At 45.6% G+C, this 42,345-nt stretch carries 39 protein-coding genes and 1 pseudogene; 22 read left to right on the top strand and 18 right to left on the bottom strand.

Annotation, left to right across the window (positions count from 1 at the left end; genetic code table 11):
• Nucleotides 1–316: 316 nt before the first annotated feature.
• A complete protein-coding gene (locus tag AC3A14_RS11150; protein ID WP_318734104.1) occupies nucleotides 317–3,055 on the bottom strand; it encodes an efflux RND transporter permease subunit in 2,739 nt (912 codons plus the stop codon).
• 70 nt (nucleotides 3,056–3,125) lie between these two features.
• Nucleotides 3,126–3,461, bottom strand: coding sequence for a hypothetical protein (locus AC3A14_RS11145; RefSeq protein ID WP_318699408.1), 336 nt, complete (start codon nucleotides 3,459–3,461; stop codon nucleotides 3,126–3,128).
• A 96-nt stretch (nucleotides 3,462–3,557) separates the two neighbouring features.
• Here AC3A14_RS11145 and AC3A14_RS11140 point away from each other — a divergent pair, with 96 nt between their 5' ends.
• Complete coding sequence (locus tag AC3A14_RS11140) at nucleotides 3,558–4,301, top strand: phosphorylase family protein (RefSeq protein ID WP_318734106.1); 744 nt, start codon at nucleotides 3,558–3,560, stop codon at nucleotides 4,299–4,301.
• A gap of 56 nt (nucleotides 4,302–4,357) precedes the next feature.
• Here the strand turns inward: AC3A14_RS11140 and AC3A14_RS11135 are convergent, their stop codons facing one another.
• Nucleotides 4,358–5,428, bottom strand: a complete 1,071-nt coding sequence (locus AC3A14_RS11135; protein ID WP_318734109.1) for an ABC transporter permease — start codon at nucleotides 5,426–5,428, stop codon at nucleotides 4,358–4,360.
• 215 nt (nucleotides 5,429–5,643) lie between these two features.
• Here AC3A14_RS11135 and AC3A14_RS11130 point away from each other — a divergent pair, with 215 nt between their 5' ends.
• Nucleotides 5,644–7,146 (top strand): efflux RND transporter periplasmic adaptor subunit, encoded by a 1,503-nt coding sequence (locus AC3A14_RS11130; protein WP_318734112.1) that lies wholly within the window; start codon nucleotides 5,644–5,646, stop codon nucleotides 7,144–7,146.
• 121 nt (nucleotides 7,147–7,267) lie between these two features.
• The gene (locus tag AC3A14_RS11125) at nucleotides 7,268–10,465 is read left to right on the top strand and encodes an efflux RND transporter permease subunit (RefSeq protein WP_318734114.1); all 3,198 of its coding nucleotides are present in this window, start codon (nucleotides 7,268–7,270) and stop codon (nucleotides 10,463–10,465) included.
• A gap of 53 nt (nucleotides 10,466–10,518) precedes the next feature.
• On the opposite strand, the gene AC3A14_RS11120 is transcribed toward AC3A14_RS11125, so the two are convergent.
• The 3 genes from AC3A14_RS11120 to AC3A14_RS11110 all read right to left on the bottom strand — a co-directional run bounded on the left by AC3A14_RS11120 (nucleotide 10,519) and on the right by AC3A14_RS11110 (nucleotide 13,829).
• Nucleotides 10,519–11,175 carry a DUF3226 domain-containing protein gene (locus AC3A14_RS11120; protein WP_318699402.1) on the bottom strand — a complete coding sequence of 219 codons (657 nt, stop codon included), beginning with the start codon at nucleotides 11,173–11,175 and terminating at the stop codon, nucleotides 10,519–10,521.
• Nucleotides 11,176–11,186: 11 nt separating this feature from the next.
• A complete protein-coding gene (locus tag AC3A14_RS11115; RefSeq protein WP_318699401.1) occupies nucleotides 11,187–12,290 on the bottom strand; it encodes an AAA family ATPase in 1,104 nt (367 codons plus the stop codon).
• A 63-nt stretch (nucleotides 12,291–12,353) separates the two neighbouring features.
• Nucleotides 12,354–13,829, bottom strand: a complete 1,476-nt coding sequence (locus AC3A14_RS11110; RefSeq protein ID WP_318734115.1) for a leucyl aminopeptidase — start codon at nucleotides 13,827–13,829, stop codon at nucleotides 12,354–12,356.
• 497 nt (nucleotides 13,830–14,326) lie between these two features.
• Between AC3A14_RS11110 and AC3A14_RS11105 the strand changes: the two genes are divergently transcribed.
• On the top strand, nucleotides 14,327–16,570 hold the full coding sequence (locus AC3A14_RS11105) for a lytic transglycosylase domain-containing protein (protein ID WP_318734117.1): 2,244 nt from the start codon (nucleotides 14,327–14,329) through the stop codon (nucleotides 16,568–16,570).
• 161 nt (nucleotides 16,571–16,731) lie between these two features.
• Here AC3A14_RS11105 and AC3A14_RS11100 read toward each other — a convergent pair whose 3' ends face one another.
• Nucleotides 16,732–18,645, bottom strand: a complete 1,914-nt coding sequence (locus AC3A14_RS11100) for a transketolase C-terminal domain-containing protein (protein ID WP_318734119.1) — start codon at nucleotides 18,643–18,645, stop codon at nucleotides 16,732–16,734.
• A gap of 168 nt (nucleotides 18,646–18,813) precedes the next feature.
• Here AC3A14_RS11100 and AC3A14_RS11095 point away from each other — a divergent pair, with 168 nt between their 5' ends.
• The 4 genes and pseudogenes from AC3A14_RS11095 to AC3A14_RS11080 all read left to right on the top strand — a co-directional run bounded on the left by AC3A14_RS11095 (nucleotide 18,814) and on the right by AC3A14_RS11080 (nucleotide 20,571).
• Entirely contained in the window at nucleotides 18,814–19,008 is a 195-nt protein-coding gene (locus AC3A14_RS11095) for a heavy-metal-associated domain-containing protein (protein WP_271945204.1), read from the top strand.
• Between the two features lie 3 nt (nucleotides 19,009–19,011).
• On the top strand, nucleotides 19,012–19,893 hold the full coding sequence (locus tag AC3A14_RS11090) for an ABC transporter permease (protein ID WP_318699397.1): 882 nt from the start codon (nucleotides 19,012–19,014) through the stop codon (nucleotides 19,891–19,893).
• A gap of 88 nt (nucleotides 19,894–19,981) precedes the next feature.
• Nucleotides 19,982–20,170: a hypothetical protein gene (locus tag AC3A14_RS11085; RefSeq protein ID WP_318733595.1), complete on the top strand. Its 189-nt coding sequence runs from the start codon at nucleotides 19,982–19,984 to the stop codon at nucleotides 20,168–20,170.
• 2 nt (nucleotides 20,171–20,172) lie between these two features.
• A pseudogene (locus AC3A14_RS11080) lies at nucleotides 20,173–20,571 on the top strand (type II toxin-antitoxin system death-on-curing family toxin).
• 100 nt (nucleotides 20,572–20,671) lie between these two features.
• Here the strand turns inward: AC3A14_RS11080 and AC3A14_RS11075 are convergent.
• Both AC3A14_RS11075 and AC3A14_RS11070 read right to left on the bottom strand, forming a co-directional pair.
• Entirely contained in the window at nucleotides 20,672–20,896 is a 225-nt protein-coding gene (locus AC3A14_RS11075) for a type II toxin-antitoxin system HicA family toxin (RefSeq protein ID WP_318733596.1), read from the bottom strand.
• Complete coding sequence (locus AC3A14_RS11070) at nucleotides 20,893–21,096, bottom strand: type II toxin-antitoxin system HicB family antitoxin (RefSeq protein ID WP_318733598.1); 204 nt, start codon at nucleotides 21,094–21,096, stop codon at nucleotides 20,893–20,895. The genes AC3A14_RS11075 and AC3A14_RS11070 overlap by 4 nt, the downstream gene beginning before the upstream one ends.
• A 71-nt stretch (nucleotides 21,097–21,167) precedes the next feature.
• On the opposite strand from AC3A14_RS11070, the gene AC3A14_RS11065 reads away from it, so the two are divergent.
• The 8 genes from AC3A14_RS11065 (at nucleotide 21,168) to AC3A14_RS11030 (ending at nucleotide 25,737) form a co-directional block, all read left to right on the top strand.
• On the top strand, nucleotides 21,168–21,644 hold the full coding sequence (locus tag AC3A14_RS11065) for a helix-turn-helix transcriptional regulator (protein ID WP_318733600.1): 477 nt from the start codon (nucleotides 21,168–21,170) through the stop codon (nucleotides 21,642–21,644).
• Nucleotides 21,645–21,646: 2 nt separating this feature from the next.
• On the top strand, nucleotides 21,647–21,811 hold the full coding sequence (locus AC3A14_RS11060) for a hypothetical protein (protein ID WP_318736604.1): 165 nt from the start codon (nucleotides 21,647–21,649) through the stop codon (nucleotides 21,809–21,811).
• Between the two features lie 16 nt (nucleotides 21,812–21,827).
• Entirely contained in the window at nucleotides 21,828–22,166 is a 339-nt protein-coding gene (locus AC3A14_RS11055; protein WP_318733604.1) for a DUF6883 domain-containing protein, read from the top strand.
• Nucleotides 22,163–22,405: a DUF4926 domain-containing protein gene (locus AC3A14_RS11050; RefSeq protein ID WP_318733606.1), complete on the top strand. Its 243-nt coding sequence runs from the start codon at nucleotides 22,163–22,165 to the stop codon at nucleotides 22,403–22,405. Before AC3A14_RS11055 ends, AC3A14_RS11050 begins: the two co-directional genes overlap by 4 nt.
• Nucleotides 22,406–22,466: 61 nt before the next feature.
• Nucleotides 22,467–23,999, top strand: a complete 1,533-nt coding sequence (crtD, locus tag AC3A14_RS11045; RefSeq protein WP_318736602.1) for a C-3',4' desaturase CrtD — start codon at nucleotides 22,467–22,469, stop codon at nucleotides 23,997–23,999.
• A gap of 56 nt (nucleotides 24,000–24,055) precedes the next feature.
• Complete coding sequence (locus tag AC3A14_RS11040) at nucleotides 24,056–24,415, top strand: hypothetical protein (RefSeq protein ID WP_318733610.1); 360 nt, start codon at nucleotides 24,056–24,058, stop codon at nucleotides 24,413–24,415.
• Nucleotides 24,408–25,202: an ABC transporter ATP-binding protein gene (locus AC3A14_RS11035; RefSeq protein WP_318733612.1), complete on the top strand. Its 795-nt coding sequence runs from the start codon at nucleotides 24,408–24,410 to the stop codon at nucleotides 25,200–25,202. Before AC3A14_RS11040 ends, AC3A14_RS11035 begins: the two co-directional genes overlap by 8 nt.
• 190 nt (nucleotides 25,203–25,392) lie before the next feature.
• Nucleotides 25,393–25,737 carry a hypothetical protein gene (locus AC3A14_RS11030; RefSeq protein ID WP_318733613.1) on the top strand — a complete coding sequence of 115 codons (345 nt, stop codon included), beginning with the start codon at nucleotides 25,393–25,395 and terminating at the stop codon, nucleotides 25,735–25,737.
• A gap of 110 nt (nucleotides 25,738–25,847) precedes the next feature.
• Here the strand turns inward: AC3A14_RS11030 and AC3A14_RS11025 are convergent, their stop codons facing one another.
• From AC3A14_RS11025 to AC3A14_RS11015, 3 genes are all read right to left on the bottom strand, one after another.
• Nucleotides 25,848–26,570, bottom strand: coding sequence for a hypothetical protein (locus AC3A14_RS11025; protein ID WP_318733615.1), 723 nt, complete (start codon nucleotides 26,568–26,570; stop codon nucleotides 25,848–25,850).
• Nucleotides 26,571–26,763: 193 nt separating this feature from the next.
• Nucleotides 26,764–26,925, bottom strand: a complete 162-nt coding sequence (locus tag AC3A14_RS11020) for a hypothetical protein (protein ID WP_318733617.1) — start codon at nucleotides 26,923–26,925, stop codon at nucleotides 26,764–26,766.
• Nucleotides 26,926–26,986: 61 nt separating this feature from the next.
• Complete coding sequence (locus AC3A14_RS11015; RefSeq protein WP_318733619.1) at nucleotides 26,987–27,499, bottom strand: hypothetical protein; 513 nt, start codon at nucleotides 27,497–27,499, stop codon at nucleotides 26,987–26,989.
• A 77-nt stretch (nucleotides 27,500–27,576) separates the two neighbouring features.
• On the opposite strand from AC3A14_RS11015, the gene AC3A14_RS11010 reads away from it, so the two are divergent.
• Nucleotides 27,577–28,833, top strand: a complete 1,257-nt coding sequence (locus tag AC3A14_RS11010; protein ID WP_318733621.1) for a hypothetical protein — start codon at nucleotides 27,577–27,579, stop codon at nucleotides 28,831–28,833.
• 139 nt (nucleotides 28,834–28,972) lie between these two features.
• On the opposite strand, the gene AC3A14_RS11005 is transcribed toward AC3A14_RS11010, so the two are convergent.
• From AC3A14_RS11005 to AC3A14_RS10980, 6 genes are all read right to left on the bottom strand, one after another.
• Entirely contained in the window at nucleotides 28,973–29,713 is a 741-nt protein-coding gene (locus AC3A14_RS11005; RefSeq protein WP_318733622.1) for a hypothetical protein, read from the bottom strand.
• 27 nt (nucleotides 29,714–29,740) lie between these two features.
• A complete protein-coding gene (locus AC3A14_RS11000) occupies nucleotides 29,741–31,618 on the bottom strand; it encodes a cyclic nucleotide-binding domain-containing protein (RefSeq protein ID WP_318733624.1) in 1,878 nt (625 codons plus the stop codon).
• Nucleotides 31,611–33,008 carry a cache domain-containing protein gene (locus tag AC3A14_RS10995; RefSeq protein ID WP_318733626.1) on the bottom strand — a complete coding sequence of 466 codons (1,398 nt, stop codon included), beginning with the start codon at nucleotides 33,006–33,008 and terminating at the stop codon, nucleotides 31,611–31,613. The genes AC3A14_RS11000 and AC3A14_RS10995 overlap by 8 nt, the downstream gene beginning before the upstream one ends.
• A gap of 29 nt (nucleotides 33,009–33,037) precedes the next feature.
• Nucleotides 33,038–34,279 carry a cache domain-containing protein gene (locus tag AC3A14_RS10990; protein ID WP_318699380.1) on the bottom strand — a complete coding sequence of 414 codons (1,242 nt, stop codon included), beginning with the start codon at nucleotides 34,277–34,279 and terminating at the stop codon, nucleotides 33,038–33,040.
• 43 nt (nucleotides 34,280–34,322) lie between these two features.
• Nucleotides 34,323–35,756, bottom strand: a complete 1,434-nt coding sequence (locus AC3A14_RS10985; RefSeq protein WP_318733628.1) for a hypothetical protein — start codon at nucleotides 35,754–35,756, stop codon at nucleotides 34,323–34,325.
• 115 nt (nucleotides 35,757–35,871) lie between these two features.
• Nucleotides 35,872–36,870 (bottom strand): phage tail protein, encoded by a 999-nt coding sequence (locus AC3A14_RS10980; RefSeq protein WP_318733630.1) that lies wholly within the window; start codon nucleotides 36,868–36,870, stop codon nucleotides 35,872–35,874.
• An 88-nt stretch (nucleotides 36,871–36,958) separates the two neighbouring features.
• Between AC3A14_RS10980 and pyrE the strand changes: the two genes are divergently transcribed.
• From pyrE to AC3A14_RS10955, 5 genes are all read left to right on the top strand, one after another.
• Complete coding sequence (gene pyrE / locus AC3A14_RS10975) at nucleotides 36,959–37,531, top strand: orotate phosphoribosyltransferase (protein ID WP_318699377.1); 573 nt, start codon at nucleotides 36,959–36,961, stop codon at nucleotides 37,529–37,531.
• A 58-nt stretch (nucleotides 37,532–37,589) separates the two neighbouring features.
• Nucleotides 37,590–37,916, top strand: coding sequence for a YbjQ family protein (locus AC3A14_RS10970; protein WP_318699376.1), 327 nt, complete (start codon nucleotides 37,590–37,592; stop codon nucleotides 37,914–37,916).
• A 3-nt stretch (nucleotides 37,917–37,919) separates the two neighbouring features.
• On the top strand, nucleotides 37,920–38,504 hold the full coding sequence (locus tag AC3A14_RS10965) for a molybdenum cofactor guanylyltransferase (protein WP_318733632.1): 585 nt from the start codon (nucleotides 37,920–37,922) through the stop codon (nucleotides 38,502–38,504).
• Nucleotides 38,505–38,567: 63 nt separating this feature from the next.
• Nucleotides 38,568–39,386: a Uma2 family endonuclease gene (locus tag AC3A14_RS10960; RefSeq protein WP_318733634.1), complete on the top strand. Its 819-nt coding sequence runs from the start codon at nucleotides 38,568–38,570 to the stop codon at nucleotides 39,384–39,386.
• 225 nt (nucleotides 39,387–39,611) lie between these two features.
• The gene (locus tag AC3A14_RS10955; protein WP_318699373.1) at nucleotides 39,612–42,080 is read left to right on the top strand and encodes an ATP-dependent Clp protease ATP-binding subunit; all 2,469 of its coding nucleotides are present in this window, start codon (nucleotides 39,612–39,614) and stop codon (nucleotides 42,078–42,080) included.
• Nucleotides 42,081–42,345 lie beyond the last annotated feature (265 nt).

Raw genomic sequence — 42,345 nt, 5'->3', positions numbered from 1 at the left:
GATACAGCGCGAAGCGCTGCTATGAGGTACATTGTTGATCGTAGATTCGAGTTGTCATTGCGACCGCAGGGAAGCAATCGCCAAGATTTGGGGATTTTGCGATTGCTTCATTCCACTTGCGTGACCTTCGCAATGACTTATCTCAATGATACTGTACTCCGTTACAGCGCAAAGCGCTGTATTCTTTAGCCAACCGATCGTGGACAAAACGAGTCATAATTTTCTCTTAAAAATTGCGAAACCCAGTATAGTATAGTGCCGTGACTGGGAATGGTAGAAAAACACAGTTTTTGGACTCTATTCCTTTCGACTTCTCTCAGGGAGCGGTAATCATGGTTAATTTCTGAATCATCCATTTCCAAGCATCTTCGAGTAACGTATACAAAACGGGGACAACAATTAAACTTAATAAAGTAGACGTAATTAATCCCCCCATAATTGCAACTGCCATGGGTTGGCGTAATTCTGCGCCTGCGCCAAATCCAAGGGCAATGGGGAGCATTCCTAACAAAGTCGAGCCAGTCGTCATTAAAATCGGTCTGAGGCGCACTTTTCCGGTTTCTAATAAAGCTGTATAGCGATCGATTCCTTTCTGGCGCAATTGGTTGGCATAGTCCATTAAAAGCAGAGCATTTTTATCTAAAAGTCCCAGAAGAAAGATTAAGCCCAAGAGGGAAATCATACCAAAATCACTTTGGGTAATGAGTAAGGCTAACATCGCTCCGACAATGGATAAAGGGAGACATAAACCGACAACAATGGGTTCTTCTAGACGACCAAATAAGAGCCAAAGGAGCAAGAGCATGGAAAGAATTGAAAACGTTAAAGTTGTGCCAAAACTGCCCAATACTTCGCTACTGGATGCCCCTTCTCCACCAATAATGAGGCGGATATTTTCTGGGAGTATAGTATCAGCAATTTCGATGATTTCATCGCTAATATTGCCGATCGCCGCTCCATCCGTTAAATTGGCACTGAAGATCGTCACCCGCTCTCCCTGGTAGCGATCGATGCGCTCAGGAATATCTCCCGATTGACGGACTCCAGTTTCGGTAACCTCTAAATCGGCTAATCCAGCCAGTTGCGCTAAACGCTCTTGAAATCTTTGCGCGGCTTGATTTAGCTCTACTAAATTCTCTCCCGCTAACATCACTTGCACGGGCTTTTGATCTACCGTATCTACAAATTGGATATCTTCCACGCTGAGGGTGACTCTAGGGATTTTTGGGAGTTCTTCCCGTAGGTGTTGCTGCATTTCTAACGTGCTTAACTGGCGATCGCCCTTCAACATCACCCGCATCTTTCCCTTATTTGCTTCTCCCCGCAACCCCATGATGGTATAGACTCTTTCCACATCCGGAAGACTCAACACCACTTCCTCCAACTCTTCCGCCACGTTGCGAGACTTGCGTAAAAGAATCGGTTCGGGAGATTGAACAAGACTCGCTAACCAACTGAACGATCCCCGATCTTCGGATGTTTCCGTGGAGGGAGGAGCGCTAAATTTCGGCAGTTCTGAGGTATAGACGATGTTAAACTCCCCGCGATCGAGTTGAGGGATAAAACCCTTGGGAATAAAAGGAATTAGGGCAATCCCAGCGATGAAACTGAAGAGGGCAATACTCACAACTATCCATCGATGGTGTAAACACCATCCCAAGAGCTGACCATAGGCGCGAGAAACCCCATATCGGCGAACAGGCTTCTGTTGAAACGTTTTTTCTCGTTTGAGCCAATCTACGGCTAAAATCGGCGTGAGAGTGCGAGCCACGAACAAAGAGGCGATCGTGGCTGCGGAAATGGTTAAGCCAAAGGGTTTAAAAAACTGTCCAACTGTGCCTCCCATAAAGGCAACCGGGAGGAAAACGGCAACAATGGTAAGGGTAGAGGCAGCTACCGTTAAACCAATTTCATTCGTAGCCGCGATCGCCGCTTTTAACGGAGATTTTCCTAATTCTACATGGCGAGCAATATTTTCAATCTCGACAATCGCATCATCGACAATAATCCCAATCACCAAGGCTAACGCCAACAGGGTAATCGTTTCGAGATTAAACCCATAAATTGCCATCACAATAAACGTCGCTAACAGGGAAATAGGAATGGCTAAAGCCGCGATCAGCGTGGCAGGGATATTCCAGAGAAAGGCAAAAATCACCAATACCGCTAAGGCGATCGCCAAAAATAACGCATCAATAGTCGATTGTGTCGCTTCTTGAATATATTCTGCGTCCGTATCAGCTAAAACTAACTGTAAATCTGTGTGATTCTCCTGTAATTGGGCAACTTCATCCTCAATGCGATTCACCACATCCAACGTATTCGCATTGCGGCGCTTTACCACACTCAACGCCAGAGCATTTTCCCCATTAAATCGTACTAACGTTGGGGGATGTTGGGTCGCCAAAACCTCTTCTAATTGAGGATTGGGTAGGGTTTCCCGGTTGCGATCTAAACCATCTCCCCATATATCTACCCGTAATACTCCCTCGACGGCGGATAATTCCGGAACAAAAGAGGATACCGCGACTTCACGCAACGTTTCCAAAGAAAGGGTTTGGCTGAGGATAGCATAACTAATTACGCTCGACTCATTTAAATTGAGAGGAATGACCTCAACTTTTGTGTCCTGGGGTAGGGACAATTGGTTTAAATCGGTTTCCAATTGGGGCGCGATCGCCTCCAAATTCACCCCCACTTCAAAAATGCCATTCACCACCGTTTGTCCGGGATAAACTAAAGAGCGGCTATGATTTAATCCAGGGAGATCTTGCAGTTGAGTTTCAATCGGTTCCGTTAGTTCAGCTTCTATATCTAAAGGGGTAGATAAAGGAGCAGAAGCATGAACCACCACCACCGGAAACGTAATATCCGGAAAAAGAGCATACTTGAGGGAACTAAACGCAAAAATCCCCGCTACCATTACCGCGATCCAAAATCCCAGCGTGATGCGGGGGGTGGCGATCGCCCAGCGAGAAATATTTAACCGCTCCCGCCATTTCTGCTGGCGTTTTGTCCCTTTTGACGATCTTCCTTTCCCTTCATTCACAGCCATACCCCTGAAGTGCCCATAAAAAATCCCCAAATCATGGGGACGCTAACATTAAAAAGACTCAAACCTTATCTTAAAATAATTGAACGGCACACTGTTGCCCAATTTCTAGGAATTGAGGAGGATCTTCTCTTTTTTTCTCCGCTTCAGCAATCAGCTTTTGATAGTCACCATGACTGAATTGAGCTTGAAACTCAGTGAGTACGCATTCACATAAGGGTTCAATTAAATCGGGAGGTAAAAACGTCTCAGTTTCTTCACGACAGTTCTTTAGAATCTCATTCACTGCGTCTTCGGGATAGACATGAGGCGTTGGGGTTGGAGTTGACTGCGCTCTGGTGAGGGGAGTTATCCCTAAACATCCTAAACCGATCAGGGTTGCTAACCCCTTTTTCCATGAATCCATCATTACTCTTTTCCTTGAATCCTCAATCAATTAAAATAGCTGGGCAGTATCGAAGTTTGGGACATGCTCTAAGTTCCCCATCGATCGCCATTTCCGCCGTTGCAACTGAGAATAGATACCTTGGATCGGATCGCCAGCCCTAAATTCTCATCACCGACTGTAATTTTAGTCCCTCAAGGGGCTGAATATCATGCTGTTCGTCGAGGTATGGGTGCTTTGCCTTTATCCTCTCCGTTGCCAAGTGTCTATCCCATTCCCATGGGAAGTGAACCCGTCAGCAAGTATTTACAACAGTGGATTACAGAAATTATACCCGATCGCCCAACTCTTCTTGTCCTGGGATTAGCGGGTAGTTTATCTGCTCAACACCGAGTGGGTGATGTGGTTGTGTATCAACAATGCTGTAATTTAGCTCCAGAACAACCTCTACAGAGTCTAGAGTGCGATCGCGCCTTAACTGAATTCCTGAGTGATCGACTCACTCCCCATACCCAACCCGTAACTGGCTTAACCAGCAGTCATATTATTACTCAAGCAACTAAAAAACAGAACCTCGGTCAAACCTACCAGGCTTCGGTTGTCGATATGGAAGGATTTGCGATTTTAAAAACTTTACAGAGCGCAGGCATTGCTGTGGGAATGGTGCGGGTAATTGGCGATCGCCACAATCAAGACCTGCCTAATCTCAATGATGCCATAAACGCCCAAGGTCAACTTGCCCCCATTCCCCTTGCCCTACAAATGCTCAAACATCCCCTGAATGCCATGAACCTCATTCACGGATCGCTCAAATCATTGCCCATTCTCTCTGCGATCGTGATTCAACTCTATAAAGATACCTAACGGCGATCGGGGCGACTAAAAATCCGGTTTTCCTATTCCCCATTCCCTATTCCCCCTTAATTAAACTCCCGTAAACTCCTCGGATCGAGGGCATCGCGCAACCCATCCCCCAAAAGATTAAACGAGAGAACTGTTAAAATAATCAAGATCGCAGGAGGCCAAACTAACCAAGGTTGCAAGACTAAAATCGAGGCATTCGTCCCCGCAGATAATAAATTTCCCCAAGAGGGATCGGGTTCTTGAATCCCCAAGCCAATCAGACTTAAAACCGATTCAGCCACAATAAACCCAGGAATAGCCAGAGTTGCGGAAATAATCACATAGGTCGCCGTTTGGGGCAAGACATGGCGAACAATAATATAAACCGGATTAGCTCCCATCGCCTTCGCCGCTTGTACAAATTGTTGCTCTTTAATCGATAGGACTTGACCTCGAATCACCCGTGCCAATCCCGACCAACTGATAAAAGAAGTAATAATGACAATCAGGAGAAACCGTTGAGCGCTGGTGAGTTGGGGCGGAATCACCGCAGCTAGGGCAACCAATAGATAAATACCGGGAATGGTCATTAGCACCTCCACCAGTCGCATCAAAATCGCATCTGTCCAACCGCCAAAATAACCCGATATACCGCCCACGAGCATCCCTAGGGGAAAAGAAATCAAAATTCCCACTAAACCGATACTGAGGCTAATTTGACCGCCCCAGAGAAGACGACTGAACTGGTCTCTCGCTTGCCGATCTGTGCCCAAGAGATTGAGCCGTCCTTCTCCTTGTGTTCCAAAAAGATGGAGATTCGCGGGAATGATACCCAGTATTTTATAGTCATCTCCCTGGACAAACAGACGTAGAGGTGAGGGACGACTCCGGTCTATAATCAGGGGGCGATCGCCTGTATCTAAATCTGTCGCTCCCTGGGTTACCGGATAGACACGCGGCGACAATTGCCCTTGCTCATTCAACCACTCAATAGGCGTAGGTGGTAAAAGAGAGCCATCAAGTTGGGAACTATAGGGACTGTAAGGGGCAAAAAAACCCGCACCGAGCACCACAATATAGAATATTATCAGAATCACTGCTCCCACCTGAGCAAGGGGATTTTTGCTCAGTTTCTGCCACCAATCCACGGCTGTACCTCTTCAACTCTGGATTTCCTATTGTGCCATGGATTGACCCAAGAGGATGGCTATATTAACTGTAAAGTATCGATCAAAAATAGATGGAGCCAAAGAGTTTGTCCCACATGCTTTACAATGCGTAATACTATAAAGAAGAGATAAAGATTACTAGACCCTAGGCAATGCTAACGCCTAGACCCAAAGCGTCCACATCGGAGGGATACATGAGTCAACAGCCACTCAGTGAGATCGACAATTCACCCAAACCAACTGAACCCCAAGACACTCAAACGACTGAAAGCATAGATCCTCAGAATGGGAGCAGAAAGCCTGGGTTGCTGTTGGGTTTAGGTATTGGCCTAGCAGTAGGTGCGTTGGCAACTTATGTCTTCAATACCCTCAACCGCTCTGAACCAACCCCTGTCCAACCGGTAACTACTTCTCAATCGGCCGATCCTGTGCAAACAGTTACTCTAGCCACGGTAGAATCAACGAAAATACCCAGCACATTCACGGCAACTGGGACAGTAGATGCGTATGACCTGTTACCCGTGCTACCCGAAGTGATGGATTTACAAATCCGCCAAGTGCTAGTCGATGAAGGGGATTGGGTAGAAAAAGGGCAATTGATGGTGGTATTAGATGATTCGGTTTTGCAAACCCAAATCCGCCAAGTCCAGGCAGATGTAGAAGCGAGTCGCGCTGTAGTACAAGAGCGGCAAGCGGCAGTGGAACAAGCCAAATCAGCTCTACAGGGAGCATTGGCGGCGAAAGCAGAAGCTCAAGCGGGCAAGCAACAGGCGATCGCCTCTTTAGCCCAAGCCCAAGCAGAACTCGAACAGACAGAACGGGATTTGCAGCGATCCGAAACCCTTGCCGCAGAAGGAGCCATTAGCACCCAAGAAGTGGATTTAAGCCGCACAAGGGCTAAGAATGCTCGGGAAGCGGTGCAAGTGGCTAAGGCAAATCTGAATAGCGCTGAAGCTAGAATCAGTAGTGCAACCGCCAATGTGAATAGTGCCCAAGCCACTATCGGCAGTATGACCGCGAATGTAAATACGGCTTTAGCCCAACTACAAAGTCAACAAGCGAGGGTAGAACAACAGAAAACCTATCTTGCCCAAACCCAGGTTACCGCACCATCGAGTGGTAGGGTCAGCGAACGTAGCGCACGGGTGGGAGATTTGGCTAATCGAGAGACCCCCCTCTTTCGGATTATCAACCAAGGCGCTCTAGAATTAGAACTGAAAATCCCTGAAACCCAACTGAGTCAGGCGAACATTGGGGCCCCAGTTACCTTAACCTCGGATGCTGATAGTCGGATCGATATCAAGGGTACGATTCGGGAAGTGGCTCCCCTGGTTGATGCTAATACTCGCCAAGCAACGGTGAAGATTGACCTTCCGTCCTCTACCCTCTTGCGACCGGGGATGTTTTTACAAGCGAGTATTACCGCGCAAACGTTGCAAGGACTGGTGGTTCCCGCGCAAGCGGTTCAACCCCAAGCTGATGGTAGCGCCCTGATTTATCAAGTTGATGAAAACGATCGGGCGATCGCCCGCACGGTAGAAGTGGGTTCCCCCCTAGGGGGAGATTCTACCAATGTCGAAATTAAACAAGGTCTGAATTTAGGCGATCGTATCGTCGTCCTCGGTGCAGGATTTATCAGCGAAGGTGATATCGTCCGTGTCGTAGACAGCAGTGTCCTGAATCCTACTGTCAATTAGTGAGATGCTCCTGACAGGTGGACGCGGGGACACCCAGACACAGGGAAGATTATTGCCCATACCCTGCTTCCTATTCCACCTATTGCCTATTGCCTTTCCCCTCTCTTGCCTTTAAACAAAAATGTCTTTCAAAATCTCCTCCTGGTCAATACACAAGCCTGTTCCCACCCTCGTCGTCTTCCTGATTTTAGCGATCGTGGGCATGTTTTCCTTTACCCAATTGGGTATTGATGAAAATCCCAATATTGATGTCCCCTTTGTTTCTGTGACCATTGTCCAACCCGGAGCCGGGCCAACAGAACTGGAAACCGAAGTGACCAAAAAAGTTGAAGATGCCATAGCCTCTATAGAAGGAGTCGATGAGCTTCGCTCAACAGTAACCGATGGTGAGTCAAGTACTAGGATTATGTTTGAGCTGGAAACCAACAGCGATACAGCAACCAACGACGTTCGCAATGCGATCGCCCAAATTCGGCAAAGCCTACCCCAAGATATCGAAGACCCCATTGTTCAAAAAATTGATTTTCTGGGTGAATCGGTGATCGGTTATGCCGTTACTTCGCCCCAGCGCTCTGTCGCAGAACTGAGCGATCTGGTAGATCGCGACATCACTCGTGACCTACTCTCTGTTCCTGGTGTCGCCAGAGTAGACCGTATTGGTGGAGTTGACGAAGAAATTCGTATCGACCTCAACCCCACCCGTCTGCAAGCCCTGGGAATTACTGCCAGCGAAGTCAACCAGCAAATCCGCGACTTTAACATCAACCTCCCTGGAGGGCGATCGCAAACTGGAGGCACAGAAAAAAGCATTCGCACCCTAGGGAGTGCTGCCACCCTAGAGACCCTCAAAACCTATCGTATTGTTCTCCCCAATGGCGAGGATATCCCCCTCACCAGCCTAGGAGAAGTTAACAATGGATTTGCTGAACCCCGTCAAGTTTCCCGCTTAACTATCAAAGATAATCCGGATGTTCAGCAAACCCCCGTAGTGGGCTTTTCCGTGTGGCGCAGTAGTGGCTCTACCCTAGTCAGTGTAGAAGAAGGAGTGCAGAAAAAAGTAGCCCAACTGCAAGAAACTCTGCCTGAAGATATTCAACTGGAGCTGATCTTCACCAACGCCGACTATATTCGCCTCTCCTATCAAGCCTCCATTGATGCCCTAGTTGTAGGCTCTCTCCTAACTGTGGTTACGGTGGGCATATTTTTAAGAGATTGGCGGGGTACGCTGATTACCGCCTTTGCCTTGCCTCTATCGATTATTCCCACTTTTATCGTTTTGCGTTCTCTAGGGTATACGCTCAATGATATGACCTTACTGGGGTTTGCTCTAGCGATGGGAAACCTGGTCGATGATGCCATCTGTATGATTGAAAATATCAGTCAGCACATTCAGATGGGTAAGCGACCCTTCCAAGCCGCCTTAGATGCAGCCAATGAAATTGGTTTAGCGGTCTTAGCCACAACTGCCACTATTGTCGCAGTCTTTGTCCCAGTGGCCTTTATGGGAGGGATTCCGGGTAAATTTTTCCGACCCTTTGGCATCACGGTTTCAGTAGCCACCTTGTTTTCTACTCTGGTGGCGACGACTATGACCCCTATGTTGGCCGCTTATCTGTTAAAAGGGAAAAAAGTAGAAGAAACTTCATTGCTGAAAGAACAGAACCCAGATACACCCTCCTATCACCTGAATTCAGAATTAACTCATCGAGGGTTTCGTTGGGGTCAACGTACATTTCATCCCTATCGCAGACTCCTAGGCTGGGCCCTATCCCATCGCATCGTTACTTTAATGATTGCAGTAGCTTTCTTTGTTGGATCGATGCAACTGATTCCCTTGATTCCCACAGGATTATTTGGAGGATATGACCGGGGTTTAAGTCGGGTAACTATTAAGTTGCCTCCTGGCTCTCCTTTGAGTTTAACGGACCAGGTGATGCAGACAACCACTGAGATGCTCCAAGATCACCCAGCCTTTAGAAGTGCCCTAGCTAGTGCAGGGGAAGGAGACTCTGGCATTAATGAAGCCTTAATCACTGTGAATCTTTTACCTCCAGAAGTGCGGGGAATTTCCCAGAAAGAGTTTGAGCAACAGATGCGCCAGAAGTTTGTAGAAATTCCGGGAGCGCGGGTGACTTTCCAAGCGGCAGGAGCGGCTGGAAATGCCACTGATGTCTCAGTGGTTCTCAGCAGTGAAACTCCAGAATTGCTCAAGAGTACGGCAGATGAGTTAGAGAGCTTTATGCGTGGGATTTCAGGATTAGTAGAGGTTACTTCTAGTGCCAGCTTGGTGAAACCTGAGTTGTTGATTACTCCAGATCCAGAGCGGGCAGCAGATTTGGGTGTATCGGTGGAGGCGATCGCCCGTACCGCCTCTTTAGCCACGATTGGTGATAATGATGCTAACCTAGCTAAGTTTAATCTCCCCGATCGCCAAATTCCCATTCGCATACAAATTGGCACTGAAGAGCGCAATGATATAGAAACTCTGCGGAATTTGCGCGTCCCCAGTCAAAATGGGGGGGTAGTTCCTCTGATGGCAGTCGCTGATATTCATATTGGTAGCGGTCCTTCCCAAATTGACCGCTTTGACCGCCTGCGTCAAGTTTCCCTAACTGGCAATTTACAAGGGATTTCCCTGGGGCAAGCCATGGAACCGATTAATGAGTGGTTAGAAACTAATTTGCCCCCCGAAGTTCAGCAACAACCCTCTGGGGATGTGGAGATTATGATCGATATTTTTTCTCGATTTGCCACTGCTCTAGGCCTGGGAATTCTGGGAATATACGCTATTTTAGTTCTGTTGTATAACAATTTTCTCTATCCCATTACGATCATGGTTGCTCTTCCCCTATCTGTGGGTGGAGCCTTACTGGCTTTGATGATTACCCAAAAAGAATTGGCATTCTATGCCCTAATTGGGATTGTGCTGCTTATGGGATTGGTGACTAAAAATGCAATTCTGTTGGTCGATTGTGCCTTGGCTAATATGCGCGAGCAAGGAATCTCCTTAAAACCGGCCTTAATTGCTTCTGGGATCTCTCGTCTGCGACCCATTTTTATGACGACGTTCTCGACCATTGCTGGGATGACCCCCATTGCTTTAGGGTTAGGAGCAGGCGCTCAAATGCGATCGCCTATGGCTATCTCGGTAATTGGCGGTATGACAACAGCAACGTTATTAACCTTGGTGGTTGTACCGACCTTATTTACCTATGTTCATGGTTTCAGTCGTTGGTTATTGCGTTTAGTTCAAGGCAAACCCTCTCAACGACCTCGCCTGGCACTCTCTTCCGAAGTGAAAAAGAGCCAATTCAATTAAGCCATAGTAGGGTGCCCTGCGGTTTCGCGATCGCACCCTACACTAACTTTCCTTTAACCAAAAAGTTGTTTTAACCAATCTGTAAAATGCTTGGCTAACTCAGCGTCAGCATTCAATTTTTTTGCGCCTATCGCTTTTCCTGGAGGAAAACCGGGTTCATCTCGCCAAGCTAAATAAGTACAAAGCTCCGCTTTACGATAATGCTGGTCTTTAAAGTCTGTCAATTTACGATTTTTAGCTTCAGCAACACATTCTTGGGCAAATCGGAAGGTATCCTTCCAATCTAGCGGAACTAATTTAATACAAAGATCTTCTACAATACCCTCATCAATATTATTTGGCATTAGCCAAAACCCTAATTTAGGCTTATCTTCGTAACCTTGAATAATTGTGCCATTTATCGTCGGATTTTGAGGAAAATTGTAATCATAATCTTGCAACTTTTTCTGTATACGATTCCACTGAGTCATGATTGATTTATCCGCATCTAAAACCGTACCTATCACTTCTGGAGTATCTGGGCGAATAATCAAGGAATTCAAATTTTTCAAGGCTAGATCAATACCTTCACAATCATGAATCCTAAAGTTATTAGAAACACTCTGTTTTTTACACAATGCCATCACGATATGACAATCATTATTGCCTTCTACAAGTAAGATTTTTTTGATTTCAGAAGAGTTGAGATCTTGTTTGCAAGGATCGGACATAGGAGTATTGCTTAACGAATATAAATTTCTGATTCTAGAGAATCCATTAATTGTTCTAAAGTATATTCAGTTGCTTTAATGTTGTCCTGTTTAGACTCTAGACGAAACACCGATCCTGACTCTGGATACTGGTTCCAAATTTTCCCAAAACTTTTCACGCAATCATAACTGTGAGTTGTGGCGAATACTTGAATATTGAGTTTTTCTGCAATCTGAAAAATAACTTCCCAAACTTTAGACTGAACTGTCCAATGCAACCCATTTTCTAATTCGTCAATCAGTAAGCATCCATTTTTGCTATTCACAAGACAAAGTAAAATTTCCAATAAATGATTAACCCCATCTCCCAAAGTTTTCATGGGTAAAGGTTCATCAATTCCTTCAAGTTTTACCAAAGGAATTCGTATAGAACCACTTTGATTTCCATTCGGCTGTACAAAGGAGATGTCTGAAATTCTAGGCTCAATTAAATTCAAGCCGGAAATTACTTCTGATTTTAAAGGGGTTAAGCTAGTTGCATCCCATAATTGAGCAATGCTATGATCTCGTTTTTTCTTCATTGGTATAGATTGACAAGAAACAGTATTATCCTTTAGAGGTATTGAGAAAAGTTTGTTTTCAAAAACCTTCAGGTCAATAAGTCGAAGATTTTTACCTTCCTCATGAACAACAATAGAAGAAAAAACATCTGGAATTTCTCCATCAGATTTTAGGGAATCAAGATCAACTGGAACTTTTCTCAGAACTCCTTGTTCTTGTTGTACTTGGTATGGCATTAATTTAATATGGAATTCCTTTATGTAAGGTGCTTCTGAAAGCAAAATTCCTTCCTCACCTATTTCTGGTAATTGATGTTTAAAAAACAAGTGACGCAGATTTTCTAAGGTTAAGTTTTTCATGTCTAGCGGCTTTTCTTTAAACCAGTTTTCTTGCCGTCCATCTATCAATTCAAAAAGTACATCTTGAGACACTCTGCTGGCATAAATACGGATTGCTTCTAAAAACGTACTTTTGCCAACATTATTTTTCCCAACAATCAGATTGACACGACTTAAGGATTTAATTTGCAGTTCGCGAAATATTCTAAAATTCTTGATATAAAACGATTTCAGCATGATATCAACCGAGGAAATACACTCCAATTAGGGATTGGACGCATCCAACCCCTAAACATCAGGTTAACTTAAAACCCAATTCACCAAGGAGCGAACGGGGAAACCGGTTGCACCCGCGCTATGGTAGCGGTAATCTTTATCTGTCCAAACGGGGCCGGCAATATCTAAATGTATCCAAGGAGTTTCCTTGATAAACTGCTTCAAAAATAGGGCCGCAGAAATTGAACCGCCTGCCCTTGAACCGGCGTTTTTCATATCAGCAACGACGGATTTCATGCTATCAAAATAGGTCTCTTCTAAGGGCATCCGCCAAAACTGTTCTCCGGCAAGTTCGGAGCTGTTGATAAAGTCGGCGGCTAGGGTATCATCGGCTGTCCATAACCCACCAATTTTATTGCCCAAAGCGACAACACAAGCTCCGGTTAAGGTGGCGAGATCGACGATCGCCTCCACACCCAGTTTTTCGGCAAACACCAAGGCATCTGCTAACGTAAGACGACCTTCGGCATCCGTATTATTGACCTCAATGGTTTTGCCATTGGAAGCTTTGAGAATATCCCCCGGATGCATGGCATGACCGCTAATCATATTTTCGGTCGCTGCTGAGATAAAATGAACTTCAACATCGGGTTTTAATTGGGCGATCGCCTTGGCTGCACCTAATGTGGCTCCTGCACCTCCCATGTCGGTTTTCATCATCTCGATGCTACTCCCCGCACCCGCTTTGATATTCAAGCCACCCGAGTCAAAGGTTAAGCCTTTACCGACGATGGCTAACTTGCGGCGCGGTGTACCTTGGGGTTTATAGGTGAGATGGATAAATTGAGGGGGAAGATCGGAGGCTTGGGCAACCCCCAAAAATGCTCCCATTCCCTGTTCTTCACATTCTTTTTGCCCTAAAATTTCCAGCTCTAAGCCATATTCGGAGGCAATCGCCTGTGCTGTTTCTGCTAAAGTAATTGGTGTTACCTCATTGGCGGGAGCTGCCACCAATTCCCGTGCTAAAATCACCCCAGAACAGATAATGGTGGCTTTTTCTAGAGCCGCTTCTGTACCGCCTAACCCCAACAGCGCCACCGTTTGCAACTCTGGGGGTTTCTCCTCTGGTTCTGACTTAAAGCGATTATCCTGATGTAAGCCTAACTCAATTCCTTCGGCGATCGCCTGAGCGGTTAAGTGGCGATCGTCATTCAACAGGGGAAAACTAAGACCTAAACTTTGGCAGCGTTCCTTTTGTGCCAACTTAGCTGCCGATGCTCCTCCTTGACGCAGAGTTTCTACACTCAGCTTTTCCGCTTTCCCCAAGCCCAGCAAAATCAGTTTGCGGATCGGGTATTTTTTCCCTAAGCGAGTAAATATTGTACTGCCGTCTTTACCCTTAAACTCTGCATCTTCAATGAACTCAGCCAGAGCGCCGTCTAGCTTCTCATCCAGTTGTCCTAGATCCGCACTCAGTTCTACCGCATCCTCAAAAAAGCCCAGGGCAAGCGCATCCCCCGTCCAATCTAACCGTGGCGTATCTGTAGGTTTGAATTCCATCGTTATTGATAATAAGTGTACCGTTTCCTTTTACTTAGTATAGTGGGGTAGCGAGCCTTAGACTATGCCTTAGACTATCCTAACCAGGAGAAATTGCAATCATATAATTCGCATTTGCCGATCGCTTTAGCTTCTCTAAAAGCTGTCCTTGCCGTAGAGTCAGAGAATATCAAAGCGCTGACTACAATCTTGATGTCAATTACAATTCTGTTGGTTTTCACGATCGAGAAATGACTCTAGAAATTCTAGAGTTATTTCGTTAGCAATCGCTTGTTGGCTTGCTTCTTCCATGAGTTCTAGAAATAGCCTCTCTCCAGTGAAAGCGAGCGTTGGGGGTGAGGGCTATACTTCATGCAATAAAGAAAGGCTATATAACCAATCCTCTGGGTAAGCATTAATCGCTCTAGTGTGAGTGTAAGATCGGCACGGATGTAAATTTGCGATTAAGATCGGGGAATATACAGCGTAAAGCTAATCTTTTATGCTGGCTGAAACCTATGCCCCGGTTCCGTTCGTCTCCTAACCCGATCGCTATTTCTACCCCAATCATGTCTAACCCTAAATCTAATCTTCCTCTCATTTTCTCGATCGCCGGAGTCAGTCTAGGGGCAATTGTTGGGGGGGCGATCCTCCATCAAACCCATCTGGATCGCCAAATCGCTGATGAAGTGAGCTCTTGGCTACCCGAAGTTCCGTCTGAAAAACCAACGTTTCAGCTTAACCCGACTCAAGTACAGCAATCCAAAATTGCCCAGTTGGTGAAACTTTCGCCGACTGAGCGCCAACCCTATCTGGAAGCGATGAGCCAACAACCGAGTCATCCAGAACATCCTCGCGCTCGCTATCTATTGGCGATGGATCGGTTGGCTCAAAATCAACCCCAAGAGGCGATCGCCACTTTAGAGAATTTAGAAACCCGTTATCCTCTCCTAGCCGCTCATATTCTTTCTCAACGCGCCCAAGCCTATGCCCAATTAGGGGAAACCACGCAAGCCGCAGCGACGTGGCAAAAGATTTTTACTACCCATCCCAATCATCCTGTGGCGGCTGAAGCCCTCTATGAGTTAGGCAAAACGAATCCTAAACTGTGGGAAGAGGCGATCGCCAAATTTCCTGCCCATCCCCGCACCGTAGAAATGGCGGCGAATCAACTGGCGACGAATCCCAACTCGTTGCCCCTATTGCGCCTGCTGGCTAAACATGCTCTCTACAAACCTGACTATACTGAACTTCTAGATCGCCTCACCCAAACCCACAGCGCCCAACTTACCCCTGAAGATTGGGAAATTATCGCCTTTGGTTATTGGGAAAAAATTGAGTATGGCAAAGCCGGTGCAGCCTATGCCAAAGCGCCTCCCACACCCAAAAACCGATATCGGGCGGCAAGAGGGTTGCACCTTGGAGGCAAAACCCAAGAAGCGATCGCCGCCTATAAATTCTTGTATAGTAGTTACCCCAATGAGAAAGAAACTGCCCAAGGCTTAATTCATCTTTCCCGGTTAGTCGATCTGCAACCCGCACAAGAGTATCTGAATATTGTCATTGATCGGTTTCCCCACAAAGCCGCCGCCGCTCTGGTAGAACAAGGCAAAGTGTTAGACGCGCTCAAAAGTTCCCAATCTGCAAAACAGGCGCGGCAGTCGATTTTAACCCAATATAGTCAATCAGAAGAAGCAGCCAAACTCAGATGGCAACAAGCCGAAGATGCCGCCGACAAGGGTAACTTACTGCAAGCCTGGAGACTTGCCCAGGAAATCACCGTAGAAAACCCAGAGACAGAGTACGCTCCCGAAGCCGCCTTTTGGGTAGGGAAATGGGCGAAAAAACTGGGCAGGGAGCGGGATGCCAAAGCTACCTTTGAATATGTGCTACAGCGCTACCCTGAATCCTACTATGCCTGGCGATCGGCTCTCATGCTCGGATGGAATGTGGGCGACTTTACCAGCGTTCGCTATCTCGAACCCGACGTAGAATATAGCATCCCTCGCCCCCTATTACCCGCCGGTTCTGAAACCCTGAAAGAACTTCATCAACTGGGACAAGATCGAGAGGCTTGGATGCTGTGGCAAGTCGAATTTACTAACTTGATGGAACCCACTGTTGCCCAGCAGTTTACTGATGGTATTCTGCGCTTGCAAGTTGGCGATTATTTAGACGGAATCTTCATGCTCAATAGCCTGGCATGGCGGGACGATCCTGAAGAGCAAAAACAATATCAAATGCTCCGTCAACAACTCGCCTATTGGCAAGCCCTCTATCCTTTTCCCTATCTAGAATCCATTGAAAGTTGGTCAAAAGATCGGCAACTCAATCCCCTTTTAGTCACGGCTCTAATTCGCCAAGAATCTCGATTTATGCCCCAAATTCAATCCATCGTTGGCGCTACTGGATTAATGCAAGTGATGCCAGAAACTGGGGAATGGATCGCCGGTAAAATCAATCTTGCCAGTTATCAGTTGGACAATCCGAATGATAATATAAAGTTGGGAACCTGGTATTTAGACTATACCCACAGCGAGTATAGCAATAATTCCTTGTTGGCTGTAGCGAGTTACAATGCTGGTCCAGGGAATGTAGCCGATTGGCTGAACCGTTTCGGTTTCCGCGATCCTGATGAATTTGTGGAAAAAATACCCTTTCCTGAAACCTATGGCTATGTCAAATCTGTATTTGGAAATTACTGGAATTATCTGCGTTTGTATAATCCAGAAATTATCCAAAAAATGGAAAAGATTAACTAAGTGAAGGATATTTTAACTGGATACAACGCTTTGGGATTACATGGCGTTTGTTGCGTAGCTCACCAACTCTCAAAACTTTCGGAAAAAATAAACTCAATTGATGTGTCGAGAAACCGGGTTTCTTGCAGAAACCCGGTTTCTATGCCAATTGGCGCTCAGAATTAACCGACTAACACCTTAACCTTATCCATAATGCCAACGGGGTCAATACCTTGATAGGGGAACTGTTCCCACAGTCCACCGCATCCTTCCTTATGCACGCCCAAATAAGCAAACTTCGGTGTTAATCCCCGTTCCAGTAACCAGGAACCAAACCGGCTACCTAAACCCGTTTTGCGGTTAAAAGATTCAACCACCAAGACAAAGGGAGCATTTCCCACTTTGGTCATCATCTCTTCATCGATTACATTGAGAGTTGATTTATTAATTAAACCCACATCAATGCCGTCTTGCTTCAACCGTTCAACCGCATCTAGAGCGCGATAGAGACCATCCCCAAAGCTGACAATATAACCGGCAGTTCCTTCGCGAATCACTTCATCTTTGCCAGGGGTAAAGGTGTAACCTTCACCATAGAGTTCCTTACCTTCGCTATCGAGTAAGAAGGGAACTTTAGAACGAGTGGAGAAAATAAACCGCAGTCCGGGTTGAGGGAAGACAGCTTCCACGCAAGCCTTCATTTGTCCGGCATCGGCTGGGAAATAAACCCTGGTTTCATAGCCATCATCTAACCCATTATCGGCAAACAGATTATTGATGCCGAAGTGACAGGTATTGTCTGCCATGTCATCAATTCCCGCGTGGGAGAAATGACAGAGGAGATTAGAATAATTGAGGCGAGCCATGGTAATTTCAGAGATGCACATCTCCAGAAAGGCGCTAAAGGTAGCAAAAATTCCTTGCTTGCCTTTCTCCATGCCAAAGCCAGCCGCAGCCGAGAGGTTACCCCGCTCCATAATGCCGCCACTGACAAAAATTTCGGGATGAGCTGCATGGATTTTGTTTAAGCCACAGGAGCCTTCTAAGTCGCTATCAACACAGAGAACGTTTTGTTTGCGCTCTTCTTCACTCATGCGTCCGAGAATCGCCACTACAGATTCTCCAAAGACATTCCGGTTCGAGCCAACTTTGTCACTCGAACCGAGGAAAGTATAGCTTTGTGAAGGTTTTTCAATAGCCTTGAGGTATTCAACTGCGGCGGTATGACCCCGTTGTTCTAAATATTGCAGTGCAAATTTTAAGGAAATGACATCATGACCGTGATTCGATCCTTCGAGTCCTTCGATACCAGGACACATGGGACGCTTGTTAATCACTGCAACGGGGCCAGGAGTATTGATGGCTTCGCAGAGACGACTGTAAAGATCATCAATGTCTTCTCCGTTGCCTTCGAGAATCTTTACGCCATGACCGGCAAGGGTTTGGGCAACGTTAAAGCCCGGTAAATACTTAGATGGATTGCCGGCAATGGTGACATCATTATCATCAATAATCAGTTTGACATTGATGTATTGGGCGACGGCTAGCCGGGCAGCTTCTGCGTCGTTTCCTTCTTGCTGGGAACCATCAGAACCAAGACAGAAGACTGTTTTACCTGGGTTTGCTAGGGCAACTCCGTTAACGTAGGGCCACATATGACCTAAACGCCCAGAACTAAATTTTACACCGGGAGTTAAACCGAGTTCGGGGTGTCCGGGGAGGTGGTGATGGGCTTCGCGATAGTGGAGCAGTTTTTCTGCTGGCATGTCTCCATTGAGGACGGACATGAGGTACTGGGTTCCGACGCGGTGTCCGGCTTCATCGAAGAAGATGGGGACAAATTTATCAGGCGCTCCCCGGAAGAAGGCATCGAGAATCATGACTTCGGGTACGGTGTCGTAGGGACCACCTGTGTGTCCGCCGACACCTCTGGCTGCACCGGTTGCGGTGAAGAAGATGAGGGTATCGCGACAGAGTTGAATGTTGTATTTGAGCGCTTCCCGTTGTTCGTCGGTGAGTTGGGGTTGGCTGGGATCGAGGGTGAGGGCTTTGTAGCTATTGATATCAATAGCGAAGTTGTCGGCGATAATGGTCATAAGGATTTTTTTAGTTGAATTGAATTAAGGGCCAGTCGGACACTAGAGTACCAGGAAAGGGGATGGGGGGATAGGGGGATGGGGCGATGGGGAATAGGGAATGGGGAGATTGCTTGCTGGGACGGGGGATGACACAATATTAGGGTTGAGTAATGTAAGGGTTGAGTTATGAAGTTGGAGTTTAAGGTTCCGTCGATGGTGTGTGAGGGTTGTGTGGATACGGTGAAGAAGGCGATCGCCAAAACAGACAGTAGCGCCCAAGTGAATATTGTCTTGGAAACGAAAGCGGTGACGGTGGAAACAGGATCGTCAGAGCAGGAGATCCATGGCGCAATTACGGCGGCTGGCCATACCGTAGCGTAAATTATGGCTTCTGTTAAGTCTGGATGGTTTTCGCGGTTGGTGGGGCGATCGCCGAATCTGTCTATGCGGTTAATGGCGATCGGGATAATCGTGACCTTCTTTTTCTTGATTGTTGCCTTATTTGCTCCAGCTTTCCAGGCTTGGGGATGGTTGCAAGATCCTACAGAAGCGCTGATGAACCCGCCCCAAGCACCGCCTTCTGCCCAATATTGGTTTGGTACAACCCGGTTGGGCTATGATGTATTTTCTCGTACCTTGTTTGGAGCGCAAGCCGCTTGGAAAGTAGTGATTTTAGCCACGCTCCTGAGTATTATGGTGGGTGTTCCTCTAGGGTTGGTGAGTGGTTATAAGGGCGGTAAGTTCGATCGCGTCGTGCTATTCGCCATGGATACCCTTTATACGTTGCCGGGCTTATTGCTGTCGATTACATTGGCGTTTGTGGTGGGGAGAGGAATACTGAATGCGGCGATCGCCCTCAGTATAGCCTATGTACCCCAATATTATCGTGTCGTTCGCAACCACACCATCAGCGTCAAAACGGAACTCTACGTGGAAGCCGCACAAGCCATGGGAGCCTCAACTTGGCGCATTTTAACCCGCTATTTATTTCTCAATGTGATTCAAAGCGTGCCCGTATTATTTACCCTCAATGGAGCCGATGCGATTATGACATTAGGGGGTTTAGGATTTCTCGGTTTAGGGTTACCCGAAGAAATTCCAGAATGGGGACACGATCTCAGATTAGCTCTAGAAGTTCTACCCACAGGCATTTGGTGGACTGCTCTTTTCCCAGGCATGGCGATGACGTTGATGGTAGTGGGGTTATCCTTAGTAGGTGAAGGCTTGAATGAGTGGGTGAACCCGAAGTTACGCAATCAGACGTGAATAATTAATTATTAGTTATTTTCTTGGATAAAGCCAAGAAAATAGCTTAATATAATTCAAATCGACGAATTCAAGAAATATTTGAAAGATGACGCTAAACGTTACTGAAGAAGGAGTTTTAATCCCAAAAGAATTATTGGGAGATAGTCAAGAAGTTGAAGTAATCCAACAGGAGGGGCAACTCATTATTACGATTCAACCGCCAGCCCTATCCTATCAACAGGTAACCGCATACGTTCTGAAGAAAAATCATGCGCTCTATCAACGTCTGGCTTAAGGATCTATTTAACGATAGAACAAATTTTAGACATCCATCATCAAATAATTGCCCAGACTGTTGGGGCATCGGAAGTTACAAACTTTGGTTGACTGGAATCGGCGATCGCTCAACCCCAAATGACTTTTGATAGTCAAGAACTCTATACGAGTCTTCCAGAAAAAGCAGCCGCATTAGGTTTTTCCTTAATAAAAAATCATCCTTTTCTCGATGGGAATAAGAGAACTGGACATGCAGCAATGGAAATTTTTCTAATTCTGAACGGTTTTGAGATTAATGCTAATGTAGAAGAACAAGAAAAAATAATTATTCAAGTTACGTCAGGAGAAATAACAAGAGAAGAGTTTACAGACTGGTTGCAATCAGTGATTATTCCCTTTGAATACAGGGCAAAAAAGTAAGGCTTTACGAACCGAATCTAAGAAACAATGATTGCACTCTATCAAAAAGTAGCTCTTAACCAAGACTTCCCAGAATACAACCTGAAATAAGGAATTTGATCTACTCTGTTTTCCATTCCGTTTCTGGAATATTGGCGCTTATCATAATGTTGCGTAGAGTTCCAATGGGGAGGTCTTTTCCTTTATGATAAGGGACAATCGCCTGAAGTTGGTCTTCAGTATTTCTCCACTTACGATGACTTCCTTTTTGTGACACTAACTCAAACCCATATTCAGTTAAGATACGCTCTACTCGATCGGCGTTCATACGTCGAATACGAGTCATCCTACAGATACCTCTCGCAAAATTGCACCAGATTTCAGTTCAATCTTATCTGGTTCTAGATAAAGGGCTATAGCCTCCCGAATATTCTCTAATGCTTCTGCTTCTGTTTCTCCGGCTGAGACGCAACCCGGTAATTCTGGACACCAAACCCCCCAATCATGGGTTTTGGGATCTACTTCTAACACTACGCGCCATTTCATAGGGTTTGACTCTAAAACTTAATCTTGGGGACATTTTACCATGATAGCAATTGAGTAAAGTTTATTACAGTATGTCAACGCAAAACCTACTTTACAGTAAGATCTTCGCTCTTGTCAGGGTTGCTCTGATTTCCCTCATCGCTCTCTGTCGTCTCCTCTGTAGGGGAGTTGTTCTCGCGCTTATCGACATCGGTTCTGATTTTAATCCGGTTGAGATAGAAAGAATCAAACCTGTATCGCGCATTGCAGCACTGCGGGAAGAGCAAGGACTTACCCAACTTGAACTCGCCCAACTGCTGGACGTGACAGAAAATACGATCGCCAACTGGGAAAAGGGCAGAAGTAGCTCAGACTGGATTATCCGGGTGATTAAGCTGTGTAAGATTTTTCAATGCACACCCGATGAGTTGATTGAGTATATTCCCGATACTGAACCCGTGGAAACGAAGTCGAAGAAACGCTCTTTGCAGGAACTGCGCCAATTAATTAATACCCACGAACCCGCTCCATCTAAACCAACCTCTAATTCTCCAAAAGCGGAGGTTTAAGAATGATTAAAGTGATGGTCGATGCCGATCTGATTTTAGAAGCTTTTCTCAATCGCGAAAGCTTCGTTGCTGATGCAGAAGAAGCAGTTGAGCTACTCCAGTCTCATGGAATTGAAGGGTATATCTCAGAAATTGGATTCAAGTCACTGAGGGATAAGGAGATATAATGAATACGGGAAAAAGATGAAGATTCCTAACTCTGAAGGTGTCATTATTGCTTATGCCAAACTGACTGAATATCTGTTGGTATATCAAGAACAGAATGATAAATCTAAATTTCTTGCCCAAGCTGGATTTACTCAAGATAACCCTGAAGAATTGCTTCTTTCAATTCTTCAACTCATCCAAACCTATGATGCTGTTGAAGACAGACAAAATGAATATGGCACATTTTACCAAGTAGAAGGTGACTTACAAGGGCCAACTAAAAGTCTAGCTGTCATTACGATTTGGTTACAGCCTGCCATTGATGGTAAGTTCCAATTTGTTACATTAAAACCGAAAAGAGGAAAAAAACAATGATCCCACTCTATCAAAAAGTTGCTCTTAACCGAGACTTCCCAGAATACAACCTGAAACAAGGCGATATTGCTACTCTCATTGATAGGGTTCCCCATCCGAACCAGGGAGAAACTGGATATATCCTAGAAGTGTTCAATGCTCTGGGAGAGTCAATTGATACTATTATCGTTCCTGAATCGGCGGTTGCGCCTCTGAAAGCTGATGAAATTTTTACTGTGCGATCGCTCGTTCAATTGTAGTCAGCGAAAAACTTAACCGAACGTTACAATCGTTAATGTTCTCTTGTTCACTGCTCAGATCATGGCTCAGTCTCACTCCTCCTCCAAGCCTCGCTGTATCGTTGTTGGTGCGGGTATTGGCGGCTTAACTACTGCCGCGCTCCTGGCTCGTCGGGGGTATTCGGTGCTGATCCTGGATCAGGCGATTGTGCCGGGGGGATGTGCTTCGACGTTTAAGCGGCGCGGGTTTACGTTTGATGTGGGAGCGACGCAGGTGGCGGGGTTGGAGCCGGGGGGGATTCATCATCGCATTTTTGAGGAATTGGCGATTGCACTACCGGAGGCAACGCCTTGCGATCCGGCTTGTGCGGTGTTTTTGCCGGGGGAAACCGAACCCATTTCCGTGTGGCGAGATCCTCTGAAATGGCAACAGGAACGGCAGCGACAGTTTCCGGGAAGTGAACCGTTTTGGCAGTTGATGAATACTCTATTTCAAGCCAGTTGGCGGTTTCAGGGGCGAGATCCGGTGCTGCCTCCGCGAGATTTGTGGGATTTGTGGCAATTGGTGCAGGCGATGCGCCCGGATACGTTGATTACTGTGCCGTTTGCGCTGTTGACGGTGTGGGATGCACTGAGATTGATGGGGGTGGGAAAAGACGATCGCCTAAAAACCTTCCTCGATCTGCAACTGAAACTCTACTCCCAAGTCGATACCACGGAAACCGCACTCTTGTATGCTGCAACTGCTCTGAGTGTTTCCCAGGAACCCCAAGGACTGTATCATTTGCAAGGAAGTATGCAAGTTTTGAGCGATCGCCTCGTCGCATCCCTAGAACGAGATGGCGCTACCCTCCTCATGCGCCACACTGTCGAGCAAATCGAAACCAAAAATGCGCGAGTCACTGGCGTTCGCATCCGCAATATGAAAACTGGAGAAACCTGGAGCGAAAACGCGGAGCATGTAGTCGCCAATGTCACGATTCATAACTTGGTGCAACTGTTGAAGTCTGAGGATCTGGCAACGAAAATATACGCCAACGGCTATAGCCAGCGTCTGAAGCAAGTTCCTTCACCCAGTGGCGCTTTTGTCGTTTATCTGGGAGTCGAACAAGCCGCTATTCCCGAAAATTGCCCGCCCCATCTGCAATTTCTGTACGATCGCGATCGCCCCATTGGCGAGAATAACTCCCTATTTGTCTCCGTCAGTCATCCAGGAGACGGACGCGCACCGGAAGGAAAAGCCACCATTATCGCCTCTTCGTTTACAGATACAGAGCAATGGTGGAACGGTGCAGACTACGAGCAACTGAAAAAACAATTTACCGAAGTGGCGATCGCCCGTTTAAGCCAGTATTTCCACCTAACTCCAGAAACCCTGATTCACGTCGAAGCCGCCACACCGAGAACCTTTGCAGATTATACGGGGCGCGATCGCGGTATCGTCGGTGGTATGGGACAACGCTTAACCACCTTCGGTCCCTTCGGCTTCGCCAATCGCACTCCCATCGGCAACCTCTGGTTAGTCGGAGACTCCACCCATCCCGGAGAAGGAACCGCAGGCGTATCCTATTCTGCGTTAACCGTAGTTCGACAGATTGATACCAAGTCCAGCTAATCAGAAAACAGTAAAATTAAACTTATGTTCAAAACAAGATTAAAGGAGAAAAACAGATGAGTACAGAACGCTGGAATGATGAGCGATTAGATCGTTTAGCGAACCGGATCGAGAGTGTCATAGAAAGCAACGCTCGTATCATTCAAGCTCTAGCTAATGCCTCAGCAGAAGCTAGGGAAGAGAGGCAACAGCTCTTTGAAAGCGCCCAGAGGCACGATCGTCTGATCGAAAGCAATGCTCGTGTGATTCAAGCTCTAGCCAATGCCTCAGCAGAAGCTAGGGAAGATTGGCAACAGCAACAAGCGATTATATTGCAACACCAAGAAGAGATTCGCGGGCTGCAAACGGAGAATCGCCGTATACTAGATATTCTTCTCAATCAACAGAATCAGGGAGAAGATTCCACCGATGATTGAAATCGATCGCGCTTGTGTCACATTTAATCCGGGTACTGCTCTAGAAACTCCAGCACTGCGGCAGATTTCCCTCCAGGTTCCAGCCAGGCAGTTTGTCACCGTCATTGGCTCCAATGGGGCAGGAAAATCGACGCTTTTGAATATAGTCAGTGGCGATCGCCTGCCAGACTCTGGACACATTTATATTGCAGATCAAAATGTTACCCTATGGCCAACCCAGAAACGGGCGAAGTTGGTCGCCAGAGTGTTTCAAAATCCCCTGTTGGGATCGTGTGCGAATTTAACCGTTGAAGAAAACATGGCATTAGCCGTTCAACGGGGAGGCTTTCGCGGGTTAAAATTGGCGCTTCCGAACCGTCGTCGCGCCCAGTTTCGGGAACAGTTAGCCAGTTTGGGCTTGGGATTAGAGCGCAGATTGGGCGATCGCATGGGATTATTATCGGGAGGACAACGACAAGCGGTGAGTCTGTTGATGTCTAGGTTGGCTCCCACAGAGGTTTTATTATTAGATGAACATACGGCAGCTCTCGATCCAAAAACGGCCCATTTTGTCTTGCAGCTCACCCAGAAAATTGTTCGAGAGCAGCAGTTAACCACGATCATGGTTACCCATAGTATGAGTCAAGCATTGACGATGGGCGATCGCACCATTATGTTACATGAAGGACAAATTATTTTAGATATTGCTGGCGAGGAACGGGAAGGGTTAGAAGTTGCCGATCTGCTGGAGCGATTTAATCAGCTTCAAGGGGAAGAATTAGCCGATGATTCCTTATTATTAGGGTAATATCAAATCTATTTATTTACGCTACAGAGATCTGTAGGGGCGGTTATACCCAAATCTTGTAGACTGACAACTATTTTTGTAAACCCGCCCTCCCCCACCATGTCTCTACAGTACACAGAAAGTCGCAACCATTTAAGGATTTGATATAATATCCATTCTTGATAACCAACAGATCTCGGTGGAGCAAGTCATGCAGGTAAACATCAGTAGCCGTTGGCAAGAGAAGATCTCAAAGATAGCCAGCGATCGCCAGAAAACCTCACAAGAAGTCGTGAAAGAGGCGATCGCGCTTTATTTGGGAGAGGTAGCGGCTAATTCCGGCGATCGCTTGGTTGCCTTAGAGAAAGAGGTCGCCCTGTTAAAACAAACGGTCAATCAACTACATACCCTCGTTACCGTCATGCGACAACAACAATTGAGCGCCCCATCGAGTCAGCCAACCCCCATTTCTGAAACCGTATTGATGTCAGAACCCGATGACGATATGGATGATGAACCCGATGAAATTCTCTACGACTTTCTCGAACCGACTTAAACCCAATATCAAATCCTTCAATGTTTGCTAAAATCAATCTCTCCTTGAAAGACAAGGGGCACCCAGCCCCTTGTTAAATGCAAGTTTATAGCGAAATACAATGATTAGCACTATCCTCCAACTGAGCCAGAAGAGCCTTGAGCTGTGTAGTCGAAATTCAGGAACATAATCACAGATACAGTGGCAAAATAATAGCCAATTATCCCGATCGCTAAGTACAAGACTGCTAAGGCAGCAATCGTTAACCCAACCATACCGAGGAAACCACTAATAATACCTGCGGCAAAAGTCAAAAGTAGAATTGGGATAAAAACAGATAACCCTAAAAGTACGAATCGTCCAAATGCAGCCCACCAACGACCTTTAACCAGACTTTGACTATAGCCCATAGCATCGAAACCACAATCGCGTAATGCAATAGCATAGTAAGTAAAGCTATACCGAATCGACAGCCAGATACCAGGAACGATCAATACGATCAAGCCCAGCGCAACAAGCATAGATACGGCGATGCTGACAACGAACGCAATAAAAAACTTAGGGGCAGCATTTTCCAATACTGTCATCATTTCTACACTCTGGCCTCGAATGGAGCGCTCAACAACATTGGGTACAGCTAGTCCAACTACGATCAACAGGACATTGCCGATGATAGAAAGCAGTATGCCTAGGCCACCAGAGAGCTGCTCTGATAGTAAAAGGGGTAAATTAGTGATCAACGTAAAAATGCAAAAGATTTGAATATTCTTAGTAAACTCTGACCAGCCTATACTAAGGTACTCTGGAACACCAAGTAGAGACTTTTTCAGAGAATGTTGCAGGTTTGATTCCATAATTGTAGACTTCCTTTCAATTTAATAATCAGTTGCCTGAGAGAAACTGAACCGGATAAATAGAGTATCTAATCCCTGGTACACTCAGGGTATCACATCGCTTTTTGCACAAACTTTAAGATATAAATAGAAACACAGATTGGGAGGTTTAGAATCTTTTAATCACACTCTCCTCGTTAAGCCGTGGTTAAAACTATTCTAAAATGCGTAATTCTTTACGAATCTCTTCGAGTTTTTGGGTATATCCTAACGTTCGATATCTTTGTTGAGCTTCAGTTAACCAATCGTTACTCACCACTGATTCTAAATGTGCGATCGCCTCAGCGATTAAGTCAAAATTCAAATAGATCGGCATGGCAAAAGAGTAATCGGTAAAAAATTTTTCTCCATTCCCTATTCCCTATTCCCTAAGAAATCTATTGAGTTCCTGCATCAATACCTAACTCGATATTCGAGCGACACAATTGTTGGGTGGCTTCATCTGGACTCGCGATCGCCAAATTCCACTTACTTTCCCAGTTGGGAGCAGTTTCATTAGCTACATATCCTTGAGCTATAATCTGACTATTCTCATCATCTGGAATCAAGACTAGCTCTTTCTCTTCAGGATATTCTCGTTTCAGAGCCGAAACTCTCACTGTTCTGGGTAGGGGAGTGATGCGAGCTGATTTCATCTGTTCCTCTTCCATTTCATCAAACGCAATCGGCCACTCTGCTGCACCTAAATCAGAAAAGAGATAACGAACAAACTCTGAGGGCTTGCCATTAGGATAAATGAGATAAAAGCAGGAACGAGAGAGCATTTCAGGAGTCGCCATTTGAGCCATTGCAGATGAGGCTTGTTTAATGTCCGGATTCGGGGGTTCCTCACATCCGGCCAACAGGAGAATGCCGACTAAGGTTAGTCCTAAAGCGGTTCTAAAAATCATTTTGGTTTCTCCCTATCGGGCTTATCTATAATAGTGAACAGTTAGGGGCAATTAACGTTTATTTGAGTGAAGCAGAAATGATCAATGGTAATCAGGGGTTTGAAACGACGATTAACAAGGTTGTTCGGATGCCTCAAGAGAGTGAACTGTGCGATCGCGTCCGCATCCTCGGACTCAATATCGTTAACGTCATGTGGGAAGATACCGCCCGGACTGCGGGTTCTGTCTGGGGGCCCAATATTACCGATATGACACTACAAGTGCGCCATGGCAATAATTCCCAGAAGAAAGAACTTTTACCCGTTATTCGCTATCCTAACTTTACCGATAAAACGGGCGATGTGCCTCTAGAGTATGTCTACCTCAAAGTCGGAAATCAACAGGGAGAAGACCTAGAGGCGATCGAGTTGAAAGAATACCTGAATCATCTCCCTGAATATATTAGTTATCCAGAGAAATATGATCCTGAAAACAAACCCCTAGTGACTGATAAGGATACCCACGTTTTAGTTAGCGCTCAAGCCTGCTTTCTTCCCATTCCTCAACAAGGGAAATGCGAGTTTAACCCAGTTCTGTTTAATTATCAATCTCGTAAGGATAGTCCGGCCGTTCTGGCGATTCTAATCACAACAGAAGGCAGTAGCGCAACTGTACTCGATAATAATAGCGATCGCGCCCAATGGGGACAAAATATCTATTTCAACAACAACGGTCAAAAGACTTGCCTCACGGGAGAGCGCCTAAGCGACTACAAAGACAACCAAGCTCAAGAACTTGCCAGTCATCAAGGCATTTCCCTAGAAGAAGCTCGCAGCCAAGTCACCGTTGCCGAAGATGTGAATAGGGTAATGATTGTGCAAGTCCCCTTGAAGCAAAAGCAAGCTCCTGACTTCCTGTCTCTGGCTGCCGGTAGCTGTGATTTTATGGTAGAGGAGAAGTGCCGGGGTATAACCCTGGGAGCCGCCAGCGATATGGAAGATGCCGTCATTGGTTATGGAGAGGATGAAGGCGAACATCTAGAACTAGGCGGTCACAAACTCGAACGCGACCCCAACTATCCCATCCGTATCACCGTACAATTCTATAAAGCTACCAGCAACGCCATTATTGATGACGAAGATTTAGTCAATATCCATAACTGCATTGAAAAAGCCTATACCAGTGCCGATTATATCGGTTCTTTAGTCATTGGAACCCTAGAAAAAGGCAATTTAGCCATGGGTGAAGCGCGTCCCACCCAACCGGCACCTTCTACCAAACCCGTTCTTGGTCCTCCGAAAGACTTTTTACAAGTGGTGAATCCTTTTGCTCCCCACCAGAAGTCAAAAACATGACTATAGCGCGAAGCGTTAGGGAATAGGGAATAGACAATGGGGAAGACACTCTAGATACAGGGACACGGAGAATGGGATGAGGATCTATGGATGCACCATCATGAAAATCATTCACTTCTGAGATTCCCCCATTCCCCCATTACAGCGATTTGCCCTGTAAAGCTTCCTGCAACTTTTGATAATAGCGATCGGCATAATACCAGCGAGGATTAGTTTTTAGATTCACCGATTCAAGTTTTTTCCCTAGCTCGTTGACCACTTGATTAAGGGTTTGTAGTTGTTCTTCATACTGTTCACGTTCTGCCATCAGTTGAGTCACTATTTCTTGCAAGTCTTGACGTAGTTTTACGCTTTGGGCGTGTTGCTGCCAGAGTTGTTCGCGGTCGATTTTTAAGTTCTGATTGTTTTGTAAAAGTTCCTCTATCTGTTGCTTCAAATCTTCAATTTCTAGGAGCAGTTGATAGTATAAGGCTTGATTGAATTTCCGCTTCTCAGTTTGGGGAGCCGGATCAATGGTATCTTCAGACTCAGGGGGCAAGTTGGGAGCGATCGCTTGAGGGTCAGGACATAACCATTGCACCGCTTCTATGAGTTTTGCCGTAGTAATCTCCTCCGTTTTTCCGAGTCGATGTTGTTTAAAAATACCGCCGATACATTTGGATGCATACCAGAGTTGATCGGAGCGTAAATAACAAGTGATGCGATAAACTACAGAATAGTTAAAAGGTTCCCAAGAGACCTGAACTTTAAATTTTTTGTGCTTGAGTGCCCAATCGACAAATTCAGGGCTACCCACCTCTAAACCCGACTCTGATAAGGCTTTGCTCTCTATTCTAGAGCGAGGGTTAATGTGACAGGTAACGAGGGGATAGGATTTCATAATGATGGCTTTTGGCTATGGGCAGGTTTAGAGATTAAAGAGGGTTTTCATTCGAGATTTGATTTGCTGTAAGAGGTCGGTTTCGTTATCTTCTAAGAGACCATATTCCGCCAGGAGCTGCTTGCGCTCTTGGAGTTCGGTTTGGTGACGATGGAGATCTTGGGCAATTTGTTCAGCCATTTGGGGGTATTGGTGGAGAACTTTGCCAAAGTTGAGGCGATCGATCGAGAATAGGGTGGTTGCTTCGATCGCGATCGCCGTAGCCGTTCGATTTCCCCCAAGCATGAGCGCCAGTTCTCCAAAAGATTGTCCTGAAGAGAGGATAACTAAGGGTTTATTGATTTTCTCCACAAAGATGCGGACAGAACCAGTGAGAATAATATAAAACTCATCTCCCGGTTGATCTTCCCGACAAATATAATCCCCCACCTCAACTCGTTTAATTTTGCCCTCCATGACTAACTGGCTTAACTGTTCAGGGGTTAAGTGCTGATAATAGGGAACTTGAGACAGAAGCTGAGGTAAATGGGGATGATAATCATAAACCGTCCGAATACAGGATGCTTTTTTCTGCCATTTCTTCAAAGCGGTGAGTTCGTAGGGGTTATCGTTAGATTGGCTAACCTGGAAATTTAATAGGTTTAACTCGTCTTGAAGGCTTTGTTGGCGATCTCCGGTTTCTACAGCCATATCTACAAAGACTCTAGCTAATTCGCCCACTTCATCTTGACGTTGATATAAATTCTCTAAGGTTTGGGGATTAAAAGATTGGGATTTAATTTGATCGGCAGCTTCACTAAATTGAAAAATAGGTTGCAGCACCCAGCGACTGACTCCTAAGCCAATCCCCAAAGACGATAATAAAATCAAAAGTTCTAACACGAAAGTTATTCGGGCTTGGATCGCTACCTGTTGCATAAAGTCTGCTTCAGGAATAATCACCACAATCAGCCAATCTAAGCCTAAGCGATCGCGAAAGCTTTTGACTTGAACACTAACGTGTTTTCTGTTCCATGTAAGAGACGAATTCACAGTACTTTCAAGTCGAAAAAAGCTACCAAATTCGTTGAGTAAATTTTCGGCGATCGCTGAAATCAACTCATTTTCACTCTCCACAATATTTAACAGATCTTGATTACGTTGAGCTTCTGCAATCAAGTCTGGATTAGAACTGGCAATCAAGACTCCTTCGCGATCGATAATCAAAACTTGTCCGGTTTTACCAATGGTTAAGTCTTGCAGAAATTGATTGATCCCCTGAAAGAATAAATCGACCGCCAGAACACCAAGGATTTCTCCTTGAGAATCTTTAACAACTTGTGCAGCAGTAATTGCTAATTCTTGGGCAGAAAAATCTTGATAAATATCAGTCCAAATGGGTTTATTGGATTGGAGTGCAGCTTGATACCAAGGACGAATACGGGGGTCATAATTAGCGACTTGATGTACAATTTCAGTTTTGCGACCATCGCTAGTGGTTGCGTAACGGATTACACTAGAATTCGTTACTTGTCCAGCGATACTAATTCCAACTTCTCCTGAGTTAAGAATAGTGGCTCCCCTAAATTCTCCTTGAGGATTACCAAAATACAGACTTTTTACGCCTTCAAAAATTTGAATTTGATTCCAAAAATAGAGTTCTAAATTGGTTAAATCGTCTAGATTGAGAGCGCCTAACGCAATGCTTTGAAGATTAAGCTGATTGATCGTATTAGGAACTGACAAATAATCCCGAAGATTATCTTCTACATTAGCGGTGGTTGTACGGGCTAACTCAACGGAAACTATATTAATATTTTGTCTAGTTCTTTGAAATAAAATGATGGCTATTAAGCCGACAACTAAAACAGAAGGGGCAACAATTAAAAGAGGAAGATGATAGCGGATAGACAGATTCTTAATCATGTTTTTCAAGGGTCGTTTTTCGCCGAACTTTTTGTGATTTTTGCTTCAAGTAATCCCAATAGCTCAAATTTAATTCTGGAGGATTTTCCGTATCTTCTGAAGGAGAAATCTTGTTTTTATATGTGCTTAACTGTTCAATCCTTTTTTCTAAGTTGCTTTGTTGTTCTTGAATTAAAAATGCCATTTCTTCAAAAACACGACTAAATTGACCAATTTCGTCATTACGTTTAACTAAGTCTGCAATTTTTTCGGGTTTAAATCTTCGCTTTTTGAGTTGTTTTGCTGTTGTATTTAACCGCAACAGAGGAGACACCACTAATTGATGCATATTCCAGACTGCCAAAACACTGCCCACAGTTGCCGCTAAAATCATAAAAATATAAATAGTCCTTTTTTCTGCTGGATGAAACACATTCGATTCTGACAATGCTACAACCACTACCCAGGGTAAGTCCCAGTGATTTTCAATCGGTTCAACCCAAACCAATTGCTTTTGTCCATTGTGGTAAAAAATTAAGGACTGAGCTTCAGATATGAGACTAAAATCACTAAATTTGGCGATCAAAATTTCTCCGATTTTTTGCACCATGGGATCGGGACTTTGAGTAATTATTAAGTGAGTTTCTAATTCTGGATCGAATAGGGTTAACGGATCGGGATCGGAACTGGCAATTAATCGTCCATCTTGTTGAATAATTAAAACCTTTGCTGCTTTACTAATGGATAGATCGCGCAGAAATTGATTGAGGCTATTGAGAAAATAGTCAATTCCTAAAACTCCAACTAAATTCCCTTGGCGATCGCGCACTGCTTGAGCTGCGGTAATTCCTAACTGGCGAGTCGTAAAATCTGGATAGACCGGACTCCAAACTAGATTGTTGGTGTTCTGTGCTGCTTGATACCAAGGACGAGTTGTTGGATTAAAGACTGAGTTTTTACTCAGTACTTGACCCCGTTGACCGTTTCTATCTAGGAGAGAAGTGATATGTTGGTAATCCGTATTTTCCCCAGAATAAGATTGAGTAAATTGCCCACTTTCATTGAGTTTAACACCGATAAATTCTTGGTTTGGACTGCCAAAAAAAATATTACTAACCGAGGGGAAAAAACGAATCTTATTATAAAAATTAATCGTTAAATTCTGTGGATCTTTCCATATTGGTGGATTAGATTGATAACGATTTAAGCTCAATTTATAGATAATCTCTGGTTGTCGAAGATTAAGGTGTACCTGACTTTTGATTTGCATCACAGATTCCTTCATCCAAGACCTAGAGAGTTCATCTACAGTTTTATCTCTATTATAGATTGCTAATACTCCCGTAAATGCTAAGGTTGCCATTAAGGGCGTTACGGTTAAAATAGGAATGAGTTTTTTTAGGGAAACCATAAATAGATCCAGATAAGATATTCTTTAAGTTATTCTTTATTTCTAATCCATTGTGCTTTACGCTTTAAGGCTTTGAAATAAGCCATTTCCAATTCTTGTGCTTGGCTTAAGTTAGCGTTATTCATTCTCAATTTTCGCACTTGTTCTGCTAGATCTTGCTGCCGTGAATCAACCACTTTAATCATTTCATCAAATCCCCGCGCTAATTGTCCAATTTCATCCCCTCTCTGACTGATTTTTCGTAACTGTTTAGATTTTATCATTAAGTTTCCATCAATGACTTGATTGACATTTTGCGCTATTTCTAATACTGGCTGGGTCACTTTGCGAGATAAAATATAGACAATCACTAACAATATTACTGCAACTAAAAATCCCCCAAATAGTAAGTTAATGGCAATAGTTCCCGAAACACTAAATGCTTCTTCTCGTGTAATTTCCACGAGAATTCCCAAGTTTTTATCTTCTAACCATCGGTAACTGCCAATCACTTCTACTTGTTTATGATTTTGATAAAAATCAATCCCATCTTGACCTGACATGGCAGCATCAATTCCTGGACTCCGTACCCATTGATTGGCTAATTCTGAGTCCTGGGTATCTACCAATCGATTTTCTTGTCCCTGTTTGCGGATTAAATACGATTCATCTGTCTCCCCTAATCCGGTGGCTTCTTGCATGATTTCATGAATTTTTTCTAGGGAAAGATCAACAGATAAAACTCCTATTCTTTCCCCTCGATCGTTGAGTAAAGGAGTGGCAAAAGTCATTGCCGTTTCCCGTGTAATGGGAGAAGTATATAAGGTTGGGCGAACGGTTTCTAGATTTTCTTGTGTAAAATAAGTGACAGAATCACCCAAGGGTTGATAGTTTCCTTCTTCCTCTCCTTCAGTTGAGATAGAAACAATCCCACTGTTGGTGGATATGGATAAAGATTGAATGGTATTTTCCGTTGTTAAAATCGTGCGAAAGTAATCTTCAATTGTTTGATAGGATTGCCGATCTGTGTTATCTAGAAAACTGGCATAAGAGTCAACTAGGGTTGGCGTTTGAGCGATCAGTAAGATAGTTTTATGTTGTTGAGAAAACCAGTTATCAATCTGATTTTCTTTAATGGAAATTACGACTTCCATTTGACTAGTAATCGATTTTTTCAGCAACTCAACAGACTGATAGTAAATGACGATCGCTAGCCCGACCACCGAAACTAGGGACAACACGGAAAAATAGCCCACATGCTGGATCAGTAAACTATTGTGCCAACGTTTCATTTTCGTTTCCTCATGATGTCTTGTTCCTTTCCGCCCTCTGAACCTAGTGTTGCAATTGGGTTAAATGCCGTCTGCGCCAGGCAAAATGTAAAAGATTAATCCCCAATTCTTGGGCATTGCGAATTTTTTCTCTGGGTAACTCTAGCCCACTGTCGAGTCCCCACGCTAAGGATAAATCCCCGATCGCCAAAACTACGCCTCCCCAATTAAACAGGCGAACCGGATTTTGCTTAATTTTGGGTAGGGCACTAAATAAAAAAGGTTGGGTTTTTAGCGGATGCCATGGGGATAACTGCCCTAAATGGGTGCCAGACATCCCTAAATTGATGGCTAATTGTTCTATCGATACACAAATCTCTTGAATTTGGCGATTTAATTCTTCTTCACAAGCCGCTAATTCTTCGTTTAACTGGGCTTTCACCTCTTGTAACTCTGCTGTATCGCCAATATCGGCGATCGCCTCTAACAGTTCCTGTTGTACAAAACTCAACTCATCTACCTGGGTCTCCTCTTCCAATAGCTCAATGAAGATCGCCCCCCCTAATCCTAAATAGGCCCGTAAACTTGCCTGTTGAGCCTCATTCGTATTCAGCGCCTGATTGTAGCTTAAATAGATTAAATCATAACCTTGCCAAGCCAACCCCTGACGAGTCGCAGTCATCTCCCAAGATTCCTCCAACCCTTCCGAGTTCTCGGTATTGCTCCAGGTAACCGAAGCGACTTCTTCAATCCCTCGCATTCCTGGATCGAGGGCTAAAAATGCTTGTAGTAAACAGGATAAATTAGAAGCCGTCAGGCGATCGCCCCCATTTCCACCCTGCATATAGGCAACCTGTACCGTTCCTTGGGGGCGAACTCCCACAGGAGAGCGATAGCGCAGATCCAACTGATTGATCTGGGGCGCAAACACATCCCCAACGTTGCTCCCTTCGACTCCGCTCAGGGAACCCCCAGAGGGGGATAACTGCACCGTTCCAGGAGAGAGCTGCAAACGGCATAATTCCACTTCTAAACCTGATGGAGGGGTGCTTTTCTCATCAATGCGGAACGTTTCCGGAACCAGTTCCACCTCAGAATTACGCTGTAGGGTTTCTGGATCGACATAACTGAGTACTAAATAGACTGTAACTGGGATTTCCTTGGGACTCAGAGCGATGCGAAAAGCGATCGCCCGATCGACAATAATTGGATTTCCCATCCAGTCAATCGCCATCCCCGGTTGCACTTCCAACCAGCGCCCGTCACGATACTGGGCTGCGATGCTATCAGGAGCTGAAATCACTTTCACCCCCAAACCATAAACAATTCCAGGTTGATGGAGCGCCTGATAATATAAATTCTGGCGCTTTCGATGATATTCATGGGCCCGTTGCCAACGATGAGCATTTAACAGCAAACCATCATGGACAACCAACCGTTCTAGAGGAACAGGGTAGGGAAGCTCTGTGCCACTTCCGGGATCGGCAGATAACGTCACAAGCCTTACTCAATCACGATCTGTAACAGATAGTATGGCCATAAAACCGTCATTTTCAGGAAAAAATTAAAACTTAATTAACTTTTGGCCTAAGGAGGTATTGCTCCATTATCCACTAATCAATTTGCAACTCATAGGTACAAAATGCCGGTTTTTGCTGGTCAATCACCTGACGCACCAAAGCCTCATCCACCGACCCTGGAGTATCGGGTTGCAAATGTACCCGAAAATGAAATGGCTGACCTCCACCCAACAGAGCATCTTGCCCCAAAATTGAATGGTCTAAAACTAATCCTTGGCTAAAGGTTTCCAGAATAGCAATATGTTTATCTTCCTCCCGTTCTACCCGATCATCTAAGGGTAAACCCGTAGCCAAATGTAAATAGAGTCGCAACCCTCGACGCGTGCCTCGCCAGCGATAAATTTCTAAGGCGTGGCGAATGAGCGATCGCTGTTGATCTAAACTCAAATAAGATTGCCATTCCCAACCCACCCAATGGGCTAGAAATGGCAGCATAGATTGGGGCGCGGTTAAGGGATCGAGATAAGCAAATAAACTCGCCATCATCTGCACATCCGGGTTAAACGTTTCTTCAATAATCTTCAAAAACCGCCCCACAAAATCAACTTCCCGATAGATTTGGGGCAAAAAGTCTAAATACCTAGATTGGGGACGCACATAAAAGTTAATATCCGCCACATCAATCAGTTGGCTTACCGTTCCCGGCATCGCTCCATACACCTGAAGCCGACCACTATAATTAATCCGTAAACTTGAATTTTCTCTTAGGGCCAGGAATGCCTCAAAAAAGTCATCCGGTGCTTGGAATTCAATAATAATATCTTGACTGATTCCAGGAGAAATTTGGGAATTTTCCCTCTCGCAAGAATACCAAGCCTGGGGCAAATTTCCCCGGAATTCTAGGGTCACATTCAAGGGTTGTTCTCCAGGATTACCCAGTTTGACCATAAGCTGGCTGGGTTCTCCTGGAATCAGCATGAGGGGAATCCCTTCAGGAGCTAAGGGGTCATGGTGCAGTAATTCCGGGTCTGCATCCGGCAGACGCATGGGAATCACCTCAAGATCAAGAGGACTCGAACGGGCAAGGGTCATGGTACTTTAGGCATCAAAAATTATAGTTTACCAATTAGCCATTGCCCATTACCAGCGCTATAATTTGCAGGAAAGATCAGGTGTCCTCATGGTAGATTTGAGCTTACGTCAAGAGTTAATAGATTTGTTTTGTCAATTGGCTTATCAAGAGGGAGATTTTTTACTCTCTTCTGGCCAAAAAAGTTCTTACTATATCAATAGTAAACCGGTTACCCTCCATCCTCAAGGAGCTGTGGCGGTCGGCGAGTTATTGTTAAATATGCTTCCTGAAGACGTGCAAGCTGTGGGAGGCTTAACTTTGGGAGCCGATCCAATTGTGACTGCGGTGAGTGTAGTTTCTGCTTATGAAGAGCGGCCCATCTCAGCGTTAATTGTGCGTAAGGAAGCCAAAGGTCATGGAACTCAGGCTTATATTGAAGGACCGACGTTACCCCAGGGCGCTAAGGTAGTGGTGCTAGAGGATGTAGTCACTACGGGACAGTCGGCGATGAAAGCGGTGGAGCGCTTGCGGGCTGTGGGATATGAAGTGAACCAGATTGTAGCATTAGTCGATCGCCTCCAGGGAGGTGCAGAATATTACCAGTCCATGGGTTTAAAGTTTGAGGCTCTGTTTAGCATTGAGCAGATACAACAGCGCTATAAAGAGGGCAGGAATAGGTAATAGGGAATGGGGATGAGTTAAGATCGAGACAAATTCTGATTGGATGAGGAGTGATATTATGCTAGTGACTACAACAGATGGTTTAGATGGATATCAGATTACCGCTTATCATGGTGTCGTCAGTGGAGAGGCAATCTTAGGGGCTAATATCTTCAAAGATTTTTTTGCTGGCATTCGTGATATTGTGGGCGGACGCTCAGGGGCTTATGAGAAATCACTCCGGGAAGCCAAAGAAACCGCGATGAAGGAAATGGTAGCTGAGGCTCAGAAAATGGGCGCAAATGCTGTTATCGGTATCGATCTTGACTATGAAACGATTTCGGTTTCCGGTGGTAGTAGTATGCTGATGGTCGCAGCAAGTGGAACGGCTGTAAGCTATCAATAACTGATGTCTATCTTTCCCAGTGCTACCGTAGCCAGTGTTATTTTAGCCGGAGGGCAAAGTTCCCGCATGGGACAGGACAAGGCTCTGATTCCCTGGAATGGAGTCCCTTTGCTGCAACGGGTATCGGAAGTCGCCGCCCAATGTACAGAGCAGGTGTATATCGTTACGCCTTGGCCCGATCTCTATTGGGTGATCGCCCCCCCACATTGCCAGTGGATCGTCGAGTCTAACCCCGGAAACGGCCCCTTGGTTGCTCTCTCTCAAGTTTGGGAAAGGATTCAACATCCCTGGATTTTACTGCTCGGTTGCGATTTACCCAACTTAGACCCCAGTCTTTTGCAGCACTGGATCGCCCAACTCTCGGATATTCCTGAATCGACCTTAGCCGTTGTTCCTGTTCAGGGAAAGTACTGGGAACCCTTGTGTGGATTTTACCGTTTTGAGCTTCAACTGACTCTAAAATCCTTTATCCAGAATGGAGGTAGTGCCTTTCAACACTGGTTATCCTCCATTCCGGTACAACCCTTACCCGTAGATGCCACAGTTGCTCAGATGCTCCACAACTGCAATACACCAGAAGACTTATGATAAGTATGATCTGAGAAGAAGAGTATAATGGAACTCAATAGTCCACGATCCTAGAGGTGAACTATGTCTGTTGCACTGACCCAAACATTAGAAACTGAAACCGAACAGGAATGGACTCCTCCCTTACCTCCTACTGATTTAATTTTTGATGATGGAGAGACCTTGGAAAGTAATCGCCATCGCATCGCCATGAATGTCTTGATTGAAGCTATCCACCAAGCTTATCAAGGACGCGATGACTATTTTACCGGTGGGAATATGTTTGTCTACTACAGTAGTCGCCAAGCCCGCGATCGCGATTTTAGAGGGCCGGATTTTTTTGTGACCTTAAATGTGGATGGCACAAAAGAGCGTCAAGGTTGGGTGGTTTGGGAAGAGGAAGGGCGTTATCCAGATGTAATTGTTGAACTCATGTCCCCCTCAACAGCAAGTGAGGATACCGGCCCGAAAAAAAACATCTATGAACAAACCTTTAGAACACGAGATTATTTTGTTTATAATCCCTTCAATCGCCAGTCTTTGCAAGGATGGCATTTGAACAGTAATGGCCGCTATGAGGAAATTGTTGCTGATGAACGGGGATGGTTATGGTGTCAGAGTTTGGAATTATGGTTAGGCGTTTGGGATGGAACGTTGACTAAGGAAAAGGCTCCTTGGTTACGGTTCTTTGATGCCGAGGGGAATTTGATTCTCCTCTCTCAAGAGTTAGCTGAACAGGAGCGCGAACGAGCCGAACAGGAACGCGAACGAGCCGAACAGGAACACGAACGAGCCGAACAGGAGCGCGATCGCGCTAATGCTGCTGAGGCTAAATTACGAGAACTACAGGAGCGCTTGCAAGCCATGGGCATCGATCCGAATACAGTCAACCCTAGTGACTAAGGATTTGCCCAGATTGTAGAGAGTAAAAACTGATTGCCGATTACCCATTGCTAATCAGCGATCTCCGCATCCCCTCCATTCCCTTATCTCCCTATCTCCCCATCCCTATTTTCCGGAGAAGGGCGGAAAACCGGCCTAAATTCTGTTACTGACCGCACAATAACCTAACGATTTTCCTATGTTAGAATCAGCTTACCAAAAAGCAGCAGGTGATGGGAAAACGCCATGTTTGAACGCTTCACAGAAAAAGCCATTAAGGTGATCATGTTAGCTCAGGAGGAAGCCCGCCGCCTGGGTCACAACTTTGTGGGCACAGAACAAATCCTTCTCGGTTTGATTGGGGAGGGGACGGGAGTGGCCGCAAAAGTCCTGAAATCCATGGGGGTCAATCTCAAGGATGCCCGGATTGAGGTAGAAAAGATCATCGGTCGGGGTTCGGGATTTGTCGCTGTAGAAATTCCATTTACACCCAGAGCCAAACGGGTTCTAGAGCTATCCCTAGAAGAGGCTCGTCAGTTGGGACATAACTATATTGGCACAGAGCATCTACTTTTGGGTTTAATTCGCGAAGGTGAAGGGGTAGCCGCTCGTGTGTTAGAGAATTTGGGCGTGGATCTGTCTAAGGTTCGCACTCAGGTGATTCGGATGCTCGGTGAAACGGCTGAAGTTTCGGCGGTAGGTGGACGTTCCTCGAATAAGACCCCAACGTTAGATGAGTTTGGGTCAAATTTAACCCAATTGGCTGCCGAAGGAAAACTCGATCCCGTGGTCGGTCGGCAAACGGAAATTGAACGGGTGATCCAAATTTTGGGTCGGCGGACTAAAAATAACCCGGTACTGATCGGTGAACCGGGGGTCGGAAAAACGGCGATCGCCGAAGGGTTGGCTCAACGCATCTCCCATGGTGATGTCCCAGATATCCTGGAAGATAAGCGCGTCGTTACCCTCGATATCGGTCTGCTGGTGGCGGGAACCAAGTACCGAGGAGAGTTTGAAGAGCGGCTGAAGAAAATCATGGATGAAATTCGTTCAGCAGCCAATGTCATCCTGGTGATTGATGAAGTCCATACTCTCATTGGCGCAGGAGCGGCTGAAGGGGCGATCGATGCCGCCAATATCCTCAAACCTGCCCTCGCTCGGGGCGAACTTCAATGTATTGGAGCCACAACCTTAGATGAATACCGCAAACATATCGAGCGGGATGCTGCCCTAGAGCGGCGTTTTCAACCGGTGATGGTCGGTGAGCCTTCTGTGGAAGAAACCATTGAGATCTTACACGGACTGCGCGAGCGGTACGAACAGCACCACAAGTTGAAAATTTCGGATGAATCTTTGGATGCAGCCGCGAAATTGAGCGATCGCTATATTTCTGACCGCTACCTCCCCGATAAAGCCATTGACTTGATTGATGAAGCCGGTTCGCGGGTACGCTTAATTAACTCCAAACTGCCCCCAGCAGCCAAAGAACTCGATCGCGAACTGCGCGGTGTTCTCAAGCAAAAAGATGATGCGGTACGCTCCCAAGACTTTGATAGAGCTGGGGAATTGCGCGATCGCGAAATGGAACTCAAATCCCAAATTCGCACCATTGCCAGCAAAGGCAAAGACGAAGGCTCAGTCAGCGATGACCCCATCGTTACCGAAGAAGACATCGCCCATATCGTCGCCTCCTGGACTGGAGTTCCCGTCAACAAACTCACCGAAACCGAATCCGAAAAACTCCTGCACATGGAAGACACCCTCCATACTCGGATTATCGGTCAAGAAGATGCCGTCAAAGCCGTCTCTCGCGCCATCAGACGCGCCCGTGTTGGTCTGAAAAACCCCAACCGACCCATTGCCAGTTTCATCTTCTCCGGGCCCACTGGGGTTGGAAAAACCGAGTTAACCAAAGCTTTGGCTTCCTACTTCTTCGGTTCTGAAGAAGCCATGATTCGTCTCGATATGTCCGAATACATGGAACGGCATACCGTCAGCAAACTGATCGGTTCTCCTCCTGGATATGTCGGATACAACGAAGGGGGACAACTCACGGAAGCCGTTCGCCGTCGTCCCTACACCGTCGTTCTCTTCGATGAAATTGAAAAGGCACACCCCGACATCTTCAACATGCTGCTGCAAATCTTAGAAGATGGTCGTTTAACCGATGCCAAAGGACGCACCGTAGACTTCAAGAACACCCTCTTGATCATGACCAGTAACATTGGGTCTAAGGTGATTGAAAAAGGTGGTGGTGGACTTGGGTTCGAGTTCGAGGATAACGCGGAAGATGCCCAGTATAACCGCATCCGTTCCTTAGTCAACGAAGAACTCAAAGCCTACTTCCGTCCAGAGTTCCTCAACCGGTTAGATGAAATCATCGTCTTCCGTCAGTTGAACAAGGAAGAAGTCAAAGAAATTGCCGAAATCTTGCTCAAAGATGTCTTCAAGCGCTTAACCGAAAAAGACATTACCCTGCAAGTCACCGATAAATTCAAAGACCGGTTGATTGAAGAAGGGTATAATCCCGCCTACGGTGCGCGTCCCCTGCGTCGAGCCATTATGCGCCTGTTGGAAGACACCTTAGCGGAAGAACTGCTCTCTGGTCGAGTGGGTGAAGGGTCTACAGCCGTTGTTGACGTGGATGAGTCTGGACAAGTGACCATTCAGTCTGAGGATCAAAAGACTCCAGTGTTAACCAAGGTTACGGACTAAGAACCAACCCCTCTAACCTATGGCTCAAGCCTGAACCTTGCTATTTTTAGCTAATTCTTAAGACGGTTGACTGGATATCAACCGTCTTTCTTTTATCGGGACTTAAACAAGTATCAACGCCAAACCCAGCCTAAATTCTCTTGGTGAGCGGCGAATACGTCCTGATTTTTCTGGAGCCAATTAAAGTTTTCAAGAATTCTGCCAAGGTTGGCTCAATGTTGGGTTGAACGAAGTGAAACCCAACCTATGGTTTTGAACGCACAAA

The organism is Roseofilum sp., from assembly GCF_982964205.1.
The sequence above is the reverse complement of the archived record's forward strand: the minus strand, read 5'-3'. Positions and strand labels throughout refer to the sequence as shown.

Bases quoted from the DNA above. Each gene is read 5' to 3' on its own strand.
- AC3A14_RS10955 (WP_318699373.1), top strand. From the start codon at position 39,612: ATGTTTGAACGCTTCACAGAAAAAGCCATTAAGGTGATCATGTTAGCT.
- AC3A14_RS11070 (WP_318733598.1), bottom strand. From the start codon at position 21,096: ATGAAATGGCGCGTAGTGTTAGAAGTAGATCCCAAAACCCATGATTGG.
- AC3A14_RS11105 (WP_318734117.1), top strand. From the start codon at position 14,327: ATGCCCCGGTTCCGTTCGTCTCCTAACCCGATCGCTATTTCTACCCCA.
- AC3A14_RS11050 (WP_318733606.1), top strand. From the start codon at position 22,163: ATGATCCCACTCTATCAAAAAGTTGCTCTTAACCGAGACTTCCCAGAA.
- AC3A14_RS10980 (WP_318733630.1), bottom strand. From the start codon at position 36,870: ATGACCCTTGCCCGTTCGAGTCCTCTTGATCTTGAGGTGATTCCCATG.
- AC3A14_RS11115 (WP_318699401.1), bottom strand. From the start codon at position 12,290: ATGCTGAAATCGTTTTATATCAAGAATTTTAGAATATTTCGCGAACTG.
- AC3A14_RS11005 (WP_318733622.1), bottom strand. From the start codon at position 29,713: ATGAAATCCTATCCCCTCGTTACCTGTCACATTAACCCTCGCTCTAGA.
- AC3A14_RS11065 (WP_318733600.1), top strand. From the start codon at position 21,168: ATGTCAACGCAAAACCTACTTTACAGTAAGATCTTCGCTCTTGTCAGG.
- crtD (WP_318736602.1), top strand. From the start codon at position 22,467: ATGGCTCAGTCTCACTCCTCCTCCAAGCCTCGCTGTATCGTTGTTGGT.
- AC3A14_RS11130 (WP_318734112.1), top strand. From the start codon at position 5,644: ATGAGTCAACAGCCACTCAGTGAGATCGACAATTCACCCAAACCAACT.
- AC3A14_RS11125 (WP_318734114.1), top strand. From the start codon at position 7,268: ATGTCTTTCAAAATCTCCTCCTGGTCAATACACAAGCCTGTTCCCACC.
- AC3A14_RS11055 (WP_318733604.1), top strand. From the start codon at position 21,828: ATGAAGATTCCTAACTCTGAAGGTGTCATTATTGCTTATGCCAAACTG.
- AC3A14_RS11000 (WP_318733624.1), bottom strand. From the start codon at position 31,618: ATGATTAAGAATCTGTCTATCCGCTATCATCTTCCTCTTTTAATTGTT.
- pyrE (WP_318699377.1), top strand. From the start codon at position 36,959: ATGGTAGATTTGAGCTTACGTCAAGAGTTAATAGATTTGTTTTGTCAA.
- AC3A14_RS11075 (WP_318733596.1), bottom strand. From the start codon at position 20,896: ATGACTCGTATTCGACGTATGAACGCCGATCGAGTAGAGCGTATCTTA.
- AC3A14_RS11150 (WP_318734104.1), bottom strand. From the start codon at position 3,055: ATGGCTGTGAATGAAGGGAAAGGAAGATCGTCAAAAGGGACAAAACGC.
- AC3A14_RS11100 (WP_318734119.1), bottom strand. From the start codon at position 18,645: ATGACCATTATCGCCGACAACTTCGCTATTGATATCAATAGCTACAAA.
- AC3A14_RS11015 (WP_318733619.1), bottom strand. From the start codon at position 27,499: ATGATTTTTAGAACCGCTTTAGGACTAACCTTAGTCGGCATTCTCCTG.
- AC3A14_RS10990 (WP_318699380.1), bottom strand. From the start codon at position 34,279: ATGAAACGTTGGCACAATAGTTTACTGATCCAGCATGTGGGCTATTTT.
- AC3A14_RS11095 (WP_271945204.1), top strand. From the start codon at position 18,814: ATGAAGTTGGAGTTTAAGGTTCCGTCGATGGTGTGTGAGGGTTGTGTG.
- AC3A14_RS10970 (WP_318699376.1), top strand. From the start codon at position 37,590: ATGCTAGTGACTACAACAGATGGTTTAGATGGATATCAGATTACCGCT.
- AC3A14_RS11110 (WP_318734115.1), bottom strand. From the start codon at position 13,829: ATGGAATTCAAACCTACAGATACGCCACGGTTAGATTGGACGGGGGAT.
- AC3A14_RS11145 (WP_318699408.1), bottom strand. From the start codon at position 3,461: ATGATGGATTCATGGAAAAAGGGGTTAGCAACCCTGATCGGTTTAGGA.
- AC3A14_RS11035 (WP_318733612.1), top strand. From the start codon at position 24,408: ATGATTGAAATCGATCGCGCTTGTGTCACATTTAATCCGGGTACTGCT.
- AC3A14_RS11040 (WP_318733610.1), top strand. From the start codon at position 24,056: ATGAGTACAGAACGCTGGAATGATGAGCGATTAGATCGTTTAGCGAAC.
- AC3A14_RS10995 (WP_318733626.1), bottom strand. From the start codon at position 33,008: ATGGTTTCCCTAAAAAAACTCATTCCTATTTTAACCGTAACGCCCTTA.
- AC3A14_RS11090 (WP_318699397.1), top strand. From the start codon at position 19,012: ATGGCTTCTGTTAAGTCTGGATGGTTTTCGCGGTTGGTGGGGCGATCG.
- AC3A14_RS11085 (WP_318733595.1), top strand. From the start codon at position 19,982: ATGACGCTAAACGTTACTGAAGAAGGAGTTTTAATCCCAAAAGAATTA.
- AC3A14_RS11060 (WP_318736604.1), top strand. From the start codon at position 21,647: ATGATTAAAGTGATGGTCGATGCCGATCTGATTTTAGAAGCTTTTCTC.
- AC3A14_RS10960 (WP_318733634.1), top strand. From the start codon at position 38,568: ATGTCTGTTGCACTGACCCAAACATTAGAAACTGAAACCGAACAGGAA.
- AC3A14_RS11010 (WP_318733621.1), top strand. From the start codon at position 27,577: ATGATCAATGGTAATCAGGGGTTTGAAACGACGATTAACAAGGTTGTT.
- AC3A14_RS11025 (WP_318733615.1), bottom strand. From the start codon at position 26,570: ATGGAATCAAACCTGCAACATTCTCTGAAAAAGTCTCTACTTGGTGTT.
- AC3A14_RS10965 (WP_318733632.1), top strand. From the start codon at position 37,920: ATGTCTATCTTTCCCAGTGCTACCGTAGCCAGTGTTATTTTAGCCGGA.
- AC3A14_RS11020 (WP_318733617.1), bottom strand. From the start codon at position 26,925: ATGCCGATCTATTTGAATTTTGACTTAATCGCTGAGGCGATCGCACAT.
- AC3A14_RS11120 (WP_318699402.1), bottom strand. From the start codon at position 11,175: ATGTCCGATCCTTGCAAACAAGATCTCAACTCTTCTGAAATCAAAAAA.
- AC3A14_RS11030 (WP_318733613.1), top strand. From the start codon at position 25,393: ATGCAGGTAAACATCAGTAGCCGTTGGCAAGAGAAGATCTCAAAGATA.